The sequence below is a fragment of the Variovorax sp. V15 genome, from assembly GCF_041154425.1.
GTDB classification, from domain to species: Bacteria; Pseudomonadota; Gammaproteobacteria; order Burkholderiales; family Burkholderiaceae_C; genus Variovorax; species Variovorax guangxiensis.
This window is the reverse complement of record NZ_AP028659.1, coordinates 443,947-497,197: the sequence shown is the minus strand read 5'-3', so window position 1 is coordinate 497,197 and position 53,251 is coordinate 443,947. Positions and strand designations below refer to the sequence as shown.

Sequence of the window (53,251 nt, the reverse complement as noted above, 5' to 3'; positions counted from 1 at the left end):
GGTCGACTCGGTGATGAAGGTGTCGCAGGGCACCGGTTCGAACGGCGGGCAGGTGCCGTCGGGCTCCGTCTTGTAGTCGCCCGAGGCCACCCACACGCGCCCGCCGTGCGCGAGCCGCACTTGCGCCGAGCCCAGCACATGGCCCGCAGGGTGCAGCGAGACGCGCACGCCGTGGTGCTCGATGGCTTCGCCGTAAGGCAGCGTCTGCAGCGCGATGTCGCGTCCCAGGCGCGCGCGCAGCGTGCCTGCGCTGTCGGTGTGGGAGAGGTAGTGCCCGTGCCCGGCGCGCGCGTGGTCGGAATGCGCATGGGTGATGACGGCGCGCGCCACCGGCCGCCACGGGTCGATGTAGAAATCGCCGGGCGGGCAGTACAGGCCCTCGGGCCGGGCGACGACGAGGAGGTCTTCTTCCTGCTTTGCGGGAGGCATGGCACGCCATCGTAGGCGCTGCCGGGGTTTGGCGCCGCCGAACGACGGGCGCAAAGCGTTGTGGGCGGGCTCCTACCCTAGGGCCGCTTCGGGCGGTTCTTCGCCATGTCGAGCACATTCATCTTCATGCCGTTGGGCATGACCATGTCGCCCGGCTTCTGGTCGGCCTTGCATGGGCCGATCCATTTGGCCTCCATCACGCTGTGGCCCTCGGCGCGGCCCATCAGCGGCGGGCTGTAGCTCGACTTGCTCTCCATGCGGTAGGCGGTGCCGAAGTCGCCGCTCATCACCGCGTGCGATGTGGCGACGGTGTTGCCGATCTTGCAGACCGAGTCCATGACCAGCTTGCCGCCGTCCGAGCTCAGCTCCTGCTTGGAGCACAGGTCCTTGCCCATGCCCTGGCCCATGTCGCGCAGCGCCTTGTCGCTGGCCGCGTCGATGCATTGCTGCATGGTGTGGCCTGCTGCGGCGTCCTTGCCGCCGCTGCCGTCGCCCGTCCGGATCTCCCAGAGGCCTGGCTTGCGCGCGGGAAAGTCGAGCGCGAGCGCCGGCATCGCGAGGGCACCGGCCGCCAGGCAGGCCACGACGGCGGAAAGACGGATGTTCATGGCGGGCTCCCCCGGCGGTGTACGGCGATGCCCGGTTTTTACCGCGCGCGCCGCCGCGGCGGTATATCGCGATCGGCCTACGCCGGAACAGCCGCCGTGCCGCGCCGCCTCGTGGCGACGCCGAACGCCACGCCCAGGGCGAAGCCGCCGAGCACGTCGATCAGCACGTGCTGTCGCACCGCCATCGTCGAATAGACGATGCCGACGGCCCAGGCCACGTTGATGGCGCGCAGCCAGAGCGGCGCCCCCACCGCCCGCAGTTGCCGCGCCAGCACCACGCAGCTGAACACCGAGAACGACACATGCAGCGAGGGGAAGGCGTTGCCGGCCGAATCGACCATCTTGAGGAACTGCAGCGAGGTGCCCGGCGTGGTCTCGACCACGAAGTTGGGGATCGCCGTGGGCATGAACCAGAACACGAGCAGCGCCAGCAGCGTCATGGCCGCGCAGCCCAGCGAGAAGCCGGTCAGTTCGCGCATGTCCCTGGCCAGCAGCACCGGCAGCGCGATGTAGCCCCATAGCGATAGATACACCGGCAGCAGCCACGGCCAGAAGGCGATCAGCCGATCGACGGGCGTGAGGGGCAACACCCAGGCCTGGCCCGCGTTTTTCATGATCCAGAAGTACAGCGGGAAGAAACCGAGCGTGGCGACGGTGTTGCCAACCAGCTTCAGGGGGAACAGCGTGATGCTGCGCTTCCACAATGCCGCGAGCCATGGCGGCACCATCGAGGAAGACGATGCGGAAGAAGACGACGAGGACGTTGCGTCGGACGCGGGAGGTGTCATGGAGGCCTGGGCAGCGCGCCGCGCGCTACCAGGGCGTCCACTTTAATTCGCTTTTCGCCGAAGCCACCGTGCGTTCGATGAAGCGCACGCCGCGCGCACCATCCTCCACGCGCGGATAGTCCGCAGCCAGCGGGTCGGCAGTACGCCCTTCGAGCCTTGCGCGGATGTCCGCCGCCACGCCCGCGTACACGTTCGCGAAGGCTTCGATGAAGCCCTCCGGGTGCCCGGCCGGCAGCCGGCTCGCGCGTTTCGCGGACTCGCACAGCCACGGCGCGCCGCGCGTGAGTACCTGCAGCGGCCCGTCGTGCGGCAGGTGCACCAGCCGGCTCGGTTGCTCCTGGTGCCATTCGAGCGTGCCAAGCGTGCCCGACACGCGCAGGCGCAGGTCGTTCTCCAGGCCGGTGTTGATCTGCGAAGCGATGAGCACGCCGCGCGCGCCGCCCTCGAAGCGCAGCAGCAGGCTGCCGTCGTCGTCGAGCATGCGCCCCGGCACCAGTGCACCGAGGTCGGCGCACAGGCTCTCGATGCGCTGCCCGGTGACGGTGGCCACGAGGTTCTCGGCATGCGAGCCGATGTCGCCGATGGCGCCGGCTGCGCCGCTGCGCGCGGGGTCGGTGCGCCAGTCGGCCTGCTTGTTGTCGCCGCTGCCCTCGACGTGGCTCGCAAGCCAGCCCTGGTTGTATTCGACGACGACCTTGCGCACCTCGCCGATGAGGCCCGAGCGCACCATCTCGCGCGCTTGCCGGACCATCGGGTAGCCGGTGTAGTTGTAGGTGACGCCGAACACCGTGCCCTTCTTGGCGACCGTAGCGACCAGCGCGTCGGCCTGCTCGCGCGTGTGCACCAGTGGCTTGTCGCACACCACGTGGAAGCCCGCCTCGGCGAAGGCCTGCGCTACCGGGAAGTGCACATGGTTGGGCGTGACGATCGACACGAAGTCGATGCGCTCGCCCTCGGGGCGCTTCAGCTCGTCGGCCAGGAGCGCCTGCCAGTCGCCGTGGTTGCGATCTTCGGCCAGGCCGAGGTCGCGGCCCGAGGCGCGCGCCTTCCCGGGGCTGGACGAGAGCGCGCCCGCGACGAGCTCGATCTGCCCGTCGAGCGCCATGGCCTTGCGGTGCACGGCGCCGATGAAGGCATCGCGGCCGCCGCCGACCATGGCGTAGCGCAGTTTGCGAGGAGGTGTGTCGGTCATCGATCGTCTCGGCGTTTCCGGAAACTGTTCCCTCTCCCCTTGGGGAGAGGGCTAGGGTGAGGGTGGCGGCATTTGCACACGCACCGTTTTCGCCGTCGCCGCAGGCCCTCACCCCAACCCTCTCCCCGGGGGGAGAGGGAGCAAAGCAGGCCCGCCGCTTCAGGACATCAGAAAGGCGAATTGGGGTGGTAGAAGTCCTTGGCGTTTTCCTTGGTGATGAGCACCGAAGGAATGATCGTGGTCGCCGGCAGCTTCTCGCCCTTCAGGCGCGCTTCTGCCGTGAGCTTGATCGCGTCGTAGATGAACTTGGGCGAATAGCTCACGTCGGCCGTGATGCGCTTGTCCTTGCCGTCCATGATGGTCTTGACCATGCCCTTGGCGCCCGCGCCGCCGAAGATGATCTTGATGTCGTCGCGCTTGGCCTGCTCGATGGCCTTGAGCACGCCCACGGCCATGTCGTCGTCGGCGGCCCAGATGGCGTCGATGTTCTTGAAGCGCGTGAGGTAGTCCTGCGTGACCTTGAAGGCGTCGTCGCGGTTCCAGTTGGCGTACTTGGCGTCGAGCAGCTTGATGTCGGGGCTGTTCTTGAGCACCGCGTTGAAGGCATCCATGCGCTCGTTGTCCAGCGTGGTCGCGATGCCGCGCAGCGCCACCACGTTGCCCTTGCCGTTCAGCTGCTTCACGATGTACTCGGCAGGGATCTTGCCGAAGGCCGTGTTGTCGCCGGCCACGTACGCATCCTGCGCGCTGGTGTCGGTGAGGCCGCGGTCCACCACGGTCACGTAGGCGCCCTTGGCCTTGACCTGTGCCACGGGCTTGGTCAGCGCTGCGGATTCGAAGGGGAACACGACCAGCGCGTTGATCTTGGTGACCGTCGAAAGGTCCTGCAGCTGGTTGGCCTGCTCGGGCGCGTTGGCGGCCGTCTTGATGGTGATCTTCAGGTCCTTGTGTTCCTTCTCCAGGTCCTTCTTCGCCTGGTTGGCCCAGTAGTTGATGCCGCCCATGAAGCTGTGCGTGGCGGCCGGAATCGAAACGCCGAGGTTGACCTTCTCCGCGGCGAGCGCGGGCAGGCTGGCGAACGCGGCGGCGGCAACCGCCGTGAATGCGAGGCGTCGGGTGAAAGTCGTCATGCTGGATGTCTCCTCTTGGTTGATGGAACGGAACGGGAAAGAACTAGCGCCGGCCGCGCTGCAGGAACGCGACGATGATGATCACGAAGCCCTGCACCGCCGCGTTGAGGTACACGCTGATGATGCTGGTGAGGTTCAGGATGTTGCTGATGACCGAGAGCAGCACCGCGCCCACCACCGTGCCGGTGATGCTGCCCGCGCCGCCCTTGAGCGCCGTGCCGCCCACGATCACCGCGGCGATGGCTTCGAGCTCCCACAGCAGGCCGGTGGTCGGCGAGGCCGAGCCCAGTCGCGGCACGTACAGCAGCGTCGCGATGCCCACGCACACGCCGAGCAGCACGTAGGTGAGGATCTTCACGCGGTCGACGTCCACCGCCGCGTAGCGCGCCACCTGCTCGTTGGAGCCGATCGCCTGCACGTAGCGTCCGTAGGCCGTGCGGTTGAGGATGAGGCCACCCACGATGGCGACGATCACGAACACCCACACCGGCACCGGAATGCCCGCGAGGCTCGCGTAGTACACGGGCGCGTAGAGGTCCGACAGCTCGTTGTCGAGCGTGAGCGCGCCGCCGTCGGCGAAGTACGTGAGGTAGGCGCGGAAGATGCCCAGGGTGCCCAGCGTCACGATGAAGGGTTCGATGCGCCCCTTGGTGATGAGCAGGCCGTGCGCGAGCCCGAACACCGCGCCGAGCACCACCGCCAGTACCGCGCCCATCACCACCGCCAGCAGCGGCGAGCCCGAGGCCGGGCCGGCCCAGTTGATGAACATGATCACGCTGCCCGCGATGAGCGCGGCCATCGAGCCCACCGACAGGTCGATGCCGCCGGAGATGATCACGAAGCACATGCCCACGGCGATGATGCCGATGAAGGCCGTGCGCGTGAGCACGTTCATCGCGTTGTCGACGGTCGCGAAGTCGCCGTTGAGCAGCGTGCCGGCGATGCACAGCAGCACCAGGCCGATGACGGGGCCCAGGCCATGCAGGCGCTCGGTCCAGCGCGGCGCGGTCTCGCTGCGGTGCGCGGCGACTTCAGGCTGCGGCTGTGGTGTCTGCTGTTCCGGTGGCATGAGCGATGAGCTCCTCTTCTGTCAAATGCTCCGCGTCAAGCGTGGCGACCAACTTGCCTGCCCGCATCACCGCGACGCGGTGGCACAGGCCGATCAGCTCCATCAGCTCCGACGAGACGACGATCACCGCGAGCCCTTCGCGGGCGAGTCGCTGGATCAGGAAATAGATGTCGCGCTTGGCGCCCACGTCGACGCCGCGCGTGGGCTCGTCGAGCACCACCACCTTCGGCCTGGGCTGCAGCACCTTGGCAAGCGCGAGCTTCTGCTGGTTGCCGCCCGACAGCGACGAGGCCTTCACGTCGAGCGAGCCGGTGCGGATGCCGTAGTCCTTCACCGCCTCGGCCAGCGCGCCGCGCTCGGCCTCGGGCTTGAGCCAGGGTTGCGCGTAGCGCTCCAGCGCCATGAGCGTGAGGTTCTGCCGCAGGCCGAAGTTGACATGCAGGCCCTTGCCCTTGCGGTCTTCGCTCAGGTAGGTGAGGCCGTGCCGCGCCGCGTCGCGCGGATTGCGCCAGCCCTTGCCGTGGGGCACGGGCTTGCCCAGCATCTCGACGCTGCCGCCGCTGGCGGGCCGCAGGCCCAGCAGGCCCTCGAAGAGCTCGGTGCGCCCCGCGCCGACGAGGCCCGCGAAGCCGAGGATCTCGCCGGAGCGCACCTCGAAACTCGCGTCCTGCGCCCAGCCGGGCACGCTGAAGCCTTGCACGCGCATGGCGGGCTCGCCGGACATCGTCACCGCATCGCGCGGCGGGTACAGGTCGGCCAGCTCGCGGCCCACCATCAGGTTGGCCATCTGCTGGCGCGTGACATCGGCCGTGGGCGCGCGCGCCACGAAGCGGCCGTCGCGCATGACGATGACTTCGTCGGTCACCTGCTCCACCTCGTCGAGCTTGTGCGAGATGTAGACGATGGTCACGCCGTCGGCGCGCAGCTGGGCGATCAGCTTGAAGAGGCGCTCGGTCTCGCCGGGCGTGAGCGTGGCGGTGGGCTCGTCCATGACGAGCAGTCGGGCGCGGCGGGCGATGGCCTTCGCGATTTCCACGAGCTGCTTCTCGGCGACGATGAGCTTGCGCACCTTGGTGCGCGGGTCGATGTTCAGGCCTACGGCCGCGAGCGCGGAGGCGGCGTCGCGCTCCATGGCGGCATCGTCGAGCAGCCAGCCTTTCTTCTTTTCATGGCCGAGAAAGATGTTCTGCGCCACGTTCAGGTCTTCGGCGAGGTTGAACTCCTGGTGGATCAGCACGATGCCCAGCGCCTCGGCGTCGCGCGAGCTCGCGAACTGCCGCGGCTGTCCGTTGATCTTCAGAGCGCCGCCGGTCGCCGACTCGTAGCCCGACAGGATCTTCATCAGCGTGGACTTGCCCGCGCCGTTCTCGCCGAGCAGGCCGTACACGTGCCCGGGCGCGAGCGCGAAGCTCACGCCGTGCAGCACCTGCACCGGGCCGAAAGCCTTCACGATGCCGTCGAACTCGACGGCGACGCTGCCTTTGCCGCTCATGCCCGCATCGGTCACGGCGCCACCCCGCGTGCCTTCAGCGTTTCCTGCATCGCGAGCACACCGGCGCCGATCAGGCCGCCCTGCATGCCCAGCGGCGTGTACTGGATCTCCAGGTGCCGCGTGGAAAGCGCCAGCGAGCGCTGGTACACGCTCTGCCGCACGGCAGCGAGGAACAGCGGCCCGATGCGCGTGATGCCACCGCCGATGAACACGTGCGACGGATTGAAGAAGTTGACGACCGACGCGAGCATCTGCCCGATCAGGCTGCCGGCGCGCTGGATGATGGCGTTGGCGGCCGTGTCGCCGCCGCGGCTGGCCTGGCCCACGTCGATCGCGTCGATGCGGCCGTGCTGGCGCAGGACTTCGGCCAGCGCGGCGCTCTCGCCGGCCTCGGCGGCCTGCACCGCCATGCGAGTGATCGCCGGGCCGGCGGCCATCGCCTCGACGCAGCCGAGGTTGCCGCAGTGGCAGCGCGGGCCTTCCTGGTCGACGCAGATGTGGCCCACGTCGCCGGCCGAACCGGCGGCGCCGCGGTACACCTCGCCATGGCAGACGATGCCGCAGCCGATGCCCGTGCCGATCTTGATGACGAGGAAGTTCTGCAGCGAGCGCCTCAGACGCCACAACTCGCCCAGCGCCATGAGGTTCACGTCGTTGTCGACGAAGACGGGGGCGGCATAGTCCTCGCGCAGGTAGTCGCGGATCGAGAAGCTGTCCCAGGCCGGCATCAGCGGCGGGTTCACGAGCTGGCCGATCTCGAAGTTGACCGGGCCGGGCACGCCGATACCGATGCCGAGCACGTCCTTGGAGCCGTGGCCACAGCGGGCCAGCAGTTCGCGCATCAGCACGCGCACACGGGCCAGCACGACCGCAGGGCCCTCGCGTACGTCGGCGGGTTCGTCGTGCTGGGCGAGCACGCTGAGGTCGGGCCGCAGCACGGCCACGTCGAGGCTGGTGGCGCCGATGTCGACGCCGACGAGCACGCCGAGTGCGGCATGCAGCTGGAGGTTTTCGGGGCGGCGCCCGCCCGACGAGCGCTGCAGGCCGGCTTCCGCCAGAAGGCCCTGGTCGACGAGGCCGGCGATCAGCCCGTTGGCCTTGCTCTTGGAAAAGCCCAGCTGCTCCGCCATGGCATGGCGCGAACCGCCGGCCGACCAGAAGGTCGTTTCCAGCAAACGCATTTCGTCCGCAGTGATGCCACTCCAGGGTGCCACGCGCCTTGTCTCCGGTGTTCTTGTCTTGCGCCAGCGGTCATTGCCGCTGGACGAAGGCGAATACTAGGTGGCGGGCTTCAGCCGGACAAGGCCGAACTTCGACCTAATTCAGGCCAAATGACAACGATGCCAGGCGCACGTGGACGAAAAAAAGCCGCCTTGAAGGGCGGCTTCTTGTGCTCCGACGAAGGAGCTTATTTTTTCTGACGGTACTTGCGCAGCGCCGCGATCTGGGCGGCCATCACGGCCAGCTCGGATTGGGCCATCGCGATGTCGATGTCGCTCTTCGCGTTCTTCAGCGCTTCTTCTGCTGCGGCCTTGGCCTGATTGGCCTTCTCGTCGTCGAGGTCCTTGCCGCGGATCGCGGTGTCGGACAGCACGGTGACTGCGTTGGGCTGCACTTCGAGAATGCCGCCGGCCACGAAGACGAACTCTTCCTTGCCGTCGGCGGTTTCGATGCGCACGGCGCCGGGGCGGATGCGCGTGATCAGCGGGGTGTGGCGCGGGAAGATGCCGAGCTCACCGGCTTCACCGGGCAGCGCGACGAACTTGGCTTCGCCCGAGAAGATCGACTCTTCCGCGCTGACCACGTCCACATGGATGGTGCCTGCCATGGTGATTCCTTCTTAAGCGACCTTCTTGGCCTTCTCGAACGCTTCGTCGATGGTGCCGACCATGTAGAACGCCTGCTCGGGCAGGTGGTCGGCTTCGCCGTTCACGATCATCTTGAAGCCGCGGATGGTTTCGGCCAGCGGCACGTACTTGCCGGGCGAGCCCGTGAACACTTCGGCCACGTGGAACGGCTGCGACAGGAAACGCTGGATCTTGCGGGCGCGGGCCACGGCCAGCTTGTCTTCCGGAGCCAGTTCGTCCATGCCCAGAATCGCGATGATGTCGCGCAGTTCCTTGTAGCGCTGCAGCGTGCCCTGCACGGCGCGGGCCACGTTGTAGTGCTCTTCGCCGACCACGTTCGGGTCGAGCTGGCGCGAGGTCGAGTCCAGCGGGTCCACGGCGGGGTAGATGCCCAGCGAGGCGATGTCACGCGACAGCACCACGGTGGAGTCCAGGTGGGCGAAGGTCGTGGCGGGCGACGGGTCGGTCAAGTCGTCGGCGGGAACGTACACGGCCTGGATCGAGGTGATCGAGCCGACCTTGGTCGACGTGATCCGCTCCTGCAGGCGGCCCATTTCCTCGGCCAGCGTCGGCTGGTAGCCCACGGCGGAAGGCATGCGGCCCAGCAGCGCCGACACTTCGGTACCGGCCAGCGTGTAGCGGTAGATGTTGTCCACGAAGAACAGAACGTCACGGCCTTCGTCGCGGAACGACTCGGCGATGGTCAGGCCGGTCAGCGCCACGCGCAGGCGGTTGCCCGGGGGTTCGTTCATCTGGCCGTAGACCATCGACACCTTCGAGTCCTCGAGCTTCTCGAGGTTCACGACGCCGGAGTCGGCCATCTCGTGATAGAAGTCGTTGCCTTCGCGGGTGCGTTCGCCCACGCCTGCGAACACCGACAGACCCGAGTGAGCCTTGGCGATGTTGTTGATGAGTTCCATCATGTTCACGGTCTTGCCCACGCCGGCGCCACCGAACAGGCCCACCTTGCCGCCCTTGGCGAACGGGCAGACAAGGTCAATCACCTTGATGCCGGTTTCCAGCAGGTCCTGCGAAGGCGACAGTTCGTCGTACGCGGGAGCCTTGCGGTGGATGGAAGCGGTGAGCTCCTGGCCCACGTCGCCGCGTTCGTCGATCGGGCGGCCCAGCACGTCCATGATGCGGCCGAGGGTGGCCTTGCCGACCGGCACGGTGATGGGAGCGCCGGTGTTGGTCACGACCAGGCCGCGACGCAGGCCGTCGGACGAGCCCAGTGCAATGGTGCGCACCACGCCGTCGCCGAGCTGCTGCTGAACTTCGAGGGTCAGCCCGCCGCCTTCGAACTTCAAGGCGTCGTAGACCTTGGGCATCTGGTCACGCGGGAACTCCACGTCGACCACGGCGCCGATACATTGGACAATTTTTCCTTCAGCCATGGCGTTTCCTTCTGGATGGATCTCAATAAATTTGCGACAGGTTCTTGCAGAAGCGTCCTGCTGCCAAAACGGGCCGCTTTTGCAAGAAAGCCGGACAGGCCGGCATCCTTGAATTTCTCTTTGCAGTCTTCGCTGTCAGTACTTCATCAGCACTTCATGGCCGTCGCCTGTGCGGCGAAAGCGTCCGAAGCAGCCTTGCAGGCCTGACCCAGTGCAGCCTTGTCGGCGCCCATCGAAGCCCAGGTGGCCTTCGTCTGGTCGAGGCTTGCCTTCATGGCGTCGGCAGCAGCACCGCTTTGCGAAGCGACGCAGGTCTGGACCTTGGCCAGGTAGTCGTTGCATTCCTGCGGCAGATCGGCGGCGGATGCCGTCGGAGCTGCGGCGGGAGCAGCCGCCGGCGCTGCTGCAGGAGCGGGCGCGGGTGCCGGAGCGGGCGCTGCAGGTGCAGCGGCGGGAGCCGGTGCAGGCGCGGGCGCCTCTTCCTTCTTGGAGCAGGCGGTCAGAGCGGCAGCAACAGCCACCAGAGCAAGCATCTTCTTCATTTTGCGCAGAGTCCCCTAAAAAAGGCCTTGGGTTATCAGGAGCGCGGAACGCCCCAGATCAGCAACGCGGCCTGTTGCATTGCCTCGATCAAACGCCCGCGGCGGCGGCCGCGCCGGACACGATTTCCGACAGTTCCTTCGTGATGCCGGCCTGGCGGGTCTTGTTGTAGACCAGCTTCAGCTCGTTGATCACGTTGCCTGCGTTGTCGGTCGCGGCCTTCATGGCCACCATGCGCGCCGAATGCTCGGACGCCATGTTCTCGGCCACGGCCTGGTACACCAGCGATTCCACGTAGCGCACCAGCAGCTCGTCGATCACGCTCTGCGCATCGGGCTCGTAGATGTAGTCCCACGAGTGATGCGCCGGATCGGCCTGCAGCGTCTCGGCCTTCAGCGGCAGGAGCTGTTCCACCATCGGCTCTTGCTTGATGGTGTTGATGAACTTCGTGTAGCACAGGTACACCGCCGACAGCTTGCCTTCGGCGTAGGCGTCCAGCAGCGTCTTGACCGGCCCGATGAGCTTGTCCAGATGCGGCGTGTCGCCCAGCTGCGTCACATGGGCCACCACGCGGGCGCCGATGCGGTTCAGGAAACCCAGCCCCTTGTTGCCGATGGCGACCGACTCCACCACGTTGCCTGCGGACTGCGCTTCGCGCAGCTTGCTGGTGACAGCACGCAGCAGGTTGGTGTTCAGGCCGCCGCACAGGCCCTTGTCGCTGGTCACGATGATGAAGCCGACGCCCTTGGCGTCATTCGTCTTCATGAAAGCGTGGGTGTACTCCGGGTTCGCCTTGCCGAGGTTGGCTGCGATGTTGCGGATCTTTTCGCTGTAGGGGCGAGCGGCGCGCATGCGATCCTGCGCCTTGCGCATCTTGGAAACCGAGACCATTTCCATGGCCTTGGTGATCTTCTTGGTGTTCTCCACCGATTTGATCTTGCCGCGGATTTCCTTACCAGCTGCCATGAGAGCTCCTTCTTGCGTCGGTCAAGGCGTCGATCAGGCGAACGACTTCTTGAACGAGGTGACGGCGGCCAGCAGTTCGGCTTCCGATTCCTTGTCCAGAGCCTTGGCCTTCTCGATCTTGTCGAGCAGCGCGGCGTGGCTGGACTTCAGGAACTGGTGCAGGCCGTGCTCGAAAGGCAGCACCTGCTTGATTTCGAGGTCGTCCATGAAGCCCTTGTTCACGGCGAACAGCGACGCGCCCATCAGCGAGATCGACAGCGGGCTGTATTGCGGCTGCTTCAGCAGTTCGGTCACGCGGGCACCGCGGTCGAGCTGCTTGCGGGTGGCTTCGTCGAGGTCGGAAGCGAACTGCGCGAACGCAGCCAGCTCACGGTACTGCGCCAGGTCGGTACGGATACCGCCGGACAGGCCCTTGATGATCTTCGTCTGGGCCGACGAACCCACGCGCGACACCGAGATACCGGCGTTGATGGCGGGGCGGATACCTGCGTTGAACAGGTTGGTTTCCAGGAAGATCTGGCCGTCGGTGATCGAGATCACGTTGGTCGGAACGAAGGCGGACACGTCGCCGGCTTGCGTTTCGATGATCGGCAGCGCGGTCAGCGAACCGGTCTTGCCCTTGACTTCACCCTTGGTGAAGGCTTCGACGTAGTCGGCGTTCACGCGGGCTGCGCGCTCGAGCAGGCGGCTGTGGAGGTAGAACACGTCGCCGGGGTAGGCTTCGCGGCCCGGGGGACGACGCAGCAGCAGCGACACCTGGCGGTAGGCGACGGCCTGCTTCGACAGGTCGTCATAGACGATCAGCGCGTCTTCGCCGCGGTCGCGGAAGTATTCGCCCATCGTGCAGCCCGAGTAGGCCGCGACGTACTGCATTGCAGCCGATTCCGAAGCCGAAGCCGCGACCACGATCGTGTAGTCCATGGCACCGGCTTGTTCCAGGGCGCGTACCACGTTCTTGATCGACGAAGCCTTCTGGCCGATCGCGACGTAGACGCAGGTCATGTTCTGACCCTTCTGGTTGATGATCGCGTCGATCGCCACGGCGGTCTTGCCGGTCTGGCGGTCGCCGATGATCAGCTCGCGCTGGCCGCGGCCCACGGGCACCATCGAGTCGATGGACTTCAGGCCGGTCTGCATCGGCTGGTCGACCGACTTGCGGGCGATCACGCCCGGTGCGACCTTCTCGATCACGTCCGTCATCTTGGCGTTCACCGGACCCTTGCCGTCGATCGGCTGGCCCAGGGCGTTCACCACGCGGCCGATGAGCTCGGGGCCCACCGGCACTTCCAGGATGCGGCCCGTGCACTTGACGGTGTCGCCTTCGGAGATGTGCTCGTACTCGCCCAGAATCACGGCGCCGACCGAGTCGCGCTCGAGGTTCAGGGCCAGGCCGAACGACGGAACGCCGTCGGCAGTAGCCGGGAACTCCAGCATTTCGCCCTGCATCGCGTCGGACAGGCCGTGGATGCGCACGATGCCGTCAGTCACCGACACCACGGTGCCTTCGTTGCGGATGTTGGCACTGACCCCGAGGCCCTCGATGCGGCTCTTGATCAGCTCGGAAATTTCTGCGGGATTGAGTTGCATGACTCTTTCCTTCTTTCTTTGTAAGGGGCCGGGAGCCGTCAGGCCACCAGCGCAACTTTCATTTGTTCAAGGCGCGCTTTGACGGAGGTGTCGAGCACCTCGTCGCCGACCACCACACGGATGCCGCCGATCAGTTCAGGCTCTTGGCGAACCGTGACCTGGAGCTTGCGACCGAAGCGCTTCTCGAGCGCGGCCGACACGTTGGCCAGTGCCGCGGCGTCGATCGGGAAGGCGCTGTAGACCACGGCGTCGGACGAACCGCTCTTCGCGTTGGCGAGTGCCCGGAACTGCTTCGCAATTTCCGGCAGCACCGAAAAGCGCCCGTTCTCGAGGAGCGCGGACAGGAAGTTCTGGGCAGGAGCGGCCAGCGGTGCACCGAATGCACCGGCGACCACGCCGATCACCTGTTCGGCCGTGGCCTTCGGGTTCTCGGCGAACTGCTGGAGCTCCGGATTGGCCGCGATGGCGGCAATCTTTTCGAGCCAGGCGCTGGTTCCGGCAACGTCGGACGACGAAGCCTTGAAGAGCGCCTCGGCGTAGGGGCGTGCAATGGTGGCGAGTTCTGCCATGGCTTCTATCAGAGTTCGGTCTGCAGACGGGCGAGCAAATCGGCGTGAACGCCCGCATTCACTTCCTTGCGCAGAATCTGCTCCGCGCCCTTGACTGCCAGTGCCGCCACCTGCTCGCGCAGGGCTTCACGGGCCTTCAGTGCCTGCTGTTCGGCTTCGGCGCGTGCGGCTGCAACGATCTTGTTGCCTTCCTCGGTCGCGCGGGCCTTGGCCTCTTCAACGATGGCCTGGGCGCGACGTTCGGCGTCGGCAAGACGTTGTGCGGACTCGTTGCGGGCCTGGCCCAGTTCGGCTTCCACGCGCTTGTTGGCGGCGGAAAGCTCGGACTTGGCCTTGTCGGCTGCAGCGAGGCCTTCGGCGATCTTGGCAGCGCGTTCGTCCAGCGCCTTCGCGATCGGCGGCCACACGTACTTCATCGTGAACCCGACCAGGATCAGGAACACGATCATCTGAACGATCAGGGTACCGGTAATGCTCACTTTTCACCCTCTCTATGGGATTGAATCGAAGCCATTCGCTAGCAGGCTAGAGAACGACGACGCAGGTCCGACGAGAAAGACTTACTTCGGCAGGTTGGCGATTTGCGACAGGAACGGGTTGGCCGTTGCGAACCACAGGGCGATACCGGTGCCGATAATGAACGCGGCGTCGATCAGACCAGCCAGCAGGAACATCTTGGTCTGGAGTTCACCCATGAGTTCGGGCTGACGTGCGGCCGACTCGAGGTACTTGCTGCCCATGATGCCGATGCCGATACATGCGCCCACAGCGCCCAGACCGATGATCAGGCCGGCGGCCAGTGCAACAAAGCTAATAACTTCCATGATGACTCCTAGAGGACTTTGGTTGAAGAGAAAAACAAAAACAAGAACGAAAGCGACTGATCAGTGGTGATCGTGGGCCTGGCCGATGTAGACCAGCGCCAGCATCATGAACACGAAGGCCTGCAACGTGATGATCAGGATGTGGAAGATGGCCCAGGCCGTGCCCGCGATGATGTGGCCGATGGCCAGGCCGATGCCGGTGGCCGAGAGCGACCAGGCACCGCCCATCAGGGCGATCAGCAGGAAGATCAGTTCGCCGGCGTACATGTTGCCGAACAGACGCATGCCGTGCGAGACCGTCTTGGCGACGAACTCGATCAGCTGCATGGCGAAGTTGAAGGGGTACAGCGCCCAGTGGTTGCCGAAGGGCGCGGTGAACAGTTCGTGCACCCAGCCGCCCAGGCCCTTGATCTTGACGTTGTAGTAGAGGCAGACCAGCAGCACGGCGACCGACATGCCCATCGTCACCGAGAGGTCGGCGGTGGGCACGACGCGCAGGTACGCGTGATGCGGATCTTCACCGGCGAGGTGGAAGATCTTGGCCCAGATCGCCGGGAACAAATCGACCGGGAACAGGTCCATTGCGTTCAGCAGGAAGATCCACACGAAGATCGTGAGCGCCAGCGGGGCCACGAACTTGCGGCTGGTGGCGTTGTGGACGATGCCCTTGGCCTGCTGGTCGACCATTTCGACGAGCAGTTCGACAGCCGCTTGAAAACGGCCGGGAACACCCGAAGTGGCCTTGCGGGCAGCCAGCCAGAGCAGCCAGCAACCCAGGATACCGAGCGTGATCGAGAAGAAGAGAGAGTCGAAGTTGAAAACCGAGAAGTCGGCCACACCTCCGGGCTTGGAGCTTTGCAGGTGCGTCAAGTGGTGAATGATGTATTCACCAGCGGTCTGACCATGTTCCGCAGCGTTTTCAGCAGCCATTCGGTTACTCGTCTCTCAGTTTCCGGCGCCGGGGCGAGAACATCACCGCCAACCAGGCCGCCTTCATTGTCACCACCAGGCCGACCAGCATTGCTGGCCAGCTCAGCGCCGTAATCAGCCTTGGCGCAGCAATCAGCATTGCCACGGACAAGGCCATCTTGACCATTTCCCACAGGAAGAACCCGAACACCGCAGTGCCCGGATTCAGGGAGGAAAACCGGCCGGTCAGCCCGCGCGCGAAGACCGCCGATGGAACAACCACCGCGATCGCGCCATATGCGGCGGACCAGCCCAGATTTTGCCTCCCCGTCAGCCCCCAGGCGGCCAGAGCCACCACCAGACCGACAACCAACTGACCCGCGATCACCCGCCACGGGGAGATCGATGGGTTCTTTGCACGCAGTTCACGCGCCTCATCGGCGGTCAACGGCTTGAATTCTGTATCAAGGCCTTCAGTGGCCTCCGAGTCACGACGGGCGATTGTTTTCATTTCGAATGAAGCCCGGATGACGACCCAGAATTTCTACAAAGCCATTGATTATAAGTAAAAACCCAGCCTGTCCCGCCACCCGCGCTGTCGCGCACGCAAAACGGCGCCGCATTCCCTGACGGGAGCCCGACGTGGCGCGCGCAACCATAATTCCGGCATGCACCCTATCACCGACGCCCTGCCCGCCACGCTTTGTTACCTCGATGGCGAATACACCGCGCTGCGCGACGCGAAGATCAGCGTCCTCGATCGCGGCTTCATTTTCGGCGACGGTGTGTACGAATACGTCCCCGTCTACTTCGGCCAGCCCTTCTGCTTCGAGGAGCACATGGCCCGCCTCGACCGCTCGCTTGCCGAGCTGCAGATCGAGAACCCGCTCTCCCTCGCGCAGTGGCGCGAGATCGTGATGCGCCTCGTAGCGCCCGCAGGCGACGCACCGCAGTCGGTGTACTTCCAGGTGACACGTGGCGTAGCCCCGCGCGACCACGCAATGGTGCGCGGCCTGCGCCCTACCGTGTTCGTGATGGTGAACCCGCTGCCACCCATTTCCGACGCGATCCGCGCCAAGGGCGTGGTCTGCGTTACCGCGGCCGACTTCCGCTGGCAGAAGGCGCACATCAAGAGCACCAGCCTGCTGGGTGCCGTGCTCGCTCGGCAGATCAGCGTGGAGGCCGGCGCGGCCGAGACCATCATGTTCCGCGACGGCTGGCTCAGCGAGGCCTCGTCGAGCAACGTGTGGATCGTGAAGGACGGCAAGCTGATGGGCCCACCCAAGAACAACCTCGTCCTCACCGGCATCCGCTACGGCCTCTTCGAGCGCATGAGCAAGACGCTCGGCATTCCCTTCGAACTGCGACCCATCTCGCGCGAAGAAGTGTTCGCCGCCGACGAAGTGATCATCTCCTCGGCCAGCAAGGAACTGCTGCCGGTCGTCACGCTCGATGGCAAGCCTATTGGCAATGGCCGCCCCGGCCCCATCTACGAGAGCTTGTACAAGGCCTACCAGGAGGCCAAGGTACACAACGCTCGGAAGCAGCAAGAGCAGAAACACGGAGCCCCGGCATGACCGACAGCAACACCCCCGCCACCGAAACCACCTCGATCCCCGATCCACGCAAGGAATCGCTGATCGAGTACCCCTCGCAGTTTCCGATCAAGGTGATGGGCGCCAAGGTCGATGGCTTCGTGCACGCCGTCACGCAGATCGCCGAGCGCTTCGACCCGACCTTCGACGCCACCACCGTCGAGCTGCGCGACAGCAAGGCCGGCAACTACCTCGGCGTGACCATCACCGTCACAGCCACCAGCCGCGAGCAGCTCGACGACCTGTATCGCGCGCTGTCCTCGCACCCGATGGTCAAGGTCGTGCTTTGATCCGGGAGCCGTCCGCGCGACAGACCATGCAATGACAGGCACAGCCGCCATCGACGTCCCCGCCATCGAGCTGCGCCCGCTGGGCCGCGTCGACTACGCCGACACCTTCGCGGCAATGAAGCAGTTCACGCTCGAGCGCACGCCTGAGACGCCCGATGCGCTATGGATTTGCGAGCACGACCCGGTCTTCACGCAGGGCATCGCGGGCAGGCAGGACCACATCCTCAACCCCGGTGCGATTCCGGTCGTGCAGACCGACCGCGGCGGCCAGGTCACATTCCACGGCCCCGGCCAAGTGGTGGCCTACCCGCTGATCGACCTGCGCCGCGCGGGCTACTTCGTCAAGGAGTACGTCTACCGCATCGAGGAATCCGTGCTGCGCACGCTGGCCCACTTCGGCGTCACGGGCCACCGCGTGGCGGGCGCTCCAGGCATCTACGTGCGCCTGGACGCCCCGTTCTCCCACGCCGCGCTGACCGGCCCCATGCCCGCGGCCGACCCGTTCCGAGGGCTCGGAAAGATCGCCGCGCTGGGCATCAAGGTGAGCCGCCACGCCACCTATCACGGCGTGGCGCTCAACGTGCGGATGGACCTCGAACCCTTCTCGCGCATCAACCCTTGCGGCTACGCGGGGCTGCAGACGGTCGATCTTTCTACAATCGGCATCCAAACCACATGGGAAGAAGCCGCCACGGTGCTGGGCCAGAAGCTCTGCACCTTCCTGGCGCCTTGACACACCAATGAGCACCACCGAAGTCGTCCCCGCACCCGTAGTGAGAGAGGCCCAGAGCGCCGAAACCTACAACCCCCTGGCCAAGCAGAAGGCGGCGGCCAAGCTGTCGCGCATTCCCGTCAAGGTGGTGCAAAGCGGCGAAGTGCTCAAGAAGCCCGACTGGATCCGCGTCAAGGCCGGCAGCCCCACCACGCGCTTCTACGAGATCAAGCAGATCCTGCGCGAGAGCAACCTGCACACCGTCTGCGAAGAGGCCTCCTGCCCCAACATCGGCGAATGCTTCGGCAAGGGCACGGCCACCTTCATGATCATGGGCGACAAGTGCACGCGCCGCTGCCCGTTCTGCGACGTGGGCCACGGCCGCCCCGACCCGCTCGACAAGGACGAGCCGATCAACCTCGCGAAGACCATCGCCAAGCTGCGCCTGAAGTACGTGGTCATCACCAGCGTGGACCGCGACGACCTGCGCGACGGCGGCAGCCAGCACTTCGTGGATTGCATCCGCAACATCCGCGAGCTCTCGCCCACGACGCAGATCGAGATCCTCGTGCCCGACTTCCGCGGCCGCGACGACCGCGCCCTCGAGATCCTCAAGGCCGCGCCGCCGGACGTGATGAACCACAACCTGGAAACCGCGCCGCGCCTCTACAAGGAAGCGCGCCCCGGCAGCGACTACCAGTTCAGCCTGAACCTGCTGAAGAAGTTCAAGGCGTTGCATCCCAACGTGCCGACCAAGAGCGGCATCATGGTCGGCCTCGGCGAGACCGACGAAGAGATCCTGCAGGTCATGCGCGACATGCGCGCCCACGACATCGACATGCTGACCATCGGCCAGTACCTGTCCCCGTCGGGCTCGCACCTGCCGGTGCGCCGCTACGTGCATCCCGACACTTTCAGGATGTTCGAGGAAGAGGCCTACAAGATGGGCTTCAGCCACGCGGCGGTGGGTGCGATGGTGCGTTCGAGCTATCACGCCGACCAGCAGGCGCACGCCGCAGGCGTCTGAACTGAGCCCACCGGCTCAGGGCAGATCCAGCCTGTACCCCACCCCATAGATCGACCGTATCAGCTCCTGCCCCTCGCCCACCGCATCGAGCTTGCGGCGCAGGTTCTTGATGTGGCTGTCGACCGCGCGATCGGTCACGGCGCGCTGGTCGGCGTGCACGTAGTCGAGCAGCTTGTCGCGAGAGAGCACGCGGCCGCGTGCGTCGGCCAGGGCCTTCAGCAGGCGGAACTCGATGGGCGTGAGCCCCAGCGGGCTGCCGTGCAGCGAGGCCTTGTAGGCCTGCTCGTCGATCTGCAGCGGCGACGAGGCTCCGCGCGCGGCGTAGCCGCTTCGCCGCAACAGCGCCTTCACGCGCGCCACCACTTCGCGCGGGCTGAAGGGGGTCTTGCAGATGTAGTCGTCGGCGCCGAGCTCCAGGCCCATCAGGCGGTCGGCCTCCTCGACGCGCGCCGTGAGCATGATGACGGGCACATCGCTGAACAGCCGCAGCTCGCGGCACACGCTCATGCCGTCCTGGCCGGGCAGCATGACGTCGAGCAGCACCAGGTCGGGCCGGCGTGCCTTCACCGCCGGCACCGCTTCCAGCCCGTTGGCGAGCCATTGCGAGCTGTAGCCCGAGGCCTGCAGGTAGTCGGCGAGCAGGGCCGCCATGCGCGGCTCGTCCTCGACGATCAGGATGTGCGCGGGGGCGGCCGCGCCGGGAGTGTCGTTCATCTTCCTCGTTCTCCTCTCCTCAAACCTTCGGCAGGCGGATCGCGATCCACACGCCGCCCAGCGGCGAGGCCTTGGCCTCGATGGTGCCGCCGTGCGCCTCCACGATGCTGCGGCAGATGGCCAGGCCCAGCCCCGCGCCGCCGCTGGCGCGGTTGCGCGAGCCCTCTCCGCGGAAAAAGCGTTCGAACAGGCGCGGCAGCAGCGCGGCGTCGATGCCCGGTGCCGAATCCATGAAGTCGATGGCGACCTCGCCGCCTTCTTCCCGTGCCTCGATGCGCAGCACGCCACCCGCGTCGGTGTAACGGCAGCTGTTGAGCACGAGGTTGCTGAAGAGCTGGTGCATGCGCCGCTCGTCGGCGAACACCGAAAGCGGTTGCGCCGGCAGCGCCAGATCCAGCCGCAGGCCCGCCGAGGCGAGCCGCTCGCGGAACGCGTCCACGCACGGCTCCAGCAGCTCGCGCACGTCGGCGTCGGCCTTGCGGTACGCGAGCGCGCCCACGTCGGCCATCGACAGGTCGTAGAGGTCGGTCACGAGCTGGTTGAGCATGCCGACCTCGTGCTGCAGCGACCGCACGGCCTGCGCGTCGAGGCGGCGCACGCCGTCTTCCATGGCTTCCAGCTCGCCGTGCAGCACGCCCAGCGGCGTGCGCAGCTCGTGCGACACGTCGGCCATGAATTCGCGGCGCATCTGTTCGTTGCGCTGCAGCGTGTTGGCCAGCGAGTTGAAGTCGCGCGCGAGCTGCCCCACCTCGTCCTGCGAGGCCACGGCCACGCGGCTTGCGTAGTCGCCCGCCGCCAGCCGATGCGTGGCCGCGGCCACGCGCTTGACGGGCGCCAGCAGCACCCGCGCGATCCACCACGCGATGCCCGCGGCCAGCAGCACGCAGAGGCTGCCGATGACCCAGCTCGCGCGCAGCTGGTTCTGCTGGAAGCGCTGGTCGCCGGCCTCGCTCACGCTCTGGAAGGGCATCATGACCACCCAGCCCACGGTCTTGCCGTCGACCGCCACGGCACGCTCGACGGCGCCCTTGCCCACTTCCCTGAAGCCGATGATGACGCGCCGGTCGGTGTCGAGCAGCGAAATGCGCAGCACGGCGCCCGTCAGGTCCGACACCAGCGCCGGCGAACGCCCCGGCTCGAAGTGATCGCCCAGCACGGAAGGCGCGGGCCGCATGATCTCGAACCAGGGGCGAGGGTTGTCGCGCAGGAAGTCCCAGTTGCCGTGCTCGCGGTAGGCAGCCACTGCATTGGGCACCACCGCGTCGAGCCGCTCCAAGCCCTGCTCGTTGAGGTAGCCGACGAAGCCGCGCTCGAAGTTCCAGCGCGAGGCCGCGCCCATCGCGACCACTGCCAGCACGGCGGTGGCCAGCACGGCAAGAAAGAGCTTGGTGGTGATGCTGATCTTCTTCATGAAGGCCCACAAGATAAGCCAGATGCCGCCCGCGCGGTGCACGGCACGCCCATGGCCGCGCAGGCCCGGGGACCTTCAAATTGGCTCCACATTCGCTGAAGACCATGGGTTCCAACCTGATTGGAACCCCTCTGAACATGTCTTCCCGCTTCATCCGCACCGGCCTCGCGTGCGCCCTGGCCGCTGGCCTGCTGGGCGCCATCGCGGGATGCTCCGGCTCATCCGCTTCTTCATCGTCCGCCCCGCCCCAGGGCGCCCCCGCCGCTCAGGTGAGCGTGGTGACGGTGCAGCCCCAGAACCAGCCCGTGACCACCGAACTGTCTGGCCGCACCCGCGCCCGGCTGAGCGCGGAGATCCGCCCGCAGGTCGGCGGCATCGTGCAGCAGCGCCTCTTCGAGGAAGGCGCGCTGGTCAAGGCCGGGCAGGTGCTCTACCAGCTCGACCCGGCCACCTACAAGGCCGCCTACGCGAGCGCGCAGGCCAGCGTCGCGAAGGCTGAATCGACGGTCAACGCCGCGAAGGTCACGGCGCGCCGCAACGCCGAGCTCGCGAAGATCGAAGCCGTCAGCCAGCAGACCAGCGAGGACAGCCAGGCCACGCTGCAGCAGGCCGAGGCCGACCTGGGCGTGGCCCGCGCGGCGCTCGACACGGCGCGCATCAACCTCGGCTTCACGCGCATCACCGCGCCCATCGCCGGACGCATCGAGGCCTCCACGGTCACGCCGGGCGCGCTGGTCACGGCGAGCCAGACCACGGCGCTGACCACGGTGCAGCAGCTCGATCCGATCCACGTCGACGTGACGCAGTCGACCACCGAGCTGCTGCGGCTGCAGCGCGAACTCGCGGCCGGCACGCTCAAGAGCGGCGGCGAGAAAGGCGAAAGAGGCGAAGCCTCGGTGAAGCTGCTGCTGGAAGATGGCACCGCCTACGCCCATGCCGGACGGCTGCAGTTCTCCAGCGTCACGGTGAGCGAAAGCACCGGCGCGGTCACGCTGCGCATCCTGGTGCCCAACCCCGAACGCACGCTGCTGCCCGGCATGTACGTGCGCGCGGTGCTCGAAGAGGGCGTGGCCGAGCAGGCGCTGCTGGTGCCGCAGCAGGGCGTGACGCGCACCGCCATCGGCGATGCCTCGGCACTGGTGGTCACGGCCGACAACAAGGTCGAGAAGCGCGCGCTGAAAGTATCGCGCGCGGTCGGCAACCGCTGGCAGGTGACCGAGGGCCTGAAGGCGGGCGAGCGCGTGATCGTCGAGGGCTCGCTCAGGGTGAAGCCCGGCGACACGGTGAAGCCCGTCGCGGCCGATGCCACAACGGTGGCGGCCGCTGCAGCAGCCCCTGCGGCGCACTGAGGAGGCCCGCGCATGGCACGCTTCTTCATAGACCGGCCCATCTTCGCGTGGGTCATCGCCATCGTCATCATGCTGGCCGGGGCGATGTCCATCGGCACGCTGTCGCTGGAGCAGTACCCCGACATCGCGCCCACCAAGGTCAGCATCAACGCGACCTACACGGGCGCGTCGGCCAAGACCATCGAGGACTCCGTCACGCAGGTGATCGAGCAGAAGATGAAGGGCCTCGACCGGCTGGTGTCGATGTCGTCGAGCAGCACTTCGTCGGGTACCGCGCGCATCGAGCTCACCTTCGAGGCCGGCACCAACGCCGACGTGGCGCAGATGCAGGTGCAGAACAAGCTGCAGCAGGCCGAGTCGCAGCTGCCGCAGTCGGTGCAGAGCCAGGGCGTGACGGTCACCAAGTCGGGCACCGACTTCCTGATGATCGTCTCGCTGGTCTCCGAAGACGGCAGCGCCTCGGCCACCGACATCGGCGACTACATCTCCAGCAGCCTGCTCGACGTGGTCAGCCGCATCGACGGCGTGGGCGACGTGCAGGCGCTGGGCTCGGGCTACGCCATGCGCATCTGGCTCGATCCGGCGAAGCTGCAGAAGTATTCGCTGATGCCCTCGGACGTGACGAGCGCGCTCACCAGCCAGAACACCGAGGTGTCGGCCGGCCAGCTCGGCGCGCTGCCGGCGGCCTCGGGCCAGCGACTCACGGCGACCATCACCGCGCGCAGCAAGCTGCGCACCGCCGCGCAGTTCCGCGAGGTGATCGTCAAGTCCGACTCCAGCGGCGCCATCGTGCGCCTGGGCGACGTGGCGCGCATCGAGCTCGGCAGCGAGAGCTACACCATCGCCAGCCGCTTCGACGGCAAGCCCTCGGCCGCCATGGGCGTGAAGCTGGCCACCGGCGCCAACGCGCTCACGGTGTCGAACGCGGTGAAGGCCAAGCTCGCGGAGCTGGGGCCCTTCTTCCCCAACCAGATGAAGGCGGTGGTGGGCTACGACACCACGCCCTTCGTGCGCATCTCCATCGAGGAGGTGGCCAAGACGCTGGTGGAGGCGATGGTGCTGGTCGTGCTGATCATGTACCTCTTCCTGCAGAACCTGCGCGCCACGCTGGTGCCCGCCATCGCGGTGCCGGTGGTGCTGCTGGGCACCTTCGGCGTGCTGGCGCTGATGGGCTACTCGATCAACACGCTCACCATGTTCGGCATGGTGCTGGCCATCGGCCTGCTGGTGGACGATGCCATCGTGGTGGTGGAGAACGTCGAGCGGCTGATGACCGAGGAAGGGCTCTCGCCCAAGGAGGCCACGCGCAAGTCGATGCGCGAGATCACCGGCGCGCTGGTGGGCATCGCGCTGGTGCTGTCGGCGGTGTTCATCCCGATGGCTTTCTTCGGCGGCTCGACGGGCGTGATCTACCGGCAGTTCTCGGTGACCATCGTGGCGTCGATGCTGCTGTCAGTGCTGGTGGCGCTCACGCTGTCGCCGGCGCTGTGCGCCACGCTGCTCAAGCCGGTGGAAGCCGGCCATCACCAGGAGAAGCGCGGCTTCTTCGGCTGGTTCAACCGCAATTTCGAGCGCAACGCCGACCGCTACCGCTCGGGCGTGGGCGGCCTGCTGCATCGCGGCAAGCGCAGCCTGCTGGTGTACGCGCTGCTGGTGGCCGTGCTGGGCATGGTCTTCATGCGCCTGCCCACCTCCTTCCTGCCTGATGAAGACCAGGGCACGCTGATGGCACAGGTGAAACTGCCCGCCAGCGCCACCGACGAGCAGCTGCAGCAGACCATGAAGAGCTTCGAGGCCTACCTGGGCTCGCAGAAGGAAGTGGCCCACTTCATCACGCTCACCGGCCTGAGCGGCGACCAGGCGACGGGCAACGCCTTCATCACGCTGAAGGACTGGAGCGAGCGCGGCGGCAAGGCGCAGGATGCCGCCTCGCTGGCGCGCCGCTTCACCATGGACATGGCCGCGCGCACCAGCAACGCCAACGTGTTCGTGATGCTGCCGCCGGCCGTGCGCGGCCTGGGCTCGAACGCCGGCTTCGACGTGCAGCTGCAGGACCTGGGCGGCATCGGCCATGAAGCATTGGTGCAGGCGCGCGAGCAGTTCCTCTCGCTGGCGCGCAAGAGCCCGGCGCTGAGCCAGGTGCGCAGCAACAACCTGGACGACACGCCGCAGTTCGCCATCGACATCGACGACCGGAAGGCCGCTGCGCTGAGCCTCTCGACCTCGGACATCAACGACACGCTGTCGAGCGCGATGGGCGGCAGCTACGTGAACGACTTCATCAACAACGGCCGCGTGAAGAAGGTCTACGTGCAGGCCGACGCGCCCTTCCGCATGCAGCCCGACAGCATCGACAGCTGGTACGTGCGCAACGGCAACAGCGAGATGGTGCCCTTCTCGGCCTTCGCCAGCAGCCGCTGGACCTACGGCTCGCCGCAGCTGTCGCGCTACAACGGCATGTCGTCCTTCGAACTCATCGGCGACCCGGCCGCGGGCGTGAGCTCGGGCACGGCGATGAACGCGGTGGAAGGGATCATGAAGCAGCTGCCGCAGGGCATCGGCTACGAGTGGGCGGGCAGTTCCTACCAGGAGCGGCTGTCGGGCTCGCAGGCGCCGCTGCTTTATGCGGTGTCGATCCTGTTCGTGTTCCTGTGCCTGGCTGCCCTCTACGAGAGCTGGTCGGTGCCCTTCTCGGTGATGCTGGTGGTGCCGCTGGGTGTGCTGGGCGCGGTGCTGGCGACCAAGCTGGCGGGGCTGTCGAACGACGTGTACTTCCAGGTGGGGCTGCTCACCACAGTGGGGCTGGCGGCGAAGAACGCGATCCTGATCGTGGAGTTCGCCAAGCAGCTGCAGGACGAGGGCATGGCGCTGGTCGAGGCCACGCTGCAGGCGGTGCGCCTGCGGCTGCGGCCCATTTTGATGACCTCGCTGGCCTTCATGTTCGGCGTGCTGCCGCTGGCGCTGAGCACCGGCGCCGGCTCGGGCAGCCGCCGCGCCATCGGCGTGGGCGTGCTCGGCGGCGTGGCGACGGCCACCGCGCTGGGCATCTTCTTCGTGCCGCTGTTCTTCGTCGTGATCCGGCGCTTCTTCGCATCCAGGAAAAAACCCGAGGCGGCACCCACGCTGACCGCGCAGCCCGAGGCATGAAAGCCATGACATCCCTTCGTTTCAGACTCTCTTCGCTCGCCCTCGCCGCACTGCTGGCCGGCTGCGTCAATCTCGCGCCCACTTACTCGCGGCCCGAGGCGCCCGTTCCCTCGAAGTGGCCGGCCGCCGCCGATGCGAAGGCCAGCGAGGCCAGCAAGCCCGGCGTCGTCTCCGCCAGCACCGGCTGGCAGGGCTTCATCACCGACGAGCGCCTGCGCCGCACCATCGAGCTCGCGTTGGCCAACAACCGCGACATGCGCGTGGCGCTGCAGAACATCGAGAAGGCGCGCGCGCAGTACGGCGTGCAGCGCGCAGAGCTGTTCCCCAGCGTCGCGGCCACCGCGGGCGGCACGCGCCAGCGCACCTCGGCTTCCACGAGCAGCAGCGGCGAATCGTCGGTCGGCAGCACCTACACCGCCGCGCTGGGCTTCAGCAGCTACGAACTCGACCTGTTCGGCCGCGTGCGCAACCTCAACGAGGCCGCGCTGCAGAGCTATCTCTCGACCGAGGCCACGACGCGCAGCACGCGCATCAGCCTCGTGGCCGAGGTCGCCTCGGCCTGGCTCACGCTGGCCGCCGACAACGAGCGGCTGAAGCTCGCGCAGAGCACGCTCGCGAGCCAGCAGCGCTCCTACGAGCTCACCAGCCGCATGAAGGCGCTGGGCGCCAGCACCGCGCTGGCGCTGGCCCAGTCGCAGACCACGGTGGATCGGCGCGCGTGGACGTGGCCAGCTACACCGCGCAGGTGGCACAGGACCGCAACGCGCTCGACCTGCTGGCCGGCGCCACCGTGCCCGACGAACTGCTGCCGCCCGCCGGCATGGCCACGGCCAGCGCGCTGGTCGACGTGCCCGCCGGCCTGCCATCGACGCTGCTGCAGCAGCGCCCCGACGTGCTGGCCGCCGAGCACACGCTGCAGGGCTCGAACGCCGACATCGGCGCGGCGCGCGCGGCCTTCTTCCCGACGATTTCGCTCACGGCAAGCGCGGGCTCGTCGAGCACGGCGCTATCGGGCCTCTTCAAGGGCGGCAACAGCACCTGGAGCTTCGCACCCTCGATCAGCCTGCCGATCTTCAACGCCGGCAGCAACCGTGCCAGCCTCGATTCGGCCAAGGCGCAGCGCGAGATCGACCTCGCGACCTACGAGAAGACGGTACAGACCGCGTTCAGGGAAGTGGCCGACGCGCTGGCCGTGCGCGGCTCGCTGGGCGAGCAACTGGCGGCACAACAGTCGCTGGTGGACGCGACGCAGAAGAGCCTCACGCTGTCGCAGGCGCTCTATCGCAACGGCAGCTACAGCTACCTGGAGGTGCTGGACGCGCAGCGCTCGCTGTACACCGCGCAGCAGACGCTCATCACGCTGCGCCTGTCGGAGCAGAGCAACCGCATCACGCTCTACAAGGTGATGGGCGGCGGAGATAACGCTTCCGCGGGCTGATCAGCCGCGCGTGGCGTTCTCCTTCATCTTCGCCAGCGCTATGGCGATGGCTGCGCCGCCCAGCGTCTTGATGAGCCCGGAGTGCTGCGCGTAGAACCGGCTCACCTCGTCGATCACGCCGGCGTGCTGCTGCTCGGCATGCGCGGCGATCTCGGTCACCTGCGCGGGCGAGAGCTGCGAGGCCTGGTCGGGCGTGATCTGCGTCTGGCCGGGCTGCAGCATGCGTCCGAGCACGCCGCCGGCCAGCGCCGAGGCGGCAGCGGGCCCGAGCGTGGCCAGTATCTGGTTGAGCACGCCGGCCTGCTGCGAGGGCGACGACTGTCCGAAGAGCTGGCCCACGGTGTCGCCGAAAGGTGGCGTCTGGTCCGAGCGCATCGCGGCCGCGAGCCCCGCGCCCAGCTCGCCGGCGGAGGCGTGCTGCGCGACCTGGTCGAGGTGGGCTTCGGCATCGTTGTTGCCGATGGCCTGCTGGAGGATGTCGAGTAAGCCCATGGAAGACTCCTTGATGAAGGGATCCGGCTGCCTCAGCGGCTCACGAGATGCCAGGTCCCGAGCAGCACCGCCGCGCCCACCACCGAGGCGATGAAGCCTGCGCCCGCGCCCGCCGCATACCAGCCCATGGCCTGCCCGGCATAGGTGGCGACCAGCGAGCCGGCGATGCCGAGCACCGCCGTGAGGATGAACCCCATCGAGTTGTTGCCCGGCAGCACCGCGCGGGCCAGGAGCCCGGCGATGAAGCCGATCAGAATCGTCCAGATGATGTGCACGGAAAACCCCCTGTCGTTGGTGACAACAAGCGCCGCCGCCGCTTGGCGTGCAGCGCCCGGGGATCGTGTTCCCGTCTTCCTGAGCGCCAACTGACGGCGCGCCGTCCTGCGACCGCCCGGTCGCCAAGGCGCTGGCAGGAAGCGGGAGCATTTCGCTATCCTGCCGTTTGGCCAAGAGTCCGGCCAAGAAGAAGGAAGACGACTTTGCAAACTCACCCCGCCGTCCAAGCCGCCATGGAACGCAGTTTCGGCGCCATTGCCGATCTGGTCCGCCTCCACGCGCAACACACGCCCGACCATGCCGCCCTGTCGGACGCAATCCGCACGCTGGACTACCGCGCCCTCGACGCGCTGATGGACCGCGTCGCGGCCAGCCTGCAGCGCGACGGGCTCAAGGCCGGCGACGCCATCGCCATCTGCGCCTCGTCGTCGGTGAACTACGCTGCCGTGTTCCTGGGCGCGCTGCGCGCGGGCGTCGCGGTGGCACCGCTGGCCCCCGGCTCCACGCCCGCCAGCCTGGCGCGCATGATCGAGGACGCCGACGCGCGCATCCTGTTCAGCGACGCATCGGCCGCCGAGGTCATCGGCCCCGCGAAGGAAGGGGGCATTCCGCGCGTGGCGCTCGACGGCTCGCAGATCGGGCGCGGCATCGAGGAATGGCTGGCGCCTGCCGGCGCGCGGCCCGAGGCGGTCGAGGTGCAGCCGGGCTGGGCCTTCAACATCATCTATTCGTCGGGCACCACGGGCGAACCCAAGGGCATCGTGCAGGGCCACGGCATGCGCTGGGCGCACGTGCAGCGCGGCGCGAAGTACGAGTACGGGCCCGACACGGTCACGCTGCTTTCGACGCCGCTCTATTCCAACACCACGCTGGTGGTGTTCTTCCCCACGCTGGCCTTCGGCGGCTGCGTGGTGCTGATGCCCAAGTTCGACGCGCTGGGCTACCTGCAGCTCGCGCAGCAGCGCCGCGTGACGCACACCATGCTCGTGCCGGTGCAGTACCAGCGGCTGATGGCGCATCCGCGCTTCGACGAGCACGACCTGTCTTCCTACCGGCACAAGTTCAGCACCAGCGCACCCTTCGGCGCCGCGCTGAAGGCCGACGTGCTCAAGCGCTGGCCCGGCGGGCTGGTCGAGTTCTACGGCATGACCGAGGGCGGCGGCACCTGCATCCTGGAAGCGCACCTGAACCCGACCAAGCTGCACACGGTGGGCCGGCCCGCCGAGGGCAGCGACATCCGCCTGATCGACGAGGAAGGCAACGAGCTTCCGAGCGGCAACACCGAGGTGGCCGGCGAGGTGGTGGGCCACTCGGCCGGCATGATGACCGGCTACCACCGCCAGCCCGCGAAGACGCGCGAGGCCGAATGGTTCGACGCCACCGGCAAGCGCTTCATCCGCACCGGCGACGTGGGCCGCTTCGACGCCGACGGCTTCCTCACGCTGTTCGACCGCAAGAAGGACATGATCATCAGCGGCGGCTTCAACATCTACCCGAGCGACCTGGAAGCCGTGCTGCGCGGCCATGCGGCGGTGGCCGACGTAGCTGTGGTGGGCGTGCCCTCCGAGCAATGGGGCGAGACGCCCGCCGCCTTCGTGGTTCGCCGCGAGGGCGACGCCACCAGCGAGGACGAGCTGCTGCAATGGACCAACGCCCAGCTCGGCAAGACACAACGCCTGGCGCGCCTGGCCTTCATCGACGAGCTGCCGCGCAGCGCGATCGGCAAGGTGCTCAAGCGCGAGCTGCGTGAGCTCGCCGGCCGTTGACAGCGCCGGGACAGGCGCGCCGTGACACGAAGACAGGGCAAGATCGCGGCGCATGAAATCCCTGCGTGGTCAACTGATCTTTTTCTGGATGCTGCTGTTCGCCATGTGCGCCGCGCTGGCGGTGGTGATGCTCACGCTCTACCGCAGCAGCGCGGGCGTGCAGGTGTCGGCGGCGCGCGCCGCCACCGAGCAGTCCTGCCGGGCGATCGCGGCGCGCTATGCCAAGTCGGCCACGCCGTCGTCCTCCTCGCTTGCCCCTGCCCGGCCGCAGGTCGACCTGCTGCAGGTGCTGCTGCAGCTGGTACTGATCGAGGCGCCGCATGTCGAGGGCGGCGTGTGGCAGGCCGGCGGCGGCCACCTGGCTTATGCCTACCCCACCTATGAAGGCGGCGGCGTCAAGCGCGACGTGCCCGCGGCCGAGCAGCCGCTGATCGCCGAGGTGGCGCAGCTGGCCGCCCGCACCCAGCAACTGCAGACCGACGTGGTGCGCGGCAGCCGCGAGGCGCTGATCGTCGCGGCCTGCCCGCTGGCGGCGCCGGGCAACGACCTCGCAGCCTGGACCATGACCCGCACCACCGGCGGCGCGCTGGCCGCGCAGGACAGCCTGCGCACCGGCCTTGGTGTGCTGCTGTTGCTGGTGCTGGCTTCGGGCCTGTGGCTGGGCTTCATCCTGCTGCGCGGGTTGCGCCACGTACAGCGGCTGGAAGACCGGCTGGCCCGCAGCGATGCCGACGGCGGCGCCATGCCCGAGCTGCCCCGCACCGGCGTGCGCGAGCTCGACCGCATCGTCGACGGCTTCAATCACTACCGTGTGCGTTTCGAGGAAGCACGCGCGCGCCTTCGCGAAGCCGCCCAGCAGCGCAGCCGCGACCAGCGCCTGGCCGCGCTGGGCCGCATGACCGGGGGCATCGCGCATGAGATCCGCAACCCCATCGCCACCATGCGGCTGAAGGCCGAGAACGCGCTGGCCGCCACGCCCGGGAAGCAGGGCGACGCGCTGCGCGTGATCGTCGGGCAGATCGACCGGCTCGACGGCCTGGTGCAGAGCCTGCTGGCACTGGTGCAGCCGGTGACGCTGGCGCCGGTGCAGGTCGACCTGCATCGCTGGCTTGAAGAACGCATCGCGAGCGTGAGCGGCAGGGCCGGCGCGGCGGACGTACGCCTGGTGCTGCAGCACGACGAGCCGCCGCAGGCCGTGTTCGACCCCGTGCATCTGGCGCGCGCTGTCGACAACCTGCTCGACAACGCGGTGCGCCATGCGCCGCGCGGCGGGCACGTCACGCTCTCGGCCTCGGCGAACGAGGCGCGCACGCTCTTCATCCGGGTGGACGACGACGGCGGCGGCGTGCCCGAAGCCTTGCAGGCCAGCCTCTTCGAGCCCTTCGCCACGGGCCGCGCCGATGGCACCGGCCTGGGCCTCGCCCTGGCGCGCGAAGTGGCGCTGGCACATGGCGGCGACCTGCGCCATGCGGCGCTCGAACCCGGCACGCGATTCGAACTGGAGCTTCCATGGCGCGCTTCCTGATCGTCGACGACGACGACGCTTTCCGCGACACGCTGGCCGAGACGCTGCAGGGCCTGGGCCACGAGGCGCACAACGTCGCGAGCGGCGCCGAGGCGCTCGATGCGATGGCGCGCACGCGCTTCGACGCCGTGTTCCTCGACCACCGAATGCCCGGCATGGACGGCCTGCAGACGCTGGAGGCGATGCACGCCCGGCTCGCGCGCGTGCCGCCGGTGATCGTGCTCACCGCCTTCGCGAGCGCGGGCAACACCATCGAGGCGATGCGGCTCGGCGCCTTCGACCACATCACCAAGCCGATCAGCCGCGAGGCCGTGCGCGAGGTGCTCGGGCGCGTCCTGCAACAGCAGCAACAAGGCGTGGCGGCGGCGACCGCCGTGGCGGAAGACGACGACGGCGACCTCGTCGGCCTGAGCCAGGCGATGCGCGAGGTGCAGAAGCGCATCGGCCTCGCATCGGCCAGCCAGGCGCCCGTGCTCGTGCTGGGCGAGACGGGCACCGGCAAGGAAATGGTGGCGCGCGCGCTGCACCGGTATTCGTCGCGCGCGGACAAGCCCTTCGTGGCGGTCAACTGCGCGGCCATTCCGAAGGAGCTGCTCGAAAGCGAGCTCTTCGGCCATGTGCGCGGCGCGTTCACGGGTGCGACCGGCGAGCGCGCGGGATGCTTTCGCGCGGCCGACGGCGGCGTGCTGCTGCTCGACGAGATCGGCGACATGGCGCTTTCGGTGCAGGCGAAGATCCTGCGCGTGCTGCAGGAAGGCGAGGTCACGCCGCTGGGCAGCCACAAGCCGGTGAAGGTCGACGTGCGCATCGTCGCAGCCACCCACCGCGACCTGGCTGCGGCGGTCGGCGAGGGACGCTTTCGCGAAGACCTGATGTACCGGCTCGACGTGCTGTCGATACGCCTGCCGCCGCTGCGCGAGAGACTGGCCGACGTGATCCCGCTGGCCGAGCACTTCCTGCGGCGCGCGGCATTGCCCGATGCGCCCAAGGCGCTCTCCGCGGAGGCCGCGCAGTTGCTGCTGAGCCGGCCCTGGCCCGGCAACGTGCGGGAGCTGCGCAACGTGATGGAGCGCTGCCAGGCGCTGGTGCGGCATCGCGTGATCGGCAGCGCCGACCTGGGGCTGGCGATGGGCGAGGCGCGGCCCGCGCAATCGGCACCGTCCGTCGGGATGCTGCCGGCCGAGTGGCTGGAGGGAGACCTGCCCGGCGCGGTGGAACGGCTCGAACGGCTGCTCATCGAGCACGCGCTCGCGCAGACGCAGGGCAACCGCACCGAGGCCGCGCGGCGGCTGGGCATTCACCGCCAGCTGCTGTACCGGAAGCTGGCGCAGTACGGCATCGAGCAGTAGATAAGGCAATGAAGCGACAAGGCGTCCGGGGGTGTCCGCAAAGCGGACGCCTCCTGTCCCCGTACCGGACGACTGCCGCCGTTCGGCACGCGCAAGTCGTTGATTTCAAAGGAAATGCGGGCTGGCACGTTGTGTGAGATGTCCATGGGGCATTCATCCACAAGGAGTCACCATGACACATCGCATCGCGTCCATCGCCACCGCCGTCTGCCTGCTCGGGGGCAGCACCGCTTTCACTCCGGCCTTCGCCCATCTTCCGCCGCCGCCGCCCGTTGCCGTCGCACCGGAGGCGGACACCGTCGCCTCCGGCCGCGTGCAGCAATGGCTGCTCAACCCGAACGGCGAGGCCGACGGCCTGCTGCTGGCCGACGGAACGCAGGTCGCGTTCCCGCCGCACCTTTCGGCCGCGGTGATGCAGGCGCTCAGGCCCGGCGACACCGTGCAGGTCCGTGGCTGGCGCGCGCCGCAGGTGCCGGTGGTGCGCATGCAGTCGCTCAGCGCCAACGGCCGCAGCGTGATCGACGAGCCGCCTGTTCCCGGCATGTTCCCGCCGCGGCGCGCCCACGATCCGGCCGCGCTGAGCGCCATGACGGCGGACGGGCGCATCGAGCGCCTTCTGTACAACGACCTCGGCGACGTGCACGGCGCGCTGCTGGCGGACAGGACCATCGTGCGCTTCCCGCCGCACATCGGCGCCATGTACGGCGCGCAGCTGCAGCCCGGCGCGCAGCTTTACGCGCGCGGCTGGGGCACGCGCGGTGCGCAGGGCACGGCGCTGGAGGCCACGAGCATGGGCCCGACCGCGTCCACGGCGCGCGAAGTGTTCGAGGGCCCGCACCGGGGGCCCGGACGTGGCCCGGTGGCGCCGCGTCCGCCGGTGCCGGCGTTCTGATCGGCGAGCCCCCTGCGATGACCGCCCCGTCCTCCGCGCCCTCCCGCCGCAGCCTGCGCTCGCTGGACGCGCTGGCCTTCCTTGCGCCAGACATCCAGGGCGGCGTCGGCCCGTTCCTGATCGTCTTCATGGCCGGCACGCTGGCCTGGGACCCGCAGCGCATCGGCACCGTGATGTTCGTCTCGGCGCTGGTGGGGCTGGCGGTGCAGGCGCCGGCCGGCGCGCTGATCGACAGCGTGCGGCACAAGCCGCGCTGGATCGCGGGGGCCATCGCGCTCATCGCGGCATGCCTCGTGGTCATGGCGAACTGGCCGGGCTACGGTGTGATCCTGGCGGGCCAGTCGCTCATCGGCGCGGCGGGCACGCTGGTGGCGCCCGCCATCGCGGCCATCAGCCTCGGCATGGTCGGCCGCGCCGGGCTGGATGCCCGCATCGGCCGCAACGCCGCGATCACCGCGGGCGGCACGGTGCTGTGGGCACTGGGCACGGGCTGGGTGGGCCACGCGTTCGGCCCGCACGCCATGTTCTTCTACGCGGTGGCGATGGCGCTGCCGACCATGGCGGCGGCCATGCTGATCCGCCAGCGCGACGTCGATCCGCTCCTGGCGCGCGGCGCCGACACCGGCCACGAGCCCGATGCCGCGCCGTCCGCGCGCTGGTACGACCGCCGCCTGCTTGTGCTGCTGGCCTGCGCCTTCCTGTTCCACCTGGCCAATGCCGCCATGCTCACGCTCGTGGCGCAGAAGGTCGGCACGCAGGCCGGCACCTCGGCCACGCTGTGGCTGTCGGGCGGCGTGATCGTCACGCAGCTGGTCACCGTTCCGATCGCCCTGGCGGTCGGCCGCTGGGCGCCGCGGCTGGCGCGCAAGCCCATCTTCCTGGTCGGCTTCGCGGTGCTGCCGGTGCGAGGGCTGCTCTACCTGCTGGCCGACAGCCCCGCCGCGCTGCTGTCGCTTCAGGTGCTGGACGGCATCGGCGCGGGCATCTTCGGCGTGATGCTGACCTTGATGATCGGCGACATCACGCGCGGCAGCGGCCATTTCAACTTCGCACTGGGCATCGGCGCGGCCTGCGTGGGGCTGGGCGCGGCGCTGAGCAATCTGGCAGCCGGTGCGGTCGCGCACCTGGCCGGCTACGACGCGGCCTTCGTGATGCTGGCGGCCGTCGCGCTGGCCGGGCTCGCTCTCTTTGCCTTCGCGATGCCCGAAACCCGCTATCGTCCGCGTTCGATGCCGGACGCGCTTGCCGCCCGCGCACCGACCACTTCCGCTCCATGACCAAAGATTCCGTGTCCGCGCCTTCTTCCGCGACTTCCGATTCCGACGCTTCCTCGCCGCACGAAGGCGGCGGCAACGGCCTGCTGTGGGTGCTGGTCGCCGTCGCAGTGCTGTTCGCCTTCCTGCGCCCGCGCGCGCCGATGGACTGGCTGCGGCTGGTCGACTGGCAGACCGTGGGCGCGCTCGCCGGGCTGCTGGCCATCACGCAGGGCGTGGAGCGCAGCGGCATGCTGCAGGCCGCCGCGCAGCGCCTGCTGGCGCGCACGCACGACCAGCGCAGCCTGGCGATGCTGCTGACGGCCAGCGCGGCCTTTCTCTCGGCGCTGGTCACCAACGACGTGAGCCTGTTCCTGCTGGTGCCGCTGACGCGCGTGCTCGCCACGCAGGCGCACCTGCCGCTGGCGCGGCTGGTGGTGCTGCAGGCGCTGGCGGTGAACGCGGGCTCTGCCCTCACGCCGATCGGCAATCCGCAGAACCTTTATCTGTGGCATCGCTCGGGCGAGGGCTTCGTCGCCTTCATGGGAATGATGGGGCCGACGGTGGCGGTGATGCTGTTCTGGCTCTTCGTCGCGGTGTGGCTGCTGGTGCCGCGCACACCCATCGAGCTCAAGCCCGAGGCCAAGGCCGCGCCGGTGCAGCCGCGCATGCTGGCGCTGTCGGGGGTGTTGTTCGTCGGCTTCGTGGTCGCGCTGGACCGCCACTGGCTGCTGGCCGGGCTGGGCGTGGTGTTCGGCGTGTTCCTGGTGGCGTATCCGCGCGTGCTGCGCGGCATCGACTGGGCGCTGCTGGCGATCATCGCGCTGATGTTCGTGGACCTGCGGCAGCTCGCGGAGCTGCCCGCGGTGGTGGCGCTGCTGGGCCACTGGCCGATCACCGAGGGCTGGCGCGCCTACCTCGCGGCCATCGTGACCTCGCAGTTCATCAGCAACGTGCCGGCGGCCATCCTGCTGGATGGCCACGTGCGCGACCTGCCGGCGCTCGCGGCCGGGGTGAGCGTGGGCGGCTTCGGCTGCGTGCTGGGCTCGCTGGCCAACCTGATCGCGCTGCGGCTGGCGAAGCTGCCGAATGGGCTGCGCGAGTTCCACCGCATCAGCATTCCCTTCCTGCTGGTGTGCGCGGCCTCGGCGCTGCTGCTGCGGCTCGGCTGATCGCCCTTTCAACAACCGATCTCGAAAGGACATTCCATGCCAAGTCATCATGAATCCCACGGCACCCTCGACGTCTGGTCCGTCGAAGGCCGCTTCCAGCAACTGATCTACAGCCCCAGGGGCAGCATCGAGGGCGTGCTGATCGACACCGACGGCGTGCCCACGCAGTTCGTGTTCGACCGCCACGACGAAGGCGCCGCGCGCGCCTTCGAGAGCCTGAAGGTGGGCCAGGCGCTGGTGATCGAGGGCATCGAAGCAGGCCCCTCGCCCAAGGCGGAGAGCGAACACACGGTTTACCGCTTCGAGCGGCTGGCCTCGGTCGACGGCGAACCGCCCCGGCGTGCGCGGGCCGAAGAACGCATCGAAGGCACCGTGGTGCGCTTCAACTACGCGCGCCACGGAGAGGCCAACGGCGTGGTGCTGGACACCGGCGACTTCATCCACATGAAGCCCGACGGCCATGCGAAGCTGGCGCTGAAGGTCGGAGACAGGGTGCGGGCCGAGGGCCGCACGCAGCCGCTGGCGACAGGCCAGGGGCGTGTGGTCGAGGCCGTGCGGGTCAACGCTCAGGCGCTGCGGGACGCCGACGGAAGCTGATGCCGCTTGTGGCATTGCGGGAGCTGCGCGGACAATCCTCGACTGCCCATGCCTGTTTTCGGTTCATCCCTGCCGCCTCGCCATGAACTCGCCCTGCGCGACTACGGCCACTCGCACGGCAGCCATGCGCACGACCATTTCCAGGTGCTGATCGGCCTCGACGGCGTGCTCGATATCGAGGTGGAAGGCCGGGGCGCCGGCATCGCCGCGGGCGAAGCGCAGGTGGTCGCACCGGGCGACCGGCACGATTTCAGCGCGCGCAGGCATGGCGCGGTGTGCCTGGTGCTCGACACCACGCAGCCGGCATGGGCCCGCTGCGCCGAACGCGCGCCGCCCGATTCGGCGCAACTGCACGCGTTGGCGCGTTACCTGGCGCAATGCATGAAGCAGCCGCGAGCCTCGGCCCTGGCCTTGCAGCACGGGCCGGCGCTGCTCCTGGAGGCCTGGAGCCCCGCACCGGCATCGTCGTCGGCGTCGCGCCGCCGCATCGACTGGTCCTTGCTCGCCGACTGGGCCCGTGCCCGCTGGCACGAGCCCTTGAGCGTGGCCGACCTGGCCCAGGTCGCCTGCCTGAGCCCCAGCCAGTTCGCGCAGCGCTGCCGCGACGAGCAGGGCATGGGCGCGATGCAATGGCTGCGCTCGCTGCGGTTGGCGCATGCGCGCGAGCTGAGGCTGGGCGGCATGAGCGTGGCGGAGACGGCGCGGCGCACGGGCTACCGCTCGCCTTCCGCCCTTACGGCCGCCTTGCGGCGCTGAGTCCCTTTTCCTGATCGAAAGACCGTCGTTTCTCGACGACGGACCGTCATTGCGCGACGACCGCATCGCGTAGCCTCGCCATCCATGCCATCGACCGCCTACGCACTGATCGCCATCGCCCTGTGGACCACGCTCGCCTCGCTGGGCACGGCCCTGTCGCACCTGCCGCCTTTTCTGCTCACGGGCCTCGCGCTCATCATCGGCAGCGTGCCGAGCTGGCCGCTGGTGCTGCGCGACCGCGCCGCCTGGAAAGTGCCGCCGCGCACGCTGGCGCTGGGCATCTACGGGCTCTTCGGCTATCACTTCCTGCTGTTCATCGCGCTGCGCTACGCGCCGCCGGTCGAGGCCAACCTGGTCAATTACCTCTGGCCGCTGCTGATGGTGGTGCTGGCGCCGGTGCTGCTGCCGGGCGTGTCGCTGCGGCCGCTGCACCTGGTGGCGGGGCTGCTGGGTTTTGGCGGCGCGGCAGCGGCGATCCTGGGCGCGGGCGGAGGCAGCGGCGCTTCCGCCGCGGGGTACTGGGGCTTCGTGCCGGCGCTGGCCTCGGCCTTCGTCTGGGCGAGCTATTCGCTGTGGACGAAGCGCGTGCCGGCCTTCCCGACCTCGGCGATCGGCCTCTTCGGGCTGGTTTCGGGGGCGCTCGCGCTGGCCTGCCATGCGGTGCTGGAGCCCTCGGTGTCGCTGACGGCCCGTGACTGGCTGCTGCTCGCGCTGTGCGGCCTCGGCCCGCTGGGCGCGGCCTTCTTCGTGTGGGACATGGCGCTCAAGCGCGGCGACGCGCGACAGATCGGCATCCTGAGCTACATCACCCCGCTGGGCTCGACAGCGCTGCTGCTGCTGGTGACGGGCCGGCCGCTGACCTGGACCATCGCGCTGGCGGCCTGGCTGATCATCTCGGCGGCGATCATGGGCACGCGCGCACGCTGATCGCGGTGATCACGGTGATGCCTGCGTGCTGAATCAGGCTGTATCCGACGGCGCGCCTTCATCTTTTCTGGCTAGAGTGGAGGCTCAGGAAAAAGGAGCCAACCCACATGGACGACAAGAACAGGGATTTCGAGATCACGCCAAAGCTGGTGTTCGACCTGAACCTGGCGCTGTACCTCGACCTGGTGGCCGCGCTGGAGGGCGCGGGCGCCGTCACCTACCGCCAGATGGCGGCCCGGGTGCTCAACATCAGCATGGATGCGCGCAGCGACGGCGAAGCCGGCCTGTCGACGGTGCTCGAGGGCATCGCCCGGGGCTTCGCGGGCCATGGCGACGGCCTGTCGATCGAGTTGCTGAAGGCCGCGCGCGGCCTGCGCGAGGACGACGCGCTGGGCGACATCCCGATGCGTCCCGACCTGGGCTGAGCCGCGGCGGCCCTCCGGCGGCCCGCCCCGCGCCTAGTCTTCGGCGACCTGCAGCACCAGCTTGCCGAAGTTCTCGCCCGCGAAGAGCTTGTTGAGCGACTCGGGGAAGGTATCGAGGCCCTTCACGACGTCTTCCTTGCTCTTCATGCGCCCATCTTTCAGGTAACCGGCCATCTCGGCGATGGCGATGTGGTACCTGTCGGCGTAGTCGAATACCACGATGCCTTCCATGCGGGCACGATTCACCAGCAGGCTCAGGTAGTTCTTCGGGCCAGCCGAGGGCATGCTGTTGGCGTTGTTGTACTGGCTGATGGCACCACAGATGATGATGCGGGCCTTGCGTGCGAGCCGCGCCAGCACCATGTCGAGGATCTCGCCGCCGACGTTGTCGAAGTAGATGTCCACGCCCTTCGGGCAGTGCGTCTTCAGGCCCTCGCGCACCGCGGCGGCGCCGGCCTTGTAGTCGATGCAGGCGTCGAAGCCGAGCTCCTTCACAACCCAGTCGCACTTGGCCTGGCCGCCGGCGATGCCGACCACGCGGCAGCCCTTGATCTTGGCCAGCTGGCCCACCGTCTGGCCGACGGCGCCGGCCGCGCCGGAAACCACCACCGTCTCGCCTGGCTTGGGCATGCCCACGTCCATCAGGCCGAAGTAGCCGGTCATGCCGGGCATGCCCAGCACGTTGAGCCACTGGGTGATGGTGCCCACGCGCAGGTCGATCTTCACCAGGCCGTTGCGCTTGATCTGGTCTTCGGGGATGAGGATGTATTCCTGCACGCCCAGCGTGCCGTAGACGGTGTCGCCCACGGCGAACTGCGGGTTCTTCGAGGCGATGACGCGGCCGACGCCGCCGGCACGCATCACTTCGTCGATGCCCACGGGCGGGATGTAGCTCTTGGCGTCGTTGAGCCAGCCGCGCATGGCAGGGTCGAGCGACAGCGACAGCGTCTTGACGAGCACGCCGCCCTCGGCCGGTTCGCCGACGGGCTCGGTGGTGAACTTCCAGTTCTCGCGGGTGGCCGTGCCCTCGGGGCGCTTGGCGAGGCGGACCTGATGGTTGGTGAGTGGGGTGCTCATGGCGTCTGTCTCCTTGACCTTGAATGAGGGGGCGCTGGCGCGCAGGCGCATCGTAGCGGCGCCCCCGGGGCGGGCAGGTAGCGCAGGCGACAGCGCGCCTTTCGCCCCCGGCTAGGGCCTGTTCACACTATTTCCGGGGTCGCGAAGGGCAGCCAGGGCGGGCCAATCAAGGCGCGTGACGACGCGTGTGCATGCGCACACGCTAGGAGCGCAACGCCGAGTGGCCCGCCCTGGCTGCCCTTCCCGCAGGGTTGGCGCTCCAAGGGGCCGTCTGCGGCGTTGCCCGCGCTTGCGAGGCGAAAGCCTTGCTGCGCACGGGCGCCTTGCAGCCAGCCCCTTGGAGCGCCAACGCGACCCCGGAAATAGTGTGAACAGGCCCTAGGCCAGCCTGACGACGATCTGCAGCCCCGGATGCGCATTGCGCACCGTGAGCTTGCCGCCGTGCGCCTCGGCGATCAGCCGGCACAGGTACATGCCCAGGCCCACGCCGCCGGTGGCGCGCGCCCGGGCGCCGTCGGTGCGGTAGAAGGGCTCTGTCAGGCGCTCGAGCTGCTCGTCGTCCACGCCGGGGCCGTGGTCGCGCACCTCGATCTCGGCGCCCTGGCTGCTGCCGTCGAGCACCGCGCGCAGCGACACGCAGGGCGGCCGGGGCGCGTCGGCGCTGTAGCGCAGCGCGTTGTCCAGCAGGTTGCGCACCAGCAGTCGGATGCGCATGCGGTCCACCGCGTGCGGCGGCAGGCCCTCGGCCAGGTCGAGATGCACATGCTCCGCTCCGGGCATCTCGGCCACGATCTCGCGGATCAGCGCCGCCAGGTCGACCGGTTCGCGCTGCAGCGCCACGTGCGGGCTGGCGAGGCGCTCGCTTTCGAGCAGGTCGCTGATGAGGTCGCGCATCTCGTTCAGGTCGCGCAGCAGCGCGTCGCGCTCGGCCTGCCCCTCGGGCGTGGTCGGCAGCAGTTCGGCGTTCAGGCGCGCGCGCGTGAGCGGCGAGCGCAGCTCGTGGCTCAGCGCCAGCAGCAGCCCGCGCTTGGCGTCGAGCATGGCCTGGATGTCCTCGGCCATGGTGTTGATGCGCTCTGCCAAGTCGCCGAGGTCGTCGTTGCGGCGGATCGGAATGGGCTGCGTGAACTCGCCACGGCCGAAGCGCTGCGCGCCCTCGCGGATGTCGATCAGCGGCCGCAGCAACCGGCTCACGTAGGCATAGCCCAGCAGCACGCAGGACAGCAGCAGGCCCAGCGTGGCCCAGCCGATGACGCGCGGCGCCAGCTGCCAGAGCTTGGGCGACCAGCCGAAGATCACGCGGTGCCCGTCGGCCGTGGGACGGATGAACCATTTGTCGCCGCCGAAGACGTCCTCGCGGTCATGCATCCAGCCGCTGGGGCTGCTCGCGCCGCCGGGGTTGGAATCCCAGTTGACCTTGGGGCCGACGATGCGGATGGTGATCGGCAGCCGCGCCACCAGCGCCTGCGCGCGCGCCACGTCGGGCGGCGTGCCGATCTCGGCCACGAGGCGATCGGCGTAGTCGGTCAGCATGGGCTTGGCGGCCTCGGCCCAGCCGGTGGAGAACGACTTCTTCATGCCGCCCATGAAGACGGCCGCCATCACCAGCGCGAGCAGCACGAACATCAGCACCAGCCGCACGCGCAGCGAACGGCGCCAGCGGCGCTTGCCCTGCACCTTCTCGTTCCAGCGCGCGTGCCACTTGGCGTGCCAGTCGCCGCGCGTCATCTCGTCGCGGCATTCCTCGCCGCGCCACCGCATCCTGCGGGACTCCCTGCTTCGGCCGAAGTTCATGCAGGTTCGCTGCGGGCGACGGCCAGCGCGTAGCCCGCGTTGCGCAGCGTCTTGATGCAATCCAGCGGCTCGAGCTTCTTGCGCAGCCGGCTCACGACGATGTCGACCGCGCGCGTGTAGAGCTCGGCCTCGTGCCCGCGCAGGCGGTTGAGGATGTCGTCTCGGCTGAACACCTTGCCCGGCTCGGCCGCCAGCAGCGCGAGCAGCTCGAACTCGGTGCCGGTGAGCTCCACGCGCTCGCCGTGGCGCAGCACCTGGCGCCGGTCGAGGTCGATCGACAGGCCGTCGAACACGCGGTACTGCGTGCCGCTGGCTGACGCCTGCGGCGTGCTGCGCTGGCGGCGCAGGATGGTCTGCACGCGCGCCACCAGTTCGCGCGGCTCGAAGGGCTTGGGCACGTAGTCGTCGGCGCCGAGCTCCAGCCCGACCACGCGGTCCATCACTTCGCCGCGGGCGGTGAGCATCACGATGGGAATGTCGCTTTCCTTGCGGATCTCGCGGCACAGCGCGAAGCCGTCCATCTCGGGCAGCATCACGTCGAGGATGGCCGCGTCGTAGGTGCCCGCGCGCAGCCTGGCCAGCCCCTCGCTCGGGCGCACGGCGCTTTCGAGCGTGCAGCCGAAGCGTGCGAAGTAGGTGGTCAGCGGCGCGGCGAGATGCTCGTCGTCGTCGATCAGCAGGATGCGCGGCATGGCGGGATTGTGCCTCCGGACGAGAAAGTGGCGAATGACCTCGCTGACCATCAGACCCGCCGGCATCGCACCGCCCAGGTCAGGCCCGTCACGAGAGTGGAAAGCAGCAGCGCGTGATAGACCACGTCGGGCACCGTGCGCGGCCCGATGCCAGCGACGATGGTGCCAAGGCCGACCAGCGTGCCCAGCAGCGCGAAGCCCTGGCCGAAGATGGCCGCGCGGCGCGCATGGTGCGGGCGCAGCCAGGTCTCCACCGAGGCCAGCACCAGCACGGTGGCGATCACCGCCTCCGCGGTGCGCGCCGCCGGGTGCGCGTAGCCGGGCACGAGCAAACCGGCGTGCACCATCGACGCGATGCCCAGCGTGAGCGCCTCGGTCAGCATCCATGCGCGCGCGGCTGGCGCGTGCACGGCATGCGAGGCGGTGGGGTCGCCGCTCATGTACTTGTCGCTCACCACGGGTCCGCCTTGCCGATGCGGCCCAGGTGCGTGGCGGCGAAGCCGCTCGCGTACTTGAGCCCGTAGCCCAGCGCGTGGTCCATGCCGATGTGGGCCAGCCAGATCAGGCTGCCCGCCACCGCCCACGGCATGGCCGCGAGAACGCCGAGCGCCAGCAGCAGCACCGGGCCGACGTACGAATGCGCCGCGTTGTAGAGCGCCGCGCCCGTGCGCGAACCCGCGAGGTAGCCCAGCAGCGAGAGATCGGGCGCGAGCAGCCAGAGCGCGAACACGCCCCAGCCTGCGCCGAACTGCGCGTAGGCGGCGAGCGCCACGCCGAGCACCACCGCGCCTTCGAGGCGCAGCAGGGTGCGTACTCCGCCCGTGACCACCGCTGCGCCCCCTTCGGGAGACGCCGTGGAACCGGCTTCGCCGGGCCACTGGTGTCGCCCCCGGAGAGGGGGGAGGCGCAGCGACACGAAGTGCGCGAAGCCTGGGGGTGAGCCCGGTTCAGCCACGGTGGCTCCAGCGGCGGCCGCCTCGCTCCATGAAATCGCGCACCTTCTGCTGCTGCGCGGCGTTCAGGCTGTCGAAGAAGTCCGCTGCGGCGGCGATGATCTCGGGACTGCCGTTGCGCACGGCCGTGGTCTTCTCGTCGATCAGTCGGGCAGCACCGGCCTGGTCGAGCTTGTTGCCCGCGAACAGCGCCTTGAACTGCGAGCGCGGATCGCCAGAGCCGCCCGCGCCGCGCATGGCTTCACGCTGCGCCTGCAGCCTCTCGGCCAGCACGGTGAGCTTCTGCTTCTGGCTCGCGTCGAGTTCGAGCTTGCTGCCCACGCGCTCGACCATCTTCGTGCGGAACTCGGCGCTGTCGCCGCCCCAGCCGTGACGGTAGCTGCTGCAGCCGGCGATGCTTCCCGCGACCATGGCGGCGCCGGCGAAGCCAAAGAGAGTGCGTTTGATCCAGTGTTTCATGGCGATTCCTTGTGTTCCTGGTGTTGTGTTGAGGAGGAAGCTCCATGGTGCGGATTGCACCGGGCCAAGTCCTCTCGCTGCGGTTGCGGCGTGTTTCGTTTTATGGCGACAGGCGTGGCGACAGGCGTGGCGACAAGCCGGCCTGCTTAGAGGCGGCTGCTCTTGGCGTTGGCAGCCGAGGCGCGTGCGTCGACGGGGTTGGGCATGGTCGAGATGACCTGGCTGTTCACGCGCGAACTCGCCGACACGTTCTGGTCAGGCGCGGCGGCAGCGCGCACGGCTTCTGCGACGATGCGCCCGCGTTCGGTCGAGACGGCCATGGTCTCGGCACCGCGCGAGCCGCGCACCACGTTCTGGTCGGGCGCCGATGCGGTGCGCATGGCTTCGGCGTTGACTTCGGCACGGCTCTTGGCCGACACGGCGGGCTGCACGCCCTCGTAGCTCTCAGCCTTCGCGCCGGCTGCGGCGAGCATGGCGAAGGATGCGACGGCGACGATCTGGGTAAAGGAGATGGAGTTCATTTCAGGCCTTTCTTTCAGTGGTTGAAGAGAAGGCCTGATCGTGCTTGCGGGCCCCCCGCAAGTCCTTTCGCCGCAGTTTCGGCGTGTTTCGTTTCTTTTCACTCACCCGCGGGGTGAGTGAAAAGTGCGCTCGTGGCGTCAGCCGGTCAGCCAGCCATTGCGGCGGCGGGGTCGTCGGAGTCGAGCACGCTCTTTGCCCATGCCTCGAGCTTGCCGGTGTCGGCGCGCAGCACCTCCTGCTTGACCGCGAGGATGCGCGAGGGATGCATCGAGAAGCTGCGCAGGCCCAGGCCCAGCAGCAGGCGCGTGAAGGCCACGTCGCCCGCCATTTCGCCGCACACGGCCACGCCCTTGCCTTGTCGGCGGCACTCGGCGATGGTGTCGGCCACCAGGCGCAGCACGGCCGGATGCGCCGGGTCGTAGAGGTGCGCCACCGATTCGTCGGCGCGGTCGATGGCCAGCGTGTACTGGATCAGGTCGTTGGTGCCGATCGACAGGAAGTCGAAGTGCTTGAGGAAGATGCGCAGCGTGAGCGCGGCCGCCGGGATCTCGATCATGGCGCCGAGCTTCACGTGGCCGTACACCGCGCCGCGGTTGTCGAGTTCGGCGCGCGCGAAGTCGATCAGCGAGAGCGTCTGCCTGATTTCGCTCGCGTGCGCGAGCATCGGGATGAGCAGATGGATCTCGCCATGCGCCGCCGCGCGCAGGATGGCGCGCAGCTGCGTGAGGAACATCGCCGGATCGGCCAGGCTCCAGCGGATGGCGCGCAGGCCCAGCGCCGGATTCAGGTGCTCCTGCTTGTTGGCCGACTTGCTGTCCAGCGGCTTGTCGGCGCCCACGTCGATGGTGCGGATGGTGACCGGCATGCCCTGCATGCCCTCGACCGCGCGCCTGTAGGCCTGGTACTGCTCCTCCTCGTCGGGCAGCCGGGTCTGGGGCGAACCCGTGTCGCGGCCCATGAAGAGGAATTCGCTGCGAAAGAGGCCCACGCCCACCGCGCCGGCCTTGACCGCGCCCACGGTGTCTTCCGGCATCTCGATGTTGGCCAGCAGCTCCACCCGCTGGCCGTCGAGCGTGACGGCGGGCTTGTGGCGCAGCCGCGCGAGCCGGCCGCGCTCGAGGTCGCCCTGGCGCTGCTTGAAGCCGTACTCGGCCAGGATGATCGGCGACGGATCGACAATCACCACGCCGGCGTCGCCGTCGATGATGACCCAGTCGTCCTGCCGCACCAGCTGGCTCGCAGTGCGCGCGCCGACCACGGCCGGGATGTCCATGCTGCGCGCCACGATGGCGGTGTGCGAGGTGCGCCCGCCCACGTCGGTGACGAAGCCGGCGAACACGCTCTTCTTGAACTGCAGCATGTCGGCCGGCGAGAGGTCGTGCGCGATCAGCACCAGCGGCACGTCGATGCCGTCGCCCGCGGTGGGGTCGTCGTTGTCATCGTCAGCGGAGGCCGCGCGCTTGCGGCGCGGCGGGCTCGGCGCCAGCACGGCGGCCGTGCCCTTCATGCGGTGCAGCAGCCGCTCGACCACCTGCTCGAGGTCGGCCTTGCGCTCGCGCAGGTACGGGTCCTCCATCTCGTCGAACTGGCGCGCGATGATCTCCAGCTGCGTGGTCAGCGCCCACTCGGCGTTGTACAGGCGCTCGCTGATCCAGTGCTTGACGCCGCCGCTCAGGGCTTCGTCCTGCAGCAGCATCTGGTGCACCTCGAGCAGCGCCGCAAGCTCGTGCGGCGCGTCGTTCGGGCCCATCTGCGCGACGTTGGCCTGCAGCTTGGCCAACTCGTCGGCCACCGCGTTGCGCGCGGTGCGCACGCGGTCGATCTCGGTCTCGATCTCTTCGGGCTTGATGAAGTAGTGGGCGACGTCGATGCGGCTCGACACCACCAGCACGGCGCGCCCGATGGCAATGCCACGGGCGACGGGGAGGCCGTGGACTGCGAAGGTCATGGGACGGTCCTTATTCGCCTTCGCCGAACTTGTCGTCCATGAGCTGGACGATGGCGTTCATCGCTTCGTCTTCCTGCGGCCCGTTGGTTTCGAGCTCGACGGTGGAGCCCAGGCCGGCAGCCAGCATCATCACGCCCATGATGCTCTTCGCGTTGATGCGGCGGTCGCCGCGGGAGAGCCACACCTCGCAGGGAAAGCTGCCTGCGAGCTTGGTCAGCTTGGCCGATGCGCGTGCATGCAGGCCCAGCTTATTGCTGATGGTCACGGATTTCTTGATCACTGTGCTTTCTTTTCGCCTGGTTCTGGGGAGCCGCCACCGCCACCTGCATCACGCCCGCGGTGCCGCCCGCGAGGGCGCGCTGCACCAGCGTCTCCAGGGGTTCGTGCCGGTAGGTGACGGCACGCAGCAGCATCGGAAGATTGACCCCCGCCACCAGCCGCGACCGGACGCCGTCCACCAGCTTCTGCGCCACGTTGCAGGGCGTGGCGCCGAACACGTCGGCCAGCACCAGCACCTGCGAACGCGGCGCGTGCAGCTGCTGCGCGAGGGTGATGCGCGCGGCCGCCAGCGTTTCTTCGGGCGACACGTTGGGCAGCACGTCGAGCGCGGCGATGGCCTGTTCGCAGTCGGGAAACACATGCAGCGCGCACTGCCGCATCGCATGGGCGAACGGAGCGTGGGCGATGATGAGGATGCTGTTCATGCAAAAGGGAGGACGACGCGTCGATTATGCGGGGGCGCCCAGGGGAAGTAGATATGCGACATAACGCGGCAGCCTCGGAAAACGGACAGGACCGTGCGAAACGGTCTGGCCACCGCAGCTATCGGAACTATAGCGGGCGAGGCCGCCGCTCATGGAAGCCTGAGGCCCTCGAAGAAGGTCTTCGACGCCTCGGCCGAGGAAGGCTGGCCGAGCACCGTGGCCTGGTAGAGCGCCACCGAACCGTCTTTCTGCGACTGGGCGAACCAGAGCACCTGCAGGGGCGTGGCCGTACCTTTTTGCGGCGGCTGTGTTTCCAGGCGCAGCGGCGCAGGTACTGCCGTTGCGCGCAGCACGCTGGCGGCGGATTCCGTCACCTGCGCCTCGCCAAGTTGCCCGCGCGTGGCGGTGTGCCAGGCGCGCAGCCAGGCTTCGGCCTGCTCGGGACCGTTCGCGAAGGCATGCGCGATGGCGAATGTCGCGCCGCCGGCTTCGCAGCCCGTCATGTCGACCTGCACCGATTCGGTGCCCAGCGGCAGCGCGCGGGTCGCACGGTCGGCCTTGCAGGGCAGCATCGCGACCAGGCCGGCCCCGGCGATCGGCACTTCGCGCCAGTTGAAGGCGGGGCTGCAGGCTGCGAGCAGGGCTGCCGCGGCCAGCACTGCGAGCCTGGAGCGGGGAATGGCGGGGGACGGTGACGGCATGGGGCAGCGATTATCGAACCGTGCACGCCGGTCGGGATGTCGCCAGCACGATCGGGCACGCGGAACTAAAATCGCGCCGCCCTTCTCTTGCACCAAGCCATGAAGAAATACCTCGCCGCAGCAGCTGTCGTCGTCGCATTGGCCACCGGCGTGGGCGTGTACCTCGGCTCCGGCGCCACTGCCGCTCCCGCCTCCACCTTCGTGCTGCTGGACGGCTCGCAGAAGAGCACGGCGGACCTGAAGGGCAAGGTCACCCTGGTCAACTTCTGGGCCACCAGCTGCGTGACCTGCGTGGGCGAGATGCCCAAGGTCATCGCCACCTACGACAAGTACAAGGCCCAGGGCTACGACACGCTGGCGGTGGCCATGAGCTACGACCCGCCGAGCTACGTCGTCAATTTCGCCCAGACACGCAAGCTGCCGTTCAAGGTGGCGATCGACAACACCGGCAGCGTGGCGCAGGCCTGGGGCGACGTGAAGCTCACGCCGACCACCTATCTGGTCAACAAGCGCGGCGAGATCGTGAAGCGCTATGTGGGCGAGCCGGACTTCGCAGAGCTGCACAAGCTCATCGAAAAACTCCTGGCCGAAGCCTGATCTCTTGCCAGCCCCAACGAAAGGCGCCCCGAAAGGGCGCCTTTTGCTTTTGTCCTGTCGCGATCCGCTGCTTACTGCGCGCGGAAGCTGTCGTGGCAGGCCTTGCAGCTCGCGGCGGTCGGGCCGAACTGGGCCTTGAGGGCATCGAGATTGCCGGCCTTGGCGGCGGTCACCAGCTTGCTGGTTTCCTCGAGCAGCTTCTGCTGGCGCTCCTTGAACTTGGCGTCTTCCCTCCAGATGTCGGGCCTGGCCTTGCCGCCCTCGGCACCGGCGGAGAAGCCTGCCCAGGGCAGCTTCGCCATGTCGGCGACCACTTCGGCATTGGCCGCGGCGGCGGCTGCGTCGTAAGGCGCGCGGCCGTTGGCCATGGCGCCGAGGCGGCCGAAGTGCTGGCTCATCACGAACAGCGAGCTCTGGCGGTACTTGATGGCGTCTTCGGGCTTGGCGAACTGGGCGGCCGCGGGAAGGGACATGGCCGCGCAGGCGGCTGCGACGGCCAGGGAGGCGAATCGTTTCATGGGTGATCCTCGTGTGGGGAAAAAACGCCATCGTGCGCGGCGTTGCGGGCGAGTGTAGGGGCGGGCCGTACCGGCCGCATAGCAACAACCCGAAGCGGCCTGGGGCCCGGACTTTGCTAATCTGCGCCTTCCGCAGCACCGCGCCCCCCAGCGCCTTCCTCGATGACCGACACCTCCGTGGCCGCCTTTCGCGCGGCCTCCGGCCCCGGCGCCCGCACCCGGGTCTGGGACCTGCCGACGCGCCTTTTCCACTGGGCGCTGGCCATCGCCGTCGTCGGCATGATCGGCACCGGCCTGAACGGGGCCATGGAGTGGCACTTCCGCATCGGCTACACGGTCCTGGCGCTGCTGCTTTTCAGGCTGCTCTGGGGCTTCATGGGTGGACGCTGGTCGCGCTTCGGGGCTTTCGTCTACGGGCCGGGCTCGCTGGCGGCCTACCTGCGCGGCCGGGCGCATCCGGACCACCTGATCGGGCACACGCCGCTGGGCGCGCTGTCGGTGTTCGCGGTGCTGGCCATCCTGGTGCTGCAGGTCGCTACCGGGCTGATGGCGGACGACGAGATCTCGGCCTCGGGGCCGCTCACCCGCTTCGTCTCCGGCGAGATCGTTGGCATGGCCACCGGCTGGCACAAGGCGCAGGGCAAGTGGATCGTGATCGCCCTTGCGAGCCTGCATGTGCTGGCCGTGCTGTTCTACGTGCTCATCAAGCGGCACCGCCTGGTGCGGCCGATGGTGTCGGGCGACAAGCTGGTCCCTTCCGAAAGCGGCCAGGTGGCGCCCAGCCGCGACGATGCGGCCTCGCGCTGGCTGGCGCTGGGGCTGTTCGCGCTGTGCGCGGGCGTGGCCTGGTGGATTTCCTCGTTGCGCGTATGAGCTTCTCTGTTTCACGCCCCCTGCCGCTGTCGGCCATGCCGGCGGTGGTGCTGCTCACCCCCGAAGAGGCCCACGAGATCGAGGCGACACGCACGATCTTCCGTGACTACGCGGCTTCGCTGGGCATCGACCTGGATTTCCAGGATTTCGACGGCGAACTGGCGCAGTTGCCCGGCGAATACGCCGAGCCGCGAGGCACGCTGCTGCTTGCGCTGGTCGATCCGGCGAACGTCAAGGAAGACGCCGGACGCCGGGCTCCGACGCTGCAGCGCGCCGACGGCACGCTGGCCCATGTGGCGGGGTGCTGCGCGCTGCGTCCGCTGGACAACGCGGACTACGCGAACGCGGCGGAAATGAAGCGCCTGTACGTGCGCCCCGGCTTCCGCGGCCTCGGGCTGGGCCGCCAGCTGGCCGAGGCGATCCTCGATGCCGCACGCAGCGCGGGTTACGGCTGCGTGCTGCTGGATACCCTCGACGACATGGAATCGGCCCGGGCGCTCTACGAAGACCTGGGTTTCGTGGAGGTACCGCCCTACTATCACAACCCCGTCGCCGGGGCTCACTACTTGAAAGTAGATCTCTGACCCGCCGGCCTCAGCCGCGGGCCTGGGCCAGCAGCGTGCCGGCGTCGCTCACTTCGAACTTGCCCGGTGCCTCGACGTTCAGCGTCGCGACCTTGCCGTCCTTCACCAGCATCGAGTAGCGGTTGCTGCGCAGGCCCATGCCGCGTCCGGTCAGGTCGAGCGTGAGGCCGGTGGCCTTCGCGAAGTCGGCGCTGCCGTCGGCCAGCATGCGAACCTTGGCGCCGGTCTTCTGGTCGCGCGCCCAGGCGCCCATCACGAAGGCGTCGTTCACGCTGACGCACCAGATCTCGTCCACGCCGGCGGCCTTGAAGTCGTCGAAGTGCTGAACATAGCCCGGCACGTGCTTGGCCGAACAGGTGGGGGTGAAGGCGCCGGGCAGCGCGAACAGCGCGATGGTCTTGCCAGCCGTCGCCTTGGCCACGTCCACGGGGTTCGGGCCGATGCTGCAGCCTTCGCCCTCGACTTCGGAGTATTCCTGCAGGGTGGCCGAGGGAAGGGTGTCGCCGACTTTGATCATTGAATGTGCTCCTGAAAAAGAAAAACGGCCCACATTGTGGGCCGTTTCCGGATCGGATGCCCCCGGGGGCTCCAATGATTGATCAGACCAGGACGGCCTTCTCGACCAGACGGGTCACGACCCAGTTCTTGGTCTTCGAGATCGGACGGCTTTCCGTGATCTCGATGGTGTCGCCCAGCTTGTACTCGCCCTTTTCGTCGTGGGCGTGGTACTTGCTCGTCTTGGCCACGATCTTGCCGTAGAGCTCGTGCTTCACACGACGCTCGACCAGCACGGTCACGGTCTTCGCGCGCTTGTCGCTGACCACCTTGCCGATCAAGGTGCGCTTGAGGGATTTTTTAGCTTCCGTCATGTTCACTCCTTACTTGGCGGCTTGGGCTTCTTGCTGCTTCTGGGCAAGAATGGTCTTGGCGCGCGCGATGTCGCGGCGGGTCACGCGCAGCGTCGAGGTGTTCGACAGCTGTTGCGTGGCCTTCTGCATGCGCAGGCCGAAGTGGGCCTTCTGCAGATCCTTGATTTCGGCTTGCAGGCCTGCGACGTCCTTCGTGCGCAGGGTTGCGGCCTTCGTCACCTTGGCCGGAGCCGCGGTTTCCTTCTTCTTACGTGTTGCCATGGATGTTCTCCTCTCAGGCGCCGAGCTGGCGAGCGACGAACGTCGTGCGCAGCGGCAGCTTGGCGGCAGCCAGGCGGAACGCTTCGCGGGCGAGCTCTTCGGGCACGCCGACGATCTCGAACACGATCTTGCCGGGCTGGATTTCGGCGACGTAGTACTCGGGGTTGCCCTTGCCGTTACCCATCCGCACTTCTGCGGGCTTGGTCGAGATCGGCTTGTCGGGGAACACGCGGATCCAGATACGGCCACCGCGCTTCACGTGACGCGAAATCGCGCGGCGAGCGGCTTCGATCTGGCGCGCCGTCAGGCGGCCGCGGTCGGTGCATTTGAGACCGAAGTCACCGAACGCAACCGAGTTACCCGTGGTTGCGATGCCGGTGTTGCGGCCCTTTTGTTCCTTGCGGAACTTTCTGCGTGCAGGTTGCAGCATGTTTTGTTACTCCGTGAGGGCCCCAGGCGCTTGCGCGCCCGGGAGCGACCGATTACTCGGCCTTGGCACCGTCCGCTGCTGCAGCGGGCGCGGCTTTGCGGACGCGCTTAACGGCGGGTTTCGAGTCTGCACCGGCACCGCCGGTTGCTTCTGCGGGCTTGTCGCTGCCATCGGCCGGAGCGGTGTTGCCACCGATCGGGCCGCGGGCACCGGCGCGCGGGCCGGGGCCACGGCGGTCGCTGCCCGGACGGTCGCCACCGGGGCGGCCATCGCGGCGGGGACCACGCGGGCGACGTTCTTCTTCAGGACGCGGCGTCTCGACGGCGGGCAGGTCGTTGCGACCCAGCGTGTCGCCCTTGTAGACCCACACCTTCACGCCGATGACGCCGTAGGTCGTCTTGGCTTCGGAGGTGCCGTAGTCGATGTCGGCGCGCAGGGTGTGCAGCGGCACGCGGCCTTCGCGATACCACTCGGTACGAGCGATTTCGATGCCGTTCAGACGGCCAGCCGACATGATCTTGATGCCCAGGGCACCCAGACGCATGGCGTTCTGCATGGCGCGCTTCATGGCGCGGCGGAACATGATCCGCTTCTCGAGCTGCTGCGTGATGCTGTCGGCGATCAGCTGCGCATCGATTTCGGGCTTGCGCACTTCTTCGATGTTGACCGCAACCGGCACGCCGAGTTGCTTGCCCAGTTCGCGCTTGAGGTTTTCGATGTCTTCGCCCTTCTTGCCGATCACGACGCCCGGACGAGCCGAGAAGATCGTGATGCGTGCGTTCTTGGCGGGACGCTCGATCATGACGCGCGAGACCGAAGCGTTCTTCAGCTTCTTCTTCAGGTACTCGCGAACCTTGATGTCTTCGGCCAGCATGCCCGCGAAATCGCGGTCGCTTGCGTACCAGCGGCTGGACCAATTACGGGTAACCGCCAGGCGGAAGCCGGTTGGGTGGATTTTCTGTCCCATATTTCTTCCAGGCTTAGTTGCCAACCGTCACGTACACATGGCACGTGGGCTTGCTGATGCGATTGCCGCGACCCTTGGCGCGCGCCGTGAAGCGCTTGAGCGTGGCGCCTTGCTCGACGTAGATGGTCTTGACCTTCAGTTCGTCGATGTCGGCACCGTCGTTGTGCTCGGCGTTGGCGATAGCCGATTCGAGCACCTTCTTCACGATCACAGCGGCCTTCTTCTGCGTGAATTGCAGGATGTTGAGCGCTTGATCGACCTTCTTGCCGCGGATGAGGTCAGCGACCAGACGGCCCTTGTCGACCGACAGGCGGACACCGCGGAGGACTGCACGTGTTTCAGACATGGTCGTTCCTTACTTCTTCTGGACTTTCTTGTCCGCGGGGTGCCCCTTGAACGTGCGGGTGAGCGCAAATTCGCCGAGCTTGTGGCCGACCATCTGGTCGGTGATGTACACAGGCACGTGTTGCTTGCCGTTGTGCACGGCGATGGTCAGGCCGATGAACTCGGGCAGAACCATCGAGCGGCGCGACCAGGTCTTGATCGGCTTCTTGTCCTTGGTCGTCACGGCCTTGTCGGCCTTGGCCACGAGGTGGTGGTCGACGAACGGACCCTTCTTGAGAGAGCGAGTCATTGGCTATCCCTTACTTCTTGCGACGCGACACGATGAATACCTGCGTGCGCTTGTTGTTGCGGGTCCGATAACCCTTGGTCAGATTGCCCCACGGGTCGACCGGATGACGGCCTTCGCCGGTACGGCCTTCACCACCACCGTGCGGGTGGTCGATCGGGTTCATCACCACGCCGCGGACGGTCGGGCGGATACCCATGTGACGCTTCACACC

Annotated in this window: 61 protein-coding genes and 1 pseudogene (2 of these 62 running past the window's edge); 20 read left to right on the top strand and 42 right to left on the bottom strand. The window is 68.0% G+C overall.

The genetic code is table 11. From position 1 onward, the window contains the following. The 18 genes from ACAM57_RS02480 to ACAM57_RS02395 form a co-directional block, all read right to left on the bottom strand. On the bottom strand, nt 1–429 hold the 5' portion of the coding sequence (locus ACAM57_RS02480; RefSeq protein WP_369660588.1) for a ligase-associated DNA damage response exonuclease. 702 nt of this gene lie to the left of the window's left edge; 429 of the gene's 1,131 nt are visible here — the first part of the coding sequence; it begins with the start codon at nt 427–429; the stop codon falls past the left edge of the window. Between the two features lie 77 nt (nt 430–506). Further along, complete coding sequence (locus ACAM57_RS02475) at nt 507–1,037, bottom strand: DUF3617 domain-containing protein (RefSeq protein WP_369660587.1); 531 nt, start codon at nt 1,035–1,037, stop codon at nt 507–509. A gap of 77 nt (nt 1,038–1,114) precedes the next feature. Beyond that, complete coding sequence (locus ACAM57_RS02470; protein ID WP_369660586.1) at nt 1,115–1,825, bottom strand: phosphatase PAP2 family protein; 711 nt, start codon at nt 1,823–1,825, stop codon at nt 1,115–1,117. Nucleotides 1,826–1,850: 25 nt separating this feature from the next. Then, nucleotides 1,851–3,017 carry a Gfo/Idh/MocA family protein gene (locus tag ACAM57_RS02465; RefSeq protein WP_369660585.1) on the bottom strand — a complete coding sequence of 389 codons (1,167 nt, stop codon included), beginning with the start codon at nt 3,015–3,017 and terminating at the stop codon, nt 1,851–1,853. 167 nt (nt 3,018–3,184) lie between these two features. Beyond that, nucleotides 3,185–4,147, bottom strand: coding sequence for a substrate-binding domain-containing protein (locus ACAM57_RS02460; RefSeq protein WP_369660584.1), 963 nt, complete (start codon nt 4,145–4,147; stop codon nt 3,185–3,187). Nucleotides 4,148–4,190: 43 nt separating this feature from the next. After that, nucleotides 4,191–5,216, bottom strand: a complete 1,026-nt coding sequence (locus ACAM57_RS02455) for an ABC transporter permease (protein WP_184642113.1) — start codon at nt 5,214–5,216, stop codon at nt 4,191–4,193. Next, nucleotides 5,179–6,708, bottom strand: a complete 1,530-nt coding sequence (locus ACAM57_RS02450; protein ID WP_369660583.1) for a sugar ABC transporter ATP-binding protein — start codon at nt 6,706–6,708, stop codon at nt 5,179–5,181. The genes ACAM57_RS02455 and ACAM57_RS02450 overlap by 38 nt, the downstream gene beginning before the upstream one ends. Before the next feature lie 11 nt (nt 6,709–6,719). Beyond that, on the bottom strand, nt 6,720–7,889 hold the full coding sequence (locus tag ACAM57_RS02445) for an ROK family protein (RefSeq protein WP_369660582.1): 1,170 nt from the start codon (nt 7,887–7,889) through the stop codon (nt 6,720–6,722). A gap of 227 nt (nt 7,890–8,116) precedes the next feature. After that, nucleotides 8,117–8,536: a F0F1 ATP synthase subunit epsilon gene (locus ACAM57_RS02440; RefSeq protein WP_019657634.1), complete on the bottom strand. Its 420-nt coding sequence runs from the start codon at nt 8,534–8,536 to the stop codon at nt 8,117–8,119. 12 nt (nt 8,537–8,548) lie between these two features. Continuing rightward, nucleotides 8,549–9,949, bottom strand: a complete 1,401-nt coding sequence (atpD, locus tag ACAM57_RS02435; protein WP_126025129.1) for a F0F1 ATP synthase subunit beta — start codon at nt 9,947–9,949, stop codon at nt 8,549–8,551. A 146-nt stretch (nt 9,950–10,095) separates the two neighbouring features. Continuing rightward, nucleotides 10,096–10,491 carry a hypothetical protein gene (locus tag ACAM57_RS02430; RefSeq protein WP_126025130.1) on the bottom strand — a complete coding sequence of 132 codons (396 nt, stop codon included), beginning with the start codon at nt 10,489–10,491 and terminating at the stop codon, nt 10,096–10,098. Nucleotides 10,492–10,579: 88 nt separating this feature from the next. After that, entirely contained in the window at nt 10,580–11,455 is an 876-nt protein-coding gene (atpG, locus tag ACAM57_RS02425) for a F0F1 ATP synthase subunit gamma (RefSeq protein WP_126025131.1), read from the bottom strand. A 33-nt stretch (nt 11,456–11,488) separates the two neighbouring features. Further along, on the bottom strand, nt 11,489–13,042 hold the full coding sequence (gene atpA / locus ACAM57_RS02420) for a F0F1 ATP synthase subunit alpha (protein ID WP_126025132.1): 1,554 nt from the start codon (nt 13,040–13,042) through the stop codon (nt 11,489–11,491). Nucleotides 13,043–13,080: 38 nt separating this feature from the next. Further along, complete coding sequence (locus ACAM57_RS02415; RefSeq protein ID WP_126025133.1) at nt 13,081–13,611, bottom strand: F0F1 ATP synthase subunit delta; 531 nt, start codon at nt 13,609–13,611, stop codon at nt 13,081–13,083. 8 nt (nt 13,612–13,619) lie between these two features. Then, entirely contained in the window at nt 13,620–14,090 is a 471-nt protein-coding gene (locus tag ACAM57_RS02410; RefSeq protein ID WP_019657640.1) for a F0F1 ATP synthase subunit B, read from the bottom strand. An 81-nt stretch (nt 14,091–14,171) separates the two neighbouring features. Beyond that, entirely contained in the window at nt 14,172–14,438 is a 267-nt protein-coding gene (gene atpE, locus ACAM57_RS02405) for a F0F1 ATP synthase subunit C (protein WP_170855569.1), read from the bottom strand. A 57-nt stretch (nt 14,439–14,495) separates the two neighbouring features. Further along, nucleotides 14,496–15,365, bottom strand: a complete 870-nt coding sequence (gene atpB / locus ACAM57_RS02400) for a F0F1 ATP synthase subunit A (protein ID WP_019657642.1) — start codon at nt 15,363–15,365, stop codon at nt 14,496–14,498. 4 nt (nt 15,366–15,369) lie between these two features. Beyond that, nucleotides 15,370–15,855 (bottom strand): ATP synthase subunit I, encoded by a 486-nt coding sequence (locus ACAM57_RS02395; protein WP_126025134.1) that lies wholly within the window; start codon nt 15,853–15,855, stop codon nt 15,370–15,372. Between the two features lie 157 nt (nt 15,856–16,012). Between ACAM57_RS02395 and ACAM57_RS02390 the strand changes: the two genes are divergently transcribed. Genes ACAM57_RS02390 through lipA form a run of 4 tightly spaced genes read left to right on the top strand, consistent with a single transcriptional unit; the run spans nt 16,013 to nt 18,968 of the window. After that, a complete protein-coding gene (locus ACAM57_RS02390; RefSeq protein ID WP_369660581.1) occupies nt 16,013–16,921 on the top strand; it encodes a D-amino acid aminotransferase in 909 nt (302 codons plus the stop codon). Beyond that, complete coding sequence (locus ACAM57_RS02385) at nt 16,918–17,229, top strand: YbeD family protein (RefSeq protein ID WP_019657645.1); 312 nt, start codon at nt 16,918–16,920, stop codon at nt 17,227–17,229. Before ACAM57_RS02390 ends, ACAM57_RS02385 begins: the two co-directional genes overlap by 4 nt. Nucleotides 17,230–17,260: 31 nt before the next feature. Continuing rightward, on the top strand, nt 17,261–17,962 hold the full coding sequence (lipB, locus tag ACAM57_RS02380; protein WP_369660580.1) for a lipoyl(octanoyl) transferase LipB: 702 nt from the start codon (nt 17,261–17,263) through the stop codon (nt 17,960–17,962). Between the two features lie 7 nt (nt 17,963–17,969). Beyond that, nucleotides 17,970–18,968: a lipoyl synthase gene (lipA, locus tag ACAM57_RS02375; protein WP_184642117.1), complete on the top strand. Its 999-nt coding sequence runs from the start codon at nt 17,970–17,972 to the stop codon at nt 18,966–18,968. Between the two features lie 15 nt (nt 18,969–18,983). On the opposite strand, the gene ACAM57_RS02370 is transcribed toward lipA, so the two are convergent. Together ACAM57_RS02370 and baeS are read right to left on the bottom strand one after the other, a co-directional pair. Beyond that, complete coding sequence (locus ACAM57_RS02370) at nt 18,984–19,682, bottom strand: response regulator (protein ID WP_369660579.1); 699 nt, start codon at nt 19,680–19,682, stop codon at nt 18,984–18,986. Nucleotides 19,683–19,701: 19 nt separating this feature from the next. Beyond that, nucleotides 19,702–21,093 carry a sensor histidine kinase efflux regulator BaeS gene (gene baeS, locus ACAM57_RS02365; protein WP_369660578.1) on the bottom strand — a complete coding sequence of 464 codons (1,392 nt, stop codon included), beginning with the start codon at nt 21,091–21,093 and terminating at the stop codon, nt 19,702–19,704. Nucleotides 21,094–21,230: 137 nt separating this feature from the next. Here baeS and ACAM57_RS02360 point away from each other — a divergent pair, with 137 nt between their 5' ends. The 3 genes and pseudogenes from ACAM57_RS02360 to ACAM57_RS02350 all read left to right on the top strand — a co-directional run bounded on the left by ACAM57_RS02360 (nt 21,231) and on the right by ACAM57_RS02350 (nt 27,027). Then, a complete protein-coding gene (locus tag ACAM57_RS02360) occupies nt 21,231–22,442 on the top strand; it encodes an efflux RND transporter periplasmic adaptor subunit (RefSeq protein ID WP_369660577.1) in 1,212 nt (403 codons plus the stop codon). A gap of 12 nt (nt 22,443–22,454) precedes the next feature. Next, nucleotides 22,455–25,589, top strand: coding sequence for an efflux RND transporter permease subunit (locus ACAM57_RS02355; protein WP_369660576.1), 3,135 nt, complete (start codon nt 22,455–22,457; stop codon nt 25,587–25,589). Continuing rightward, nucleotides 25,586–27,027, top strand: a pseudogene (locus tag ACAM57_RS02350) (efflux transporter outer membrane subunit). Before ACAM57_RS02355 ends, ACAM57_RS02350 begins: the two are co-directional and overlap by 4 nt. Here ACAM57_RS02350 and ACAM57_RS02345 read toward each other — a convergent pair. Both ACAM57_RS02345 and ACAM57_RS02340 read right to left on the bottom strand, forming a co-directional pair. Continuing rightward, entirely contained in the window at nt 27,028–27,519 is a 492-nt protein-coding gene (locus ACAM57_RS02345; RefSeq protein WP_369660575.1) for a hypothetical protein, read from the bottom strand. Nucleotides 27,520–27,551: 32 nt separating this feature from the next. Next, nucleotides 27,552–27,794 (bottom strand): GlsB/YeaQ/YmgE family stress response membrane protein, encoded by a 243-nt coding sequence (locus ACAM57_RS02340; protein ID WP_369660574.1) that lies wholly within the window; start codon nt 27,792–27,794, stop codon nt 27,552–27,554. 234 nt (nt 27,795–28,028) lie between these two features. Between ACAM57_RS02340 and ACAM57_RS02335 the strand changes: the two genes are divergently transcribed. The 10 genes from ACAM57_RS02335 to ACAM57_RS02290 all read left to right on the top strand — a co-directional run bounded on the left by ACAM57_RS02335 (nt 28,029) and on the right by ACAM57_RS02290 (nt 38,457). After that, the gene (locus tag ACAM57_RS02335; RefSeq protein ID WP_369660573.1) at nt 28,029–29,561 is read left to right on the top strand and encodes a class I adenylate-forming enzyme family protein; all 1,533 of its coding nucleotides are present in this window, start codon (nt 28,029–28,031) and stop codon (nt 29,559–29,561) included. Nucleotides 29,562–29,613: 52 nt separating this feature from the next. Further along, complete coding sequence (locus ACAM57_RS02330) at nt 29,614–31,086, top strand: sensor histidine kinase (protein ID WP_369660572.1); 1,473 nt, start codon at nt 29,614–29,616, stop codon at nt 31,084–31,086. Further along, nucleotides 31,071–32,435, top strand: a complete 1,365-nt coding sequence (locus tag ACAM57_RS02325; RefSeq protein ID WP_369660571.1) for a sigma-54-dependent transcriptional regulator — start codon at nt 31,071–31,073, stop codon at nt 32,433–32,435. Before ACAM57_RS02330 ends, ACAM57_RS02325 begins: the two co-directional genes overlap by 16 nt. A 172-nt stretch (nt 32,436–32,607) precedes the next feature. Further along, nucleotides 32,608–33,327, top strand: coding sequence for a hypothetical protein (locus tag ACAM57_RS02320; RefSeq protein ID WP_369660570.1), 720 nt, complete (start codon nt 32,608–32,610; stop codon nt 33,325–33,327). Between the two features lie 17 nt (nt 33,328–33,344). Beyond that, nucleotides 33,345–34,604, top strand: coding sequence for an MFS transporter (locus tag ACAM57_RS02315; protein WP_369660569.1), 1,260 nt, complete (start codon nt 33,345–33,347; stop codon nt 34,602–34,604). Continuing rightward, nucleotides 34,601–35,752 carry an SLC13 family permease gene (locus ACAM57_RS02310; RefSeq protein WP_369660568.1) on the top strand — a complete coding sequence of 384 codons (1,152 nt, stop codon included), beginning with the start codon at nt 34,601–34,603 and terminating at the stop codon, nt 35,750–35,752. The genes ACAM57_RS02315 and ACAM57_RS02310 overlap by 4 nt, the downstream gene beginning before the upstream one ends. Nucleotides 35,753–35,788: 36 nt before the next feature. Then, on the top strand, nt 35,789–36,349 hold the full coding sequence (locus ACAM57_RS02305) for a hypothetical protein (RefSeq protein ID WP_369660567.1): 561 nt from the start codon (nt 35,789–35,791) through the stop codon (nt 36,347–36,349). Nucleotides 36,350–36,397: 48 nt separating this feature from the next. Next, complete coding sequence (locus tag ACAM57_RS02300; RefSeq protein ID WP_369660566.1) at nt 36,398–37,105, top strand: AraC family transcriptional regulator; 708 nt, start codon at nt 36,398–36,400, stop codon at nt 37,103–37,105. A gap of 84 nt (nt 37,106–37,189) precedes the next feature. Further along, the gene (locus ACAM57_RS02295) at nt 37,190–38,032 is read left to right on the top strand and encodes a DMT family transporter (RefSeq protein ID WP_369660565.1); all 843 of its coding nucleotides are present in this window, start codon (nt 37,190–37,192) and stop codon (nt 38,030–38,032) included. Between the two features lie 107 nt (nt 38,033–38,139). Next, entirely contained in the window at nt 38,140–38,457 is a 318-nt protein-coding gene (locus tag ACAM57_RS02290) for a hypothetical protein (protein WP_126025389.1), read from the top strand. A gap of 33 nt (nt 38,458–38,490) precedes the next feature. Here ACAM57_RS02290 and ACAM57_RS02285 read toward each other — a convergent pair whose 3' ends face one another. From ACAM57_RS02285 to ACAM57_RS02235, 11 genes are all read right to left on the bottom strand, one after another. Continuing rightward, on the bottom strand, nt 38,491–39,534 hold the full coding sequence (locus ACAM57_RS02285) for an NADP-dependent oxidoreductase (protein ID WP_369660564.1): 1,044 nt from the start codon (nt 39,532–39,534) through the stop codon (nt 38,491–38,493). Nucleotides 39,535–39,912: 378 nt separating this feature from the next. Then, complete coding sequence (locus ACAM57_RS02280) at nt 39,913–41,295, bottom strand: ATP-binding protein (protein WP_369660563.1); 1,383 nt, start codon at nt 41,293–41,295, stop codon at nt 39,913–39,915. Nucleotides 41,296–41,324: 29 nt separating this feature from the next. Further along, complete coding sequence (locus tag ACAM57_RS02275; protein WP_369660562.1) at nt 41,325–42,020, bottom strand: response regulator transcription factor; 696 nt, start codon at nt 42,018–42,020, stop codon at nt 41,325–41,327. A gap of 50 nt (nt 42,021–42,070) precedes the next feature. After that, the gene (locus ACAM57_RS02270; protein WP_369660561.1) at nt 42,071–42,475 is read right to left on the bottom strand and encodes a hypothetical protein; all 405 of its coding nucleotides are present in this window, start codon (nt 42,473–42,475) and stop codon (nt 42,071–42,073) included. Beyond that, nucleotides 42,472–42,849, bottom strand: coding sequence for a DUF4260 domain-containing protein (locus ACAM57_RS02265; RefSeq protein ID WP_369660560.1), 378 nt, complete (start codon nt 42,847–42,849; stop codon nt 42,472–42,474). The genes ACAM57_RS02270 and ACAM57_RS02265 overlap by 4 nt, the downstream gene beginning before the upstream one ends. Before the next feature lie 118 nt (nt 42,850–42,967). After that, the gene (locus tag ACAM57_RS02260; protein WP_369660559.1) at nt 42,968–43,432 is read right to left on the bottom strand and encodes a Spy/CpxP family protein refolding chaperone; all 465 of its coding nucleotides are present in this window, start codon (nt 43,430–43,432) and stop codon (nt 42,968–42,970) included. Between the two features lie 146 nt (nt 43,433–43,578). Further along, nucleotides 43,579–43,953 carry a DUF4148 domain-containing protein gene (locus ACAM57_RS02255; RefSeq protein ID WP_369660558.1) on the bottom strand — a complete coding sequence of 125 codons (375 nt, stop codon included), beginning with the start codon at nt 43,951–43,953 and terminating at the stop codon, nt 43,579–43,581. Nucleotides 43,954–44,099: 146 nt separating this feature from the next. Next, nucleotides 44,100–45,902 carry a phosphoenolpyruvate--protein phosphotransferase gene (ptsP, locus tag ACAM57_RS02250; RefSeq protein ID WP_184642139.1) on the bottom strand — a complete coding sequence of 601 codons (1,803 nt, stop codon included), beginning with the start codon at nt 45,900–45,902 and terminating at the stop codon, nt 44,100–44,102. Nucleotides 45,903–45,912: 10 nt separating this feature from the next. After that, nucleotides 45,913–46,182: an HPr family phosphocarrier protein gene (locus ACAM57_RS02245; protein WP_184642140.1), complete on the bottom strand. Its 270-nt coding sequence runs from the start codon at nt 46,180–46,182 to the stop codon at nt 45,913–45,915. After that, nucleotides 46,151–46,606 (bottom strand): PTS sugar transporter subunit IIA, encoded by a 456-nt coding sequence (locus ACAM57_RS02240; RefSeq protein WP_126025398.1) that lies wholly within the window; start codon nt 46,604–46,606, stop codon nt 46,151–46,153. The genes ACAM57_RS02245 and ACAM57_RS02240 overlap by 32 nt, the downstream gene beginning before the upstream one ends. Nucleotides 46,607–46,755: 149 nt before the next feature. Then, nucleotides 46,756–47,307: a hypothetical protein gene (locus ACAM57_RS02235; RefSeq protein WP_369660557.1), complete on the bottom strand. Its 552-nt coding sequence runs from the start codon at nt 47,305–47,307 to the stop codon at nt 46,756–46,758. Nucleotides 47,308–47,406: 99 nt separating this feature from the next. Between ACAM57_RS02235 and ACAM57_RS02230 the strand changes: the two genes are divergently transcribed. Beyond that, nucleotides 47,407–47,904 (top strand): TlpA disulfide reductase family protein, encoded by a 498-nt coding sequence (locus ACAM57_RS02230; protein ID WP_126025400.1) that lies wholly within the window; start codon nt 47,407–47,409, stop codon nt 47,902–47,904. A 71-nt stretch (nt 47,905–47,975) separates the two neighbouring features. On the opposite strand, the gene ACAM57_RS02225 is transcribed toward ACAM57_RS02230, so the two are convergent. Further along, nucleotides 47,976–48,422 (bottom strand): cytochrome c, encoded by a 447-nt coding sequence (locus tag ACAM57_RS02225; protein ID WP_369660556.1) that lies wholly within the window; start codon nt 48,420–48,422, stop codon nt 47,976–47,978. A 162-nt stretch (nt 48,423–48,584) separates the two neighbouring features. Between ACAM57_RS02225 and ACAM57_RS02220 the strand changes: the two genes are divergently transcribed. Then, a complete protein-coding gene (locus ACAM57_RS02220; protein ID WP_369660555.1) occupies nt 48,585–49,295 on the top strand; it encodes a cytochrome b/b6 domain-containing protein in 711 nt (236 codons plus the stop codon). After that, nucleotides 49,292–49,879: a GNAT family N-acetyltransferase gene (locus ACAM57_RS02215; protein ID WP_126025403.1), complete on the top strand. Its 588-nt coding sequence runs from the start codon at nt 49,292–49,294 to the stop codon at nt 49,877–49,879. The genes ACAM57_RS02220 and ACAM57_RS02215 overlap by 4 nt, the downstream gene beginning before the upstream one ends. 10 nt (nt 49,880–49,889) lie before the next feature. On the opposite strand, the gene ACAM57_RS02210 is transcribed toward ACAM57_RS02215, so the two are convergent. The 8 genes from ACAM57_RS02210 to rplB all read right to left on the bottom strand — a co-directional run. After that, nucleotides 49,890–50,396 carry a peroxiredoxin gene (locus ACAM57_RS02210; protein ID WP_126025404.1) on the bottom strand — a complete coding sequence of 169 codons (507 nt, stop codon included), beginning with the start codon at nt 50,394–50,396 and terminating at the stop codon, nt 49,890–49,892. Between the two features lie 82 nt (nt 50,397–50,478). After that, the gene (rpsQ, locus tag ACAM57_RS02205; protein ID WP_015867662.1) at nt 50,479–50,748 is read right to left on the bottom strand and encodes a 30S ribosomal protein S17; all 270 of its coding nucleotides are present in this window, start codon (nt 50,746–50,748) and stop codon (nt 50,479–50,481) included. A gap of 9 nt (nt 50,749–50,757) precedes the next feature. Further along, a complete protein-coding gene (gene rpmC, locus ACAM57_RS02200; protein ID WP_026346743.1) occupies nt 50,758–50,967 on the bottom strand; it encodes a 50S ribosomal protein L29 in 210 nt (69 codons plus the stop codon). Between the two features lie 55 nt (nt 50,968–51,022). Then, entirely contained in the window at nt 51,023–51,439 is a 417-nt protein-coding gene (gene rplP, locus ACAM57_RS02195; RefSeq protein ID WP_007838137.1) for a 50S ribosomal protein L16, read from the bottom strand. A 52-nt stretch (nt 51,440–51,491) separates the two neighbouring features. Beyond that, the gene (gene rpsC, locus ACAM57_RS02190) at nt 51,492–52,406 is read right to left on the bottom strand and encodes a 30S ribosomal protein S3 (RefSeq protein WP_126025405.1); all 915 of its coding nucleotides are present in this window, start codon (nt 52,404–52,406) and stop codon (nt 51,492–51,494) included. Nucleotides 52,407–52,419: 13 nt separating this feature from the next. Continuing rightward, the gene (rplV, locus tag ACAM57_RS02185) at nt 52,420–52,752 is read right to left on the bottom strand and encodes a 50S ribosomal protein L22 (protein ID WP_019657678.1); all 333 of its coding nucleotides are present in this window, start codon (nt 52,750–52,752) and stop codon (nt 52,420–52,422) included. Nucleotides 52,753–52,761: 9 nt separating this feature from the next. Further along, nucleotides 52,762–53,040, bottom strand: coding sequence for a 30S ribosomal protein S19 (rpsS, locus tag ACAM57_RS02180; RefSeq protein ID WP_007838132.1), 279 nt, complete (start codon nt 53,038–53,040; stop codon nt 52,762–52,764). A gap of 10 nt (nt 53,041–53,050) precedes the next feature. Next, a protein-coding gene (gene rplB, locus ACAM57_RS02175) for a 50S ribosomal protein L2 (protein ID WP_126025406.1) crosses the window boundary here: on the bottom strand, nt 53,051–53,251 show its final stretch. 624 nt of this gene lie beyond the right edge of the window; the window shows 201 of its 825 coding nt (coding positions 625–825); its start codon lies off the right edge, out of view; its stop codon occupies nt 53,051–53,053.

What these genes read in the sequence shown, in the direction of transcription:
- ptsP (WP_184642139.1), bottom strand. Translation starts at nt 45,902, where the DNA reads ATGACCTTCGCAGTCCACGGCCTCCCCGTCGCCCGTGGCATTGCCATC.
- baeS (WP_369660578.1), bottom strand. Translation starts at nt 21,093, where the DNA reads ATGAAGAAGATCAGCATCACCACCAAGCTCTTTCTTGCCGTGCTGGCC.
- ACAM57_RS02235 (WP_369660557.1), bottom strand. Translation starts at nt 47,307, where the DNA reads ATGCCGTCACCGTCCCCCGCCATTCCCCGCTCCAGGCTCGCAGTGCTG.
- ACAM57_RS02460 (WP_369660584.1), bottom strand. Translation starts at nt 4,147, where the DNA reads ATGACGACTTTCACCCGACGCCTCGCATTCACGGCGGTTGCCGCCGCC.
- ACAM57_RS02395 (WP_126025134.1), bottom strand. Translation starts at nt 15,855, where the DNA reads ATGAAAACAATCGCCCGTCGTGACTCGGAGGCCACTGAAGGCCTTGAT.
- ACAM57_RS02440 (WP_019657634.1), bottom strand. Translation starts at nt 8,536, where the DNA reads ATGGCAGGCACCATCCATGTGGACGTGGTCAGCGCGGAAGAGTCGATC.
- ACAM57_RS02305 (WP_369660567.1), top strand. Translation starts at nt 35,789, where the DNA reads ATGCCAAGTCATCATGAATCCCACGGCACCCTCGACGTCTGGTCCGTC.
- atpG (WP_126025131.1), bottom strand. Translation starts at nt 11,455, where the DNA reads ATGGCAGCTGGTAAGGAAATCCGCGGCAAGATCAAATCGGTGGAGAAC.
- ACAM57_RS02465 (WP_369660585.1), bottom strand. Translation starts at nt 3,017, where the DNA reads ATGACCGACACACCTCCTCGCAAACTGCGCTACGCCATGGTCGGCGGC.
- ACAM57_RS02455 (WP_184642113.1), bottom strand. Translation starts at nt 5,216, where the DNA reads ATGCCACCGGAACAGCAGACACCACAGCCGCAGCCTGAAGTCGCCGCG.
- ACAM57_RS02230 (WP_126025400.1), top strand. Translation starts at nt 47,407, where the DNA reads ATGAAGAAATACCTCGCCGCAGCAGCTGTCGTCGTCGCATTGGCCACC.
- rpsS (WP_007838132.1), bottom strand. Translation starts at nt 53,040, where the DNA reads ATGACTCGCTCTCTCAAGAAGGGTCCGTTCGTCGACCACCACCTCGTG.
- ACAM57_RS02445 (WP_369660582.1), bottom strand. Translation starts at nt 7,889, where the DNA reads ATGCGTTTGCTGGAAACGACCTTCTGGTCGGCCGGCGGTTCGCGCCAT.
- ACAM57_RS02285 (WP_369660564.1), bottom strand. Translation starts at nt 39,534, where the DNA reads ATGAGCACCCCACTCACCAACCATCAGGTCCGCCTCGCCAAGCGCCCC.
- rpsQ (WP_015867662.1), bottom strand. Translation starts at nt 50,748, where the DNA reads ATGACGGAAGCTAAAAAATCCCTCAAGCGCACCTTGATCGGCAAGGTG.
- ACAM57_RS02370 (WP_369660579.1), bottom strand. Translation starts at nt 19,682, where the DNA reads ATGAACGACACTCCCGGCGCGGCCGCCCCCGCGCACATCCTGATCGTC.
- ACAM57_RS02360 (WP_369660577.1), top strand. Translation starts at nt 21,231, where the DNA reads ATGTCTTCCCGCTTCATCCGCACCGGCCTCGCGTGCGCCCTGGCCGCT.
- ACAM57_RS02240 (WP_126025398.1), bottom strand. Translation starts at nt 46,606, where the DNA reads ATGAACAGCATCCTCATCATCGCCCACGCTCCGTTCGCCCATGCGATG.
- ACAM57_RS02330 (WP_369660572.1), top strand. Translation starts at nt 29,614, where the DNA reads ATGAAATCCCTGCGTGGTCAACTGATCTTTTTCTGGATGCTGCTGTTC.
- atpD (WP_126025129.1), bottom strand. Translation starts at nt 9,949, where the DNA reads ATGGCTGAAGGAAAAATTGTCCAATGTATCGGCGCCGTGGTCGACGTG.
- ACAM57_RS02275 (WP_369660562.1), bottom strand. Translation starts at nt 42,020, where the DNA reads ATGCCGCGCATCCTGCTGATCGACGACGACGAGCATCTCGCCGCGCCG.
- ACAM57_RS02355 (WP_369660576.1), top strand. Translation starts at nt 22,455, where the DNA reads ATGGCACGCTTCTTCATAGACCGGCCCATCTTCGCGTGGGTCATCGCC.
- ACAM57_RS02430 (WP_126025130.1), bottom strand. Translation starts at nt 10,491, where the DNA reads ATGAAGAAGATGCTTGCTCTGGTGGCTGTTGCTGCCGCTCTGACCGCC.
- rpsC (WP_126025405.1), bottom strand. Translation starts at nt 52,406, where the DNA reads ATGGGACAGAAAATCCACCCAACCGGCTTCCGCCTGGCGGTTACCCGT.
- ACAM57_RS02315 (WP_369660569.1), top strand. Translation starts at nt 33,345, where the DNA reads ATGACCGCCCCGTCCTCCGCGCCCTCCCGCCGCAGCCTGCGCTCGCTG.
- ACAM57_RS02335 (WP_369660573.1), top strand. Translation starts at nt 28,029, where the DNA reads ATGGAACGCAGTTTCGGCGCCATTGCCGATCTGGTCCGCCTCCACGCG.
- rplP (WP_007838137.1), bottom strand. Translation starts at nt 51,439, where the DNA reads ATGCTGCAACCTGCACGCAGAAAGTTCCGCAAGGAACAAAAGGGCCGC.
- ACAM57_RS02345 (WP_369660575.1), bottom strand. Translation starts at nt 27,519, where the DNA reads ATGGGCTTACTCGACATCCTCCAGCAGGCCATCGGCAACAACGATGCC.
- ACAM57_RS02385 (WP_019657645.1), top strand. Translation starts at nt 16,918, where the DNA reads ATGACCGACAGCAACACCCCCGCCACCGAAACCACCTCGATCCCCGAT.
- ACAM57_RS02415 (WP_126025133.1), bottom strand. Translation starts at nt 13,611, where the DNA reads ATGGCAGAACTCGCCACCATTGCACGCCCCTACGCCGAGGCGCTCTTC.
- ACAM57_RS02450 (WP_369660583.1), bottom strand. Translation starts at nt 6,708, where the DNA reads ATGAGCGGCAAAGGCAGCGTCGCCGTCGAGTTCGACGGCATCGTGAAG.
- ACAM57_RS02255 (WP_369660558.1), bottom strand. Translation starts at nt 43,953, where the DNA reads ATGAACTCCATCTCCTTTACCCAGATCGTCGCCGTCGCATCCTTCGCC.
- ACAM57_RS02470 (WP_369660586.1), bottom strand. Translation starts at nt 1,825, where the DNA reads ATGACACCTCCCGCGTCCGACGCAACGTCCTCGTCGTCTTCTTCCGCA.
- atpB (WP_019657642.1), bottom strand. Translation starts at nt 15,365, where the DNA reads ATGGCTGCTGAAAACGCTGCGGAACATGGTCAGACCGCTGGTGAATAC.
- ACAM57_RS02300 (WP_369660566.1), top strand. Translation starts at nt 36,398, where the DNA reads ATGCCTGTTTTCGGTTCATCCCTGCCGCCTCGCCATGAACTCGCCCTG.
- ACAM57_RS02325 (WP_369660571.1), top strand. Translation starts at nt 31,071, where the DNA reads ATGGCGCGCTTCCTGATCGTCGACGACGACGACGCTTTCCGCGACACG.
- rplV (WP_019657678.1), bottom strand. Translation starts at nt 52,752, where the DNA reads ATGTCTGAAACACGTGCAGTCCTCCGCGGTGTCCGCCTGTCGGTCGAC.
- ACAM57_RS02475 (WP_369660587.1), bottom strand. Translation starts at nt 1,037, where the DNA reads ATGAACATCCGTCTTTCCGCCGTCGTGGCCTGCCTGGCGGCCGGTGCC.
- ACAM57_RS02220 (WP_369660555.1), top strand. Translation starts at nt 48,585, where the DNA reads ATGACCGACACCTCCGTGGCCGCCTTTCGCGCGGCCTCCGGCCCCGGC.
- ACAM57_RS02290 (WP_126025389.1), top strand. Translation starts at nt 38,140, where the DNA reads ATGGACGACAAGAACAGGGATTTCGAGATCACGCCAAAGCTGGTGTTC.
- ACAM57_RS02210 (WP_126025404.1), bottom strand. Translation starts at nt 50,396, where the DNA reads ATGATCAAAGTCGGCGACACCCTTCCCTCGGCCACCCTGCAGGAATAC.
- ACAM57_RS02280 (WP_369660563.1), bottom strand. Translation starts at nt 41,295, where the DNA reads ATGCGGTGGCGCGGCGAGGAATGCCGCGACGAGATGACGCGCGGCGAC.
- lipB (WP_369660580.1), top strand. Translation starts at nt 17,261, where the DNA reads ATGACAGGCACAGCCGCCATCGACGTCCCCGCCATCGAGCTGCGCCCG.
- lipA (WP_184642117.1), top strand. Translation starts at nt 17,970, where the DNA reads ATGAGCACCACCGAAGTCGTCCCCGCACCCGTAGTGAGAGAGGCCCAG.
- ACAM57_RS02295 (WP_369660565.1), top strand. Translation starts at nt 37,190, where the DNA reads ATGCCATCGACCGCCTACGCACTGATCGCCATCGCCCTGTGGACCACG.
- ACAM57_RS02225 (WP_369660556.1), bottom strand. Translation starts at nt 48,422, where the DNA reads ATGAAACGATTCGCCTCCCTGGCCGTCGCAGCCGCCTGCGCGGCCATG.
- atpA (WP_126025132.1), bottom strand. Translation starts at nt 13,042, where the DNA reads ATGCAACTCAATCCCGCAGAAATTTCCGAGCTGATCAAGAGCCGCATC.
- ACAM57_RS02390 (WP_369660581.1), top strand. Translation starts at nt 16,013, where the DNA reads ATGCACCCTATCACCGACGCCCTGCCCGCCACGCTTTGTTACCTCGAT.
- ACAM57_RS02260 (WP_369660559.1), bottom strand. Translation starts at nt 43,432, where the DNA reads ATGAAACACTGGATCAAACGCACTCTCTTTGGCTTCGCCGGCGCCGCC.
- ACAM57_RS02310 (WP_369660568.1), top strand. Translation starts at nt 34,601, where the DNA reads ATGACCAAAGATTCCGTGTCCGCGCCTTCTTCCGCGACTTCCGATTCC.
- ACAM57_RS02215 (WP_126025403.1), top strand. Translation starts at nt 49,292, where the DNA reads ATGAGCTTCTCTGTTTCACGCCCCCTGCCGCTGTCGGCCATGCCGGCG.
- ACAM57_RS02320 (WP_369660570.1), top strand. Translation starts at nt 32,608, where the DNA reads ATGACACATCGCATCGCGTCCATCGCCACCGCCGTCTGCCTGCTCGGG.